Below are 54,887 nucleotides of genomic sequence, written 5' to 3'. Positions count from 1 at the left end.
AATCCTGCGCCTGGGCGAATGCAATCCCGAATGGTGCCGCGTCTCAGGCGGAGGCCAGCGCGGCTGGGTCCCCAAGGGCGCGATCTGGGGCGTGGATCCGGCCGAGACCCGCGACTGACACCTTCTTCTTCATCGAAATATCCCGGGGGAGTCGCGGAACGCGACGGGGGCAGCGCCCCCAGCCACGCCCGGCACACGCGATGCCGTCAGATCAACCCGCGCCCCTTCAGCAAGGGCTCGACCCCCGGCATCCTTCCCCGGAACGCCAGCCACAACTCATCCGCCGGGGCCGATCCGCCGCGCGACAAGATCGTCTCCTCCAGCCGCCTCGCGGTGGCGGGGTCGAAGATGTCGCCCGCCTCCTCGAAGGCTGCGAAGGCATCGGCATCCATCACCTCGGACCACATGTAGCTGTAATAGCCCGCCGCATAGCTGTCGCCCGCGAAGACATGGGCGAAATGGGGCGTCGCGTGCCGCATGGGGATCGCGGCGGGCGCGCCAAGGGCGGACAGAACCTCTGCCTGCCGGGCCATCGCATCGGCGGGCGGGGCGCCGCGATGAAAGGCCAGATCGACCAGCGCGCTTTCCAGATACTCGACCGTGGCGAAGCCGGCATCGGCCCGGCCCGCCGCCAGCAGCTTGTCGCGCAGATCGGCAGGCAGAGGCTCGCCCGTCGCATGATGGCGGGCATGGGCGTCCAGCACCTGCGGCTGTTCCAGCCAATGCTCGTAAAGCTGGCTGGGCAGTTCCACGAAGTCCTGCGCGACCGAGGTGCCGGAAATCGAGGGCCAGGCCACATCAGACAGGATGTGATGCGTTGCATGTCCGAATTCGTGGAACAAGGTCCGCGCATCGTCCCAGGACAGGAAGGCCGGCGCGCCGGGCGCCTCGGGCGGGGTGAAGTTGCAGACATTCACCACGATGGCGCGCTGGCCCGCGCCCATCTTGTGCTGCATCTGCAAGGCCGAACACCAAGCCCCCGACCGCTTCGCAGGTCTCGCAAAGAAATCGCCCACGAAAATCGCCATCAGCTTGTCGCCGCGCATCACGCGCCAGGCCCGCACCTCGGGCGCCCAGAGCTCGGCCTCGACCGGCTGAAAGCTCAGTCCGAACAGGCGGTGGGCCACGTCGAACACCGAGCCCAGCATCGCGTCCAGCGTCAGATAGGGCTTGACCGCGCCCGAGTCGAAATCGTGATCGCTGGCGCGCAGGCGCTCGGCGTAGAGGCGCCAATCCCAGGGTGCCAGCGCCTCGTTCACGCCATCGGCGCGCAGCATCGCGGTCAGGCGTTCGGCATCGGCGCGGGCGCGGGCCTCGGCCGGGGTCCAGACGGCGTGCAGCAGGTCCTCGACCCGCTCGGCGCTGCCCGCCATCTCGGTCTCCAGCTTCCACGAGGCGAAATCGGGATGCCCCAGCAACTGCGCGCGTTCATGGCGCAGGGCCAGGATCTCGGCCACCAGGGGCAGGTTGTCGCTGGCCTCGCCCCCGGCCCCCTGCCCCGAGCCGCGCAGGGTCCAGGCCCTGAACGCGGTCTCGCGCAGGGTCCGGTCGCTGGCATGTTCAAGGAAGGGCACGATCAGCGAGCGGTTCAGCGTGACCACCTGCCCCGCCATTCCCCGTTCGGCCGCCGCCGCCCGCATCGAGGCCAGCAGCCAGTCGGGCAGGCCCTCAAGCCGGTCATCGGGAATGGGCAGGACGTAGTCGCGCTCATCCGTCAGCACGTTCTGGGTGAATTGCGTGGTCAGAACAGCAAGCCGGGCGCGTATCTCGGCCATGCGCGCCCGCGCCGCATCCGAAAGGCCCGCGCCGGCCCGGTCCAGATCGCGCAGCATCAGCCGCACCAGCCGGGCATCCTCGGGCGGCAGGTCATCGGCGTCCTCGGCCACGGCCTTGACGCGCGCATGAAGGCGGGGGTCCATGCTGACGCGGCTGCCGTAATCGGCCAGTCTGGGCGCGAAGTCGCGTTGCAGCGCCTGCCGGGCGGGGTTCGAATCGACGGCGGCCAGCGTGTAGAAGATCGCCAGCATCCGGTTCAGCCCCTCGTCGGCGGTTTCCATCGCGGCGACGGTATTGGCGAAATCGGCGGGGGCGGGGTTGGCGGCGATGGCCTCGACCCTTTCCAGCGCGGCGGCCAGTTCGCGGTCGAAGGCGGGGGCGAAATCCTCGTCCGCGATCAGGTCGAAGCGCGGCAGGCCCTCGGGGCCGGACCAGCGGGTCAGTTCGGGATTGGTGGTCGGGTTCATCGGGCGGCCTCCTGTCGGTCGGGCCGAGCTTAGGACGCCCCGTCCGCCTGCGCCAGAGCCGCGCCCGACCCGCAGACCTCGCAGCCGGGATCGCGGGCGCAGTCGATCACCCGCGTCTGCGACCAGAGGGCATCATGCAGGACCAGCCGCCCGGCCAGACCCTGCCCCGCGCCGGTCAGGTGCTTGATCGCCTCCAGCGCCATCATGCTGCCGATCACGCCGGGCAGCGCGCCGATTACGCCCGCCTCGGCGCAGGGCATCTGCGCGGCGGGGGCGTCGGGGAACAGGCAGGCCATGCAGGGCGCGCCGCGCGCGGGGTCGAACAGCGTCACCTGCCCCTCCCACCGGGCGATGGCGCCGGACAGAAGCGGCACGCCCGCCGCGACGCAGGCCGCGTTCACGCCCGCGCGCGAGGCATGGCTGTCGGTGCCGTCGATCACCAGATCATGCCCCGCCACGAAATGGGCATCGTCTGCGCCGATCCGGCGGATCAGGGGCGTCACATCGACATGCGGGTTCAGCGCCATCATCGCCTGCGCGGCCGCATAGGCCTTGGGCTCGCCGCGCAGATCGTCGCGATAGATCACCTGACGCTGCAGGTTCGAGCGGCTGACCACGTCGTCATCGACCAGCGTGATCCGCCCCACCCCCGCCGCCGCCAGATAAAGACAAACCGGCGCGCCAAGCCCCCCCGCGCCCACGACCAGCACCCGCGCCTGACGCAGGCGCATCTGGCCCGGACCGCCGATCTCGGGCAGGACAAGGTGGCGGGAATAGCGGTCCAGTTCGGCCTCGGACAAGGTATCGTCGCGGGGTGCGGGTTCAGGCGCGGGCGCGCTGCGGGCGCGCAGGCGACCAAGCAGGCGGCGATAGGCCAGGATGACCGCGACGAACCCGCCCAGAACCAGCCAGCCCGCCGCATTGCCCCCCATCAGTTCCGCCGCGCGGCTGCCGGGCGCCAACAGATGCAGCAGGACCAGCAGCACCCAAAGCGCGGCCAGCGGCCCCCACATCACCCGGCGCGGCAGCCGCGTGATGCGCGCGAAGAACAGCCACAACGCGGCGATCCACAGCGACAGCATCGCCCTAGCCCCGCCCGGTCGAGCCGAAGCCGCCCTGCCCGCGCGCCGTGTCGGACAGCGACCCGGCTTCGGCAAAGCGGGCCTGCGGCGCGGGCGCCACGATCATCTGCGCGATGCGGTCGCCATGGGCCACGGTAAAGGGCGCGTCGCCCAGATTGATCAGGATGACGCCAAGCGGGCCGCGATAATCGCTGTCGATCGTGCCGGGGGCGTTCGGCAGCGCGATGCCGTGCTTCAGCGCAAGGCCCGAACGGGCGCGGATCTGGACCTCCCAGCCCGCGGGGATTTCCAGTGCAAGGCCGGTCGGGACCAGCGCGCGCGCCCCCGGTTGCAGGACCAGCCCCGTCTCGCGCAGCGCCTCGGGCAGGTTTGCGCAGAGATCGGCGCCCGCCGCGCCCGGCGTGGCATAGGCGGGCAAGGGCAGCGCGGAGTCGTGCCCCTCAAGGCGCTGGACCCGGATCGTCGGGGCGGTGAAAGGCGCGTCGCTCATCGGGTCTTCCCCCTGTCAGGCGGTCATTCTGTCATGCAAAGGCCGCGCGGCAATGCCTGCGCGGCCCCAAGGTCGTTATGTCGCAGCCGTTCAGCGCGGGGCGATCATCATCACCATCTGCCGGCCTTCCAGTTTGGGCATGGATTCGACCTTGCCCGCCTCGCCGACATCGTCGCGCACGCGGTTCAGCAATTCGAGGCCCAGATCCTGGTGCGCCATCTCGCGACCCCGGAAGCGCAGCGTGACCTTGACCTTGTCACCGCCCTCGAGGAACTTGAGGACGCTGCGCATCTTGACGTCGTAGTCATGCGTGTCGGTGCCGGGGCGGAACTTGATTTCCTTGACCTCGATCACCTTCTGCTTCTTGCGCGCTTCGGCCTCGCGCTTCTGCTGTTCGTATTTGTATTTGCCGAGGTCCATGACCTTGCAGACCGGCGGGACTGCGTTCGGCGAGATTTCCACGAGGTCCAGCCCGGCCTCTTGCGCCATCTGAAGTCCCACCGAAGGGGGGACGACGCCGACATTCTCTCCGTCGGCTCCGATGAGGCGGATTTCGGCCACCCTGATGCGTTCGTTGGTGCGGGGGCCGGTATCACGGGTGGGCGGTGCATTATGCGGACGGCGGGCTATGGCGTTGCTCCTTGTGCTGCCAATCGAAAGTGCAACGAAGTTAAGGCCCGAACGGGTCCAATTCAACCGAATTTGATGCGAGCGGGCGCCCAAAACGCAGGCATGACGCCCGAAACCGGCCCCCGGCCCCGCCGCGTGACGCTTTCGCGCGTGCGGCGCCTGTGCCATAGATGGCCCGGGACGCGCCCGATGGGCCGGATGCGCGCCGAAACGGGGATTTGCGATGAAGAAGGTATTGCCGATTCTGGCGCTGGTGGTGATCGCGGGCGGCGGGCTGTGGTTCTGGATGCAGGACCGGCAAGAGACCCCGGAAACGCCCCCCGTGACGGCGGCGACCGACGCCCCCGCCACGCCTGCGGGCGAGGCCGCGCAGATCGCCGACGACACCGCCCGTCAGGCCGCCGAAGCCGCAGCCGAGGCCGCCCGCAACGACGAGGCCGCCGATGCCGCCGCCGACGCCGCAGCCGATGCGGCAGCCATCGCCGCCGATGCTGCCGCCGAAGCCCTGCGCGCCGCCGAAGAGGCCGGCGCGTCGCTGGCCAGCGACGCCGCCCGCAGCGCCGAGGCCGCAGCCGAGGCCGCAGCCGAGGCCGCGATCGACGCCGCCGACCGCGCCGCCCTCGCCGCCGCGCAATCCCCCGCCGGCGAGGCCGCGGCCGAGGTCGTCGAGGCCACGCGCAACGCGGCCGACGCGACGATGGACACGGCCGACGCTGCCGCCACCGCAGCCCGGATCGAGGCGCTGCTGACCCCCGATGGCTTCGACCGCGCCGAGGTCGCGCGCCTGATCGACCAGGCCGCCATCAGCGACACCCAGAAGGCTACGCTGCGCCGCTTGATCGAGACCGCCGGCAACAACCCCCAATTGCTGGCCGCCGCGCTGGAGCAGGTCAAGGCGGTGATGCGCTGATGAGCCTGCCCGTTCACGAGTTCGGCCCTTTTCTGGCCAGCAAACCCGCCCAGATCGCCAAAGGTCCGCTGGCGATCATCCTGATCGAGGATGACAAGGCCGTCGCCGCGACACTGGCGCATCATCTGGCGCGCGGCTTCCGGCACATCCTTGCGCTGTCCGACGCGCCCCTGACCCTGACCGAGGCCGAACTTACACCCCTGGCCGGGAAGGTGACGAACCTCATCCTGAACACCCGGCGCCCCGACGCGCATGTCGATGCGGTGAACGCTGTCATCGCCGCCGTCCCCGAGGCGACCTGGCTCTATTACTGCTACAACGCCGAATTCCTGTTCTATCCCTTCTGCGAGGCGCGCAGCGTGGGCGAGATGCTGGCATTCCACACCGAGGAACGGCGCAGCGCGATGCTGACCTATGTTGTCGATCTCTATGCGGGCGATCTGGGCCGCCACCCGGATGCGGTGGATCTGGAACAGCCGCTGTTCGACCGGACGGGCTATTACGCGCTTGGCCGCAAGGGCGCCGACGGGCATCCGCTGGAACGGCAGCTGGATTTCCACGGCGGCCTGCGCTGGCGCTACGAGGAATTGCTGCCCCCCGACCGGCGCCGCATCGACCGCATCGCGCTGTTCAAGGCCGCGCCGGGGCTGCGGCTTCTGCCCGATCACCGGTTCTCGGTCGAGGAATACAACACCTATTCCTGCCCCTGGCATCACAACATCACCGCCGCCATCGCCTCGTTCCGGGTGGCCAAGGCGCTGGTCGGCAATCCCGGTTCGCGCGATCATGTCCACGACATGACATGGCGCAACTCTCATCCGTTCCGCTGGCACAGCGAACAGCTGATGGAACTGGGCCTGATGGAGCCGGGCCAGTGGTTCTAGCGGCCTTGCTCGCTTGCGTGGCCTGATCGGACGGCTGCGCGGGCCGGGACACCCTTGCGCCCCGCGCATGGCCGGTGATAGACCCGATGCCAACTTGAACTGAGGCCCGCCTGCGGGCCGATCACGCAAAGGCATGACCCGGATGGCACTGAACAAGACCAGCTTCGACCGCGACGACCTGCTTGCCTGCGCGCGCGGAGAGCTGTTCGGCCCCGGCAACGCGCAGCTTCCCGAGCCGCCCATGCTGATGATGGACCGCATCACCGAGATTTCCGAGGATGGCGGCGCGCATGGCAAGGGCCACGTCGTGGCCGAATTCGACATCACCCCCGACCTGTGGTTCTTCGCCTGCCATTTCCCCGGCAACCCGATCATGCCGGGCTGCCTGGGCCTTGACGGGCTGTGGCAGCTGACCGGCTTCAACCTGGGCTGGCGCGGCTGGCAGGGGCGCGGCTATGCGCTTGGCGTGGGCGAGGTCAAGCTGACCGGCATGGTCCGTCCCGATCGCAAGCTGCTGCGCTACACCGTCGATTTCACCAAGGCCATCCAGACGCGCCGCCTGACCATGGGCGTGGCCGATGGCTTGGTCGAGGCCGACGGCGAGGTGATCTATCAGGTCAAGGACATGAAAGTGGCCCTCTCGGCCAGCTGATCCCCATTTGCACAAGGAGGCCCCCATGCGACGCGTCGTCATCACCGGGCTTGGTATCGTCTCGCCCATCGGCAACAATGCCGCCGAGGTCACGGAAAGCCTGCGCGCGGGCCGTTCGGGCATCGTGGCCGCACCCGAATATGCCGAACACGGCTTTCGCAGCCAGGTCCACGGCAAGCCGCAGATCGTGCTGGAAGACCATATCGACAAGCGCAACCTGCGCTTCATGGGTCCGGGCGCGGCCTATAACTTCATCGCCATGGAACAGGCGATCAAGGATAGCGGGCTGGACGACAGCGACGTGTCGAACCCGCGCACCGGCCTGATCATGGGCTCGGGCGGGCCGTCCACAAGCAATTTCTTCGAGGCGCACCAGATCGTCATCGAAAAGGGCGCGCCCAAGCGGATGGGTCCGTTCATGGTGACGCGCTGCATGTCGTCCACCAACTCGGCCTGTCTGGCGACGCCGTTCAAGATCAAGGGCGTGAACTACTCGATCACCTCGGCCTGCGCGACCAGCGCCCATTGCATCGGCAACGGGGTCGAACTGATCCAGATGGGCAAGCAGGACATCGTCTTTGCAGGCGGCGGCGAGGAACTGGACTGGACCCTGTCCTGCCTCTTCGACGCGATGGGCGCGATGTCGTCGAAATACAACGACACGCCCGAAACCGCCTCGCGTCCCTATGACGCGACGCGCGACGGCTTTGTCATCGCGGGCGGCGGCGGCGTGCTGGTGCTTGAGGAATTGTCGCACGCCCTGGCGCGCGGCGCCAAGATCTATGCCGAGGTGACGGGCTACGGCGCGACTTCGGATGGCTACGACATGGTGGCGCCCTCGGGCGAAGGCGGCGAGCGTGCGATGCGCGTGGCGCTGGCCACCCTGCCCGAAGGCCGCAAGGTCAGCTATATCAACGCGCACGGCACCTCGACCCCGGTCGGCGATATCGGCGAGGTCAAGGCGATCCGGCGCATCTGGGGCGAGGGTTCCACCCCGCCGATCAGCTCGACCAAGTCGCTGACTGGCCATTCGCTTGGCGCGACAGGCGTTCACGAGGCGGTCTACAGCCTGTTGATGTTGCAAAATGACTTCATCGCGGCTTCGGCGAATGTCGCCACTCTGGACCCCGAGATTCAACCGGGCGAAATTGCGACCACGCGCGTGGACAACGCAGGGTTGGATTCGGTCCTGTCGAACAGCTTCGGCTTCGGCGGCACCAATGCGACGCTGCTGATGTCGCGCTATATCGAGTGACATAAGGGCCGAGGACATTCATGGGCGATCTTCTGAAGGGCAAGCGCGGGCTTGTGATGGGGGTCGCCAATGAGCGGTCCATCGCATGGGGCATCGCGAAGGCGGTTGCCGCCGAGGGGGCCGAACTGGCCTTTTCCTATCAGGGCGAAGGGTTCGGCAAGCGGGTCGAGCCGCTGGCCGCCTCGGTCGGGTCGGATTTTCTGGTCGATGTCGATGTGACCGACGACGCCTCGCTGGATGCGGCCTTCGCCGCCATCACCGAGCGGTGGGGCCGGCTGGACTTTCTGGTCCATGCCATCGCCTTTTCCAACAAGGACGAACTGACCGGCCGGTTCATGAACACCAGCCGGGCGAACTTCAAGCACAGCCTCGAGATCAGCTGCTATTCGCTGATCGAGGTCGCAAGGCGCGCCCATCCGCTGATGGGTGCGGGCGGCTCGATCATCACGCTGACCTATGGCGGCTCGAACCGGGTGACGCCCTTCTACAACGTGATGGGCGTGGCCAAGGCGGCGCTGGAATCCAGCGTGCGCTATCTGGCCAATGATCTGGGCCCCGACGGCATCCGCGTGAACGCGATCAGCCCCGGCCCGATGAAGACGCTGGCCGGCGCGGCGATCGGCGGGGCGCGCAAGACCTATCGCCATACAGAGGCCAACGCCCCCCTGCGCGCCAATGCGACGCTGGACGCGATCGGCGGCACCGCCTGCTGGCTGCTGTCGGATTGGGGCGCCTGCACCACGGGCGAGGTCGTGACGGTCGATGGCGGTTATCACGTGCTGGGCATGCCGCAGAGCGAGAACCTGTAAGGCAGGACCGGGGGCCAGCCCCCGGACCACCGGGATATTTTCGTGAAGAAGAAGGGCGGGGCGATGGCGAGTTTCACGGCAAGCGACGGGGCTGGGATCTGGTATTCGGATCAGGGCGAAGGTCTGCCGGTTCTGGCGCTTGCCGGGCTGACGCGGACAGGTTCGGATTTCGACTATCTCGCCCCGCATCTGGAAGGCGTGCGGCTGATCCGCATGGATTACCGCGGTCGAGGCAGGTCGGACTGGACCGGGGCCGCAACCTATACCGTGCCCCGTGAGGCGCGCGATGCGGTCGAACTGCTGGATCATCTGGGCATCGGGCGCGCGGCGCTTCTGGGAACGTCACGGGGCGGGCTGAACGGCCTGTTTCTGGCAGCGACCGCGCATGAAAGGCTGTCGGGGATCTGCCTGAACGATGTCGGTCCCGAAATCGAGCGGGCGGGGCTTGAGAAGATTTTTGATTATGTCGGGCGCAACCCCGTCGCGCGCAGCCATGCCGAACTGGCCGGGCGGATGCCTGCGGTGATGGACGGCTTTTCCGATGTCCCCGAGGGGCGCTGGCTTGACGATGTGCGCCGCCATTATCACGAAACGCCCGAGGGTCTGCGCATCAATTACGACCCTGCCCTGCGTGAGGCCTTTCTAGCCGCATTCGAGGGTGAGGCGCCGGATCTGTGGCCGCTCTGGCAGGCGACGGGGGATCTGCCTGTGGCGCTGATCCGGGGGGCGAATTCCGATCTGCTGTCGCGGGCGACCAGCGAGCGGATGTTGGCGATGCGCCCCGATCTGATCATGACCGAGGTGCCGGGCCGCGCCCATATCCCCTGGCTCGACGAGCCGCAATCGCTCGAGGTGATCCGCCGCTGGCTGGAGGCCTGTGCGGGGCGCGCCTGACCGATCGTGATTCAGCCCACAAACGCTGCGGCAGAGCGGCTAGTTGGCGCTCGGTGCGGCATTTGTTTGCACGATATGCACCTTGCGGGTCTTGTGACACAGCGCGTCTTTGCATAGGCTTTCGGGGGGCAGTTCCGCCCCCAGGGCAAGGATCGGCCGGATGATGCAGAATGCGCTGATGCCCCCCGAGCCGCTGCGCGCGCAGATCGCCCGATCAAACGTGGCGCTGTCGCTTGCCGCGGCCGAGGCGGATATGCCGCTGATCATGGTCAACCGCGGCTTTCAGCGGCTGACCGGGTTCGAACATGCCGCCGTGATCGGCCGGAATTGCCGTTTTTTGCAGGACGATAAGACGCCCGTTCACCAGATCGCAGCGATGTCGGTCTTTCTGCGCGACGACACACGCGATGACGGGCGCTTTCCCGTGCTGAACCGGCGCATCGACGGGACCGGCTTCGTCAACCTGGTCTTTCTGTCCAAGCTGCGCGACCATGAGGGGCGGATCCGCTTCGTGATCGCATCGCAATTCGACATCACCACGGCCCGGCAGGCTGCGGCTCTGGCCGGCAATGACGAGGCGCTGATCGGCGCGTTGGACATGATGCGTCAGACGGTGGGCCAGTTCGGGCTGGCCATGACGGATTCGGCCGGGCTGATCGCCCGCTCGATCACCACGCTGGCCAGATTTGCGGTGCGCGATGAATGACGCCTCGGGACCAGAGATGAAAGGCCAGAAGGCCATGCCGACCTTTGCCGTCGTGGGCATCGGCGCATCCGCAGGCGGGCTTGAGGCCCTGCACGACCTTCTGCGCGCGGCGCGGCGACAGGATCAGGCGGCCTATGTCGTGATCCAGCATCTGGACCCGACCCATGACAGCGTGCTGGCCGAATTGCTGGACCGGCGCACGGAACTGACGGTCGAGCAGGCCCGTGACGGCACCAAGATCCTGCCGGGCCATGTCTATACGATCCCCCCCGGCGCGCGCATGTTGATCGAGGGCGGGCGCCTGAAGCTGACCGATTTCGACCAGCCGCGGGGCTTGCGCCGCCCGATCGACGATTTCTTCGAAAGCCTCGCCCATGATTGCGGCACGGCGGCGGCCTGCGTGATCCTGTCGGGGACGGGGGCGGACGGGACGCTTGGCCTCAGGGCGATCAAGGAACATGGCGGGATCTGCGTCGTGCAGGAGCCGCGCACCGCGCGCTATGACGGAATGCCTCTTTCGGCCGAGGCCACGGGTCTGGTCGATTTCGTGCTGGCGCCCGAACAGATCGTGCCCGCGATCCTGCAGTTCTTTGAAAGCAGCCATGAGGGCATGGCCGAAGAGGCGATGATCGGCGATGCCCGCCGCATCTGCGACCTGCTGCGCGACCGCACGGGGCATGATTTCCGGGGCTACAAGATCTCGACCCTGCTGCGTCGCATAAGGCGGCGGATGCAGGTTCACGGGCTGGGCGACAGCCGCGCCTATCTGCGCCATCTCGATGCCAGCCCCGACGAATGCGAGGCGCTGCTGAACGAGTTCCTGATCAACGTCACGCGCTTCTTCCGCGACCCCGAAGCCTTCGAGGCCCTGCGCGCCAAGGCGATCCGCCCGCTGGTTCAGGCGCATCAGGGCGACGATCTGCGCGTCTGGGTGCCGGGCTGTTCCAGCGGCGAGGAAGCCTATTCCATCGCCATGCTGATTGATGCCGAGATGCGCGCGGCCGGACACAGGCCACGCTTTACGGTCTTTGCCTCGGATATCGACCGCCGCATGATCGAGGTCGCGCGCGGCGGCACCTATCCGATCAGTGCGCTGGTCGATATCCCCGAGGACCTGCGCCACGATTATACAAGCCACCGCGACGGGCTGATGCGGATCGTGCCGCAATTGCGAGACCGGGTGCGGTTCTCGCTGCATTCGCTGGTGCGCGACCCTCCCTTCAACCGGGTGGACCTGATCTCGTGCCGCAACCTGTTGATCTATCTGGACGAGGATCTGCAATCGCGCATCCTGCCGCTGTTCCATTATGCGCTGCGTCCGGGCGGCTATCTGCTGCTGGGTCCGTCCGAAGGCGTGCGCCGCGAGGCGATCCATTTCACCGAACTCGATCGTCAGGCCCGGCTTTACCGCCGGGACGAGGCGCCCGCGCGGCTGCCGCTGGACCTGCCCTTTTCCGCTGGCCGCAGCCAGCGCCAATCCGAGGCGCAGGGTGCCGCACGCGGCGCGCCTGCCTTGTCGGAAACCGCGCAAAGCGCGCAGCGTCGCGTCCTTGACCGCCATGCGCCCGCCGCCCTGCAGGTCTCGCGCTCGGGAGAGGTCTTGTGGTCCTCGGGGCGGCTGGCACGGTTCGTGACGGTCGATCCGGCGGCGCGGGGGCCGGTTCTGGCGGCCGCGGTCGTCAGCAAGGGGCTGCGCGAGGCCGTGACTCGCGCCATCGAGGAAGTGACCGCGACGGAACGCCCGCTGGTCATGCGCGATCTGGTGGCGCGTTCGGAACTGGGCCGCCAGCCCGTCACGCTGACGGCCGAGCCCCTGCCCGACCGCTCGGTCCTGCTGGTCTTCCGCGAGACCGGCGCGCTGGCGGCAGGCGAAGAGGGCCAGCCCGATTACGACGAGCTGACGCTTGGCGAAAGCCAGAGCGAGCGGCTGGAGGAGGAGCTGCGCCTGACCCAGATGGAGCTGCGCAGCGCCGTCGAAGAGCTTGAGACCGCGAACGAGGAGCTCAAATCCTCGAACGAGGAAATGATGTCGATGAACGAGGAGCTTCAATCGACGAACGAGGAACTCAGCACCGTCAATGACGAGCTGAAATCCAAGATCGACGACCTGACCCTTGCCAATTCGGACCTTCAGAACTTCTTCTCGGCGACCAAGATCCCGCTTCTGGTGGTCGATCGCGACATCCGGGTGCGCAATTTCACCGCCGCCGCGCTGCAGATCTTTCCGCTGCGCCGCTCGGATCACGGGCGCCCGCTGGCGGATGTGTCGAACGTCTTTGGCGGCGATCTGCTGGAACGGATGGCGCGTGAGGTCGTGGCTCAGGGCGAGGCGCAGGGCTGCGAGATCGCCGAAGCCCGCCGCGACCGCGCCTGGCGGGTGGATGTGAAACCCTATCGCGGCCCTGACGGGCATCTGCAGGGCGCGATGCTGGTTTTCGAGGATGTGACCGCCCTGCGCGACCTGCGCCACGCGGTCGAGCGTCAGAACGAACGTCTGAACGCGGTTCGCAGCCTGGCACGGATCGCGGTCTGGCAGTTCGATGCCGACAGCCGCAGCGTGACGATCGACGATTCCTCGGACCTGCTGGGCATCGGGCGCACCGCGAACCTGCCGCTGACGGCCTTTGCCGCGCTGATCGATGTCGCCGACCGCGACGCGTTTCTGGCGGATATCGAGAATTGCGTGACAGGCCAGCCCCTGCGCCGCGTGCTGACGCCCTCCACCGACCCGAGAACCCGGATCGAGGCCGCCGGCCAGCGCCTGTCGGACGGGGACGATTGCGTTCTGGGCGTCATGCTGGACGTGACCGCCGTCGAGACCTCGGCCCGGCTGCGCGAGGCGGTGATTTCCGAGATGGATCATCGGGTGAAGAACCTCTTTACCCAGATCGCCGCGATGCTGCGGATGGCCGCGCGCGAAACCGACGAGGCCGAAACCGTGGTTCAGGAAGTCTCTGCCCGGATCAACGCGCTGGCCCAGTCGCACAGCCTGACGACGCGGCGCGGCGCCTCGGTCGAACTGGATCTGGCGGAACTGGTCGGCACGACGCTGGCGCCCTATGCCGGCGCGCGGGCCTCGCAAGAGGGGCCGCCGGTCAAGGTGCGCGCGGGTCAGGTCGTGCCCCTTTCGCTGATCCTGCACGAACTGGCGACGAATGCGTTCAAGTACGGCGTTCTGGGCCCGGTCCCCGGTCATCTTTCCGTCACCTGGACCTGCAGCGAGCGGACGGAGCTGATCTGGTCCGAGACCTACGGCGCCGAGCGCGAGGCCCAGACCCCTGACGAAGGGTTCGGCTCGGTCCTGCTGGAGGGTGCCGCCGCCCAGCTTGGCGCAGCGCTGGAGGTGGACCAGCAGGCCTGTCACAGGGTCACACGGTTCTCGTTCTAGATCAGGACCGGGCGCCGGGCAGCGCCGTGGCGGCGTCGCTGTCATCCTTCAGCGCGACGCCGGTCGCGTCGATGCGCCGCGCCTCGGTGATCAGCCACAGCAGACGGTCTGCGGCGGCCTCGTGGTCCAGACCGCCGTTCATGTGGATGTTCGAGACGCAATTGCGCGCGCTGTCACGCAGGCCGATCCGGGGCGCGCGCGTCAGATAGGCCCCCAGGCTGTCGGCGACCGACAGGCCCGGCCTTTCGCCGATCAGCATCAGCACCATCTCGGCCCCCATCGCCTGCCCGATCGCATCGCCAAGCGCCACCCGCGCGCCCCGCGCCAGCACGACGGGCCGCCCGTCCAGCTCCGGCAGGCGGCGCACCAGCGCGTGGACCAGCGGCGCGGCTTGCGCCATCACGGCAGGCGCCGACAGCCCGTCGCCGACCACGATGAGCAAGGGCGGCGCGTCATGGGGCAGATCACCCTGGGCCAGCTTTCGCCCCAGATCGGGGCGGCGCAGATAGGTCGCGCGGTCGGACGCGGCGCTGGCCGCGTGCAGGACCGGCAGCGGGTTCAGCGCGCGGGCCAGCGCCGTCCAATCCACCGCGCCGTGGATCGCATCGCGCGCGGCGGCATGATCCTGCTGGAAGGTGAGCAAGTCCGCCATCGAGACAGGCGCCATTCCCGCCCGCAGCCGCACCCGCGCAGGGGTCATCGCGGCCAGCCGCGCCCATGGATCTGGCGCGCTCATGCCGGCAGGCCCAGCTTGCGCGCCAGGGCGCCGGGATCGGGCAGCGCGTCCTGCCCCGCCAGACCGAAGGCTTGCAGCCACGCCGCGAATTCGGGGGCGGGGGTCAGGCCCGTCACCTCTCGCAGATAGGCGATGTCCTCGAAGGCGAGGCTCTGATAGCCCAGCATCACGTCATCCGCCCCCGGCACGGCGATCACGAAATTCACCCCTGCCTGCGCCAGAAGCGTCGCCAGGTTGTCCATGTCATCCTGATCGGCCTCGACATGGTTGGTGTAGCAGACATCCACCCCCATTGGCAGGCCCAGCAGCTTGCCGCAGAAATGATCCTCCAGCCCCGCACGGATGATCTGCTTGCCGTCGAACAGGTATTCCGGCCCGATGAAGCCCACGACCGTGTTGACCAGCAGCGGTTGATAGGCGCGGGCGACGCCATAGGCGCGCGCCTCGAGCGTCTGCTGATCGACGCCGTGATGCGCATCAGCCGACAGGGCCGAGCCCTGCCCCGTCTCGAAATACATCACGTTGCGCCCGATTGTGCCGCGGTTCAGCGACAGCCCGGCCTCTTGCGCCTCGGCCAGCATGGCCAGCGTGATGCCAAAGCCGTCATTCGCGGCCTCGGTCCCGGCGACGGACTGGAAGATCAGGTCCACCGGCGCGCCGCGTTCGATCAGGGTCAGGGCGTTCGTGACATGGGTCAGGACGCAGGTCTGGGTCGGGATGTCCAGCGCCGCCCGCATCTCGTCCAGGGCCGTCAGCATGGCGTGGCAATTGCCCAGATTGTCCGAGGCCGGGTTTATCCCGATGACCGCATCCCCCGCGCCCTGCAGCAGCCCGTCGAGGACCGCGACCGCGATGCCGCGCGGATCGTCCGCGGGGTGGTTCGGCTGCAACCGCGAGGCCAGCACACCCGTGCCCCCGATGCTGTTGCGAAAGGCGGTTTCCACGCGGATCTTGCGGGACACGCGGATCAGGTCCTGATTGCGCATCAGCTTGCTGACCGCCGCCACCATCTCGGGCGTCAGACCGGGCGCCAAGGCGCGCAAGGCCGCGCGATCGGCGGCGGGCGACAGGAGCCAGTCGCGGAATTCACCCACGCTCATCGAGGCAATCGGCGCAAAGGCCGCGCGGTCGTGGTTGTCGATGATCAGGCGCGTGACCTCGTCGGTCTCATAGGGGACAAGCGCCTCGTTCAGAAAGGCCGTCAGAGGCAGGTCCATCAGCACGCGGCGCGCGGCGACACGCTGCAGGGCGCTGTCGGCCGCGATCCCGGCCAGCTGGTCGCCGGACCGTTCGGGCGAGGCCGCCGCCATCACCGCCGCCAGATCGTCGAACCGGAACGTCTCGCCCCGCGCGCTGGCGCGATATGATGTCATCGAAAAGCCCCCGCGTTCCGCCGCGCCCATGATGGGACGCCGCCGCGCGAAAGGTCAAGAGACCGGACCGATCAGGTCCATTTCAGGGGGGTAAGATGGTGCGGCCGAGAAGACTCGAACTTCCACTCCGGTTAAGGAACAGCGACCTCAACGCTGCGCGTCTACCAATTCCGCCACGGCCGCATCCGGGCAGTGCGGGCCTGATAGCCCGTCCCGCGCCCCTTGAAAAGGGGAAAAACGCATCCCGGCGCGCATGGCCGGGATGCGCGTCAGTCCTGCGCCCGAAGCACCTGCGCAGGCCGCGCCGACAGGGGCCGCCAAGCGAAGGCAAGGCCCGCCAGCAGTGTCGCCAGAACGCCGCCCGCGACGATGCCGATGGCCGAGGCCGCGTCAAAGCGGAAATCGGTCTCCATCACGAAGCGCATCACCGCCCAGCCCGCAAGCCCGCCCCAGAGCAGCGCCACAAGCCCTGCCGCCGCCCCCAGCAGCGCCGAGCGCAGCGCGAAAGAGGCCAGCACCCGCCCGCGCACAGCGCCGAGCGTCTTGAGCACCGCCGCCTCGAAGACGCGGGCGCGTTCGCCCGCCGCCGCCGCACCGATCAGCACGACAAAGCCCGTCAGCAGCGTGGCCGCCGCCGCCCAGGATGTCGCGGCGGCGATGCCCGACAGCGCCTCGGCCGCGCGGTCGATGGCCTCGCGCACCGGGACGGCGGTGATGTTCGGAAAGCGGCTGCCCAGATCGCGCAGGATCGCGGCCTCGGCCTCGGGCGGGGCATAGACGGTGGCGATATGGGTATGCGGGGCGCCCTGCAGCGCGCCGGGGTTCATCGCCATGACGAAGCCGATGCCCGCCGTGCTGAAATCCACCTCGCGGAAGCTGGCGATGGTCGCGGTGATGTCGCGGCCAAGGATGTTGACCGTGACCGTGTCGCCAAGGTTCAGGCCGATCTCGCGCCCGATCTCGTCGGACATGCTGACAAGGGGCGGACCTGCGTAATCCTCGGGCCACCACTCGCCCCGGGTCAGCACCGTGCCGGGCGGGGGCGCGGCCGCGTAGGTCACGCCCCGGTCGCCGCGCAGCACCCAATGGCCCGGCGCGACCTCTGATGCCGGGCGGTCCTGCAGGCGCGTGATGATGCCTCGCAGCATCGGCGCGGTCTCGACATTCGAGACGAGGGGGTCATCCTCCAGCCGGGCCATGAAATCGGGCAATTGGTCGGTCTGGATATCGACGAAGAAATAGGCCGGCGCGCGGGCGGGCAATTCGTTCTGGATCGCGGATCGCAGGTTCGATTCGACCTGCCCCACCGCCGCCAGAACCGTCAGCCCCAGCCCAAGCGACAGGATGACCGACATCGCCTCTTCGCGCGGGCCCCCGATGGCGGCCAGTGCCAGACGCAAGGCCGGGCGCCCCCGCACCAGCCGCGTGCGCGCCAGCGCCCGCGCAAGGCGCCGGACCAGCAGGGCAGCGACAACCAGCACAAGAAACGCCCCAAGGATGCCCACCGCAGCCCCAAGCGCCAGTTCCGGCACGCCCGAGAACCAGGCCGCAGCCCCGATCAGCACCGCCAGGGCCACCATCATCGCCAGAAGATAGCGCGCGCGCGGCCAGCCCGCCGCCGCGCCGCCCACGCCGCGGAACAAAGCTGCCGCGCGGACCTGTTCGCTGCGCGCCAGCGGCCATAGGGTGAAGACAAAGGCCGTCAGCAGCCCGTAAAGCGCCGCCTCGGCCAATGGCGCGGGATAGAGGCCAAAGACCGCAGGCACCGGCAGCCGATCCGCCAGCAGCGGCGACAGCGCCAGCGGCACGCCTGCGCCAAGCGCCAGACCTGCCGCAATGCCGATCAGCGCCATGACCCCGATCTGGATGAAATAGACCCAGAAGATCGTCCGGCCCGGCGCGCCAAGCGTCTTGAGGATCGCGATCACCTCGGTCTTGCGCGCCAGATAGGTCCGCACCGCCGCCGAGACGCCGACGCCGCCCACGGCCAGCCCCGTCAGGCCGACCAGAACCAGAAAGGCCGCGATCCGGTCCACGAACATCTCGATCCCCGGCGCGCCGCGCCGCGCATCGCGCCAGCGCGCGCCGCTGTCGGGGAAGGCCTCGCGCAGGGATGCGCGCAGGGCGTCGGGATCGGCATCCGGCGCCAGCATCATCCGGTAGCGGCTGTCGAACAGCGTGCCCGCGCCCAGAAGCTGGCTGTCGGCCAGCGATTGCGTCAGGACCAGCGTGCGCGGCCCGAAGCCAAAGCCTGCCGCGCCCGCATCGGGTTCCGAGACCAGCGCGGCGGTCAGCTCGAATTCCTGCACGCCAAGGCGGAAACGGTCACCGACCTCAAGCCCCAGCCGGTCGCGCAACAAAGGCTCGACCACCGCACCGGGCAGGCCCGAGGGCTGAGCCCCAAGCGCCTGCGCGATGGGGATGTCGGGCTCCAGCACGGCCTGCCCGACCAGCGGCCACAGGTCGTCCACGCCCTTGACCTGGGTCAGGGCGCGTTCGGCATCGGCCCCCTCGCCCACCACGACCATGGATCGAAAATCGACTATCTCGGAAACGGTTACGCTGTTTTCCTCGAACCATTCACGCTCGGCCGGGTCGGCGAAACGGTAGGTCAGGCTGACCTGCGCGTCGCCACCCAGCAGCGCCGCGCCCTCGCGCTCCAGCCCGGCCTCGATGGCGGCGCGGACGGTGCCGACGCCCGCAATGGCCGCGACCCCAAGGGCAAGGCAGACCAGCAGGATCCAGAAACCACGCAACCCGCCACGCAATTCCCGGCGCGCGATCCGGGCGGCGATAGGCAGGCTCATTCGGCGGCCTGCGGGATGGCGGCGGCCTCGATCCGGCCATCGGCCAGCCGCACCACGCGGTCGCAGCGGGCCGCCAGATCCGGCGCATGCGTCACCAGAACCAGCGTCGCGCCGTGATCGGCGCGCAGACCGAACAGCAGGTCCATGATCGCCTGCCCGTTGGCGCCGTCCAGATTGCCGGTCGGCTCGTCCGCCAGCAGGATCGCCGGGCGCGGCGCGGCGGCGCGGGCCAGCGCCACCCGCTGCTGTTCGCCCCCCGACATCTGGCCGGGATAATGGTCCATCCGGGCGCCCAGACCCACGCGGCTGAGTTCTTCGGCCGCGCGATCAAAGGCGTCAGCCACACCCGCCAGTTCCAGCGGGGTCGCGACATTTTCAAGCGCCGTCATCGTCGGAATGAGGTGGAAGGACTGGAACACCACCCCCATATTGCCCAGACGAAAGCGGGCCAGCGCGTCCTCGTTCAGGGCGGTCAGATCCTGACCAAGCGCCTGCACCCGCCCCCCGGTGGCGCGTTCCAGCCCGCCCATGACCATGAGGAGCGACGACTTGCCCGAACCCGAAGGCCCGACCAGCCCCACCGTCTCGCCGCGCGCCACGTCCAGGGTGATGCCCCGCAGGATCTCGACCGGACCGGCATTGCCTTGCAGCGTCAATCGGGCGTCTTCAAGGCGGATCACGGGCTCGGTCATCTCGTTCATCCCTGCTTTGCTTCGGCTTTTCGCACCTGCGGGAGGATATGGGGCGCGGCGGGTCCTGCGCAACCGCGCGGCGGTCACAATCCTGCCGGTGATGCTGGCGGCGGCGCCCGTGGCGGCGGAACCGCTGGTTCTGACGGCACTGGGCGACAGTCTGACGCAGGGCTACGGCCTGCCGCAGGACGAGGGCTTCGTTCCCGTCCTGCAGGATTGGCTGACCGAACGCGGCCATGACGTGACGGTGATCAATGCGGGCGTCTCGGGCGACACGACGGCGGGGGGCGCGGCCCGGATCGACTGGACCCTGGCCGAGGCGCCCGATGCGATGATCGTCGCGCTTGGCGGCAACGACCTGCTGCGCGGGATCGACCCGGCCGCAAGCCGCGCCAATCTGGACGCGATCCTGACTGCGACCAGCGCGGCGGGCGTGCCGGTCCTGCTGGCGGGCCTGCCCGCGCCCGGCAATTACGGCCCCGATTTCCGCCGCGATTTCGAGGCGATGTATGTCGATCTGGCGCAGGACCATGACGCGATCCTGGTGCCCGATTTCCTTGGCCCCCTTGGCGAAAAGGCGACGCAGGGCCTGTCCATCGCCGATCTGATGCAGGACGACCGCATCCATCCCAATGCCGAGGGCGTGCGCCAGATCGTCGCGGCCATCGGACCCGAGGTCGAACGCCTGCTGGACCGCGCCCGCGACACCGACGCGCCGTGAGGCGCCGTTGGCAGCCCCTGCCCGGTTGCGGGCGGGCGCGGTCCAAGCTATCCCCGGCCTGCACAGACAGGAGCGCCGCCCCATGATCGTCATTGCCGCCGCCATCTTCGGAGCCCTGCTCGGCTGGCGCCGCGCCACGCAATTGCGCGGCAATCGTCGCGACAAGGCGCAATATGCCTTTGCCTATGGGCTGGGCCTTGCGATGATCGGGGTCTTCGCCACGATCATCATTCACCGGATGGCCTGATGTTCCTGCCCTTCCTCGACAGCCTGCGCCGGAACGGGGTTCCGGTCTCGCTGCGGGAATGGCTGGATCTGATCGCGGGCCTTCAGGCAGGGGTCGCGGGCTGGACGGTCGAGGGCTTCTACCACTTCGCCCGTGTGGCGCTGGTCAAGGATGAACGCCATCTGGACCGCTTCGACCGGGCCTTTTCCGAAAGCTTCTCGGGGTTGGCCGAGATCCCGCTGGAATCGCTGGTCAGCGAACGCGCCCTGCCCCGCGAATGGCTTGAAAAGCTGCCCGAAAAGCTGCTGTCTGACGAGGAAAAGGCAGCTGTCCAAGGCAGCGGCAGCTTCGAGGCGCTGATGGAGGCTTTGCGCGCGCGTCTGGCCGAACAGCAGGGCCGCCATCAGGGCGGCAGCAAATGGGTCGGCACGGCAGGCACCTCGCCCTTTGGCGCCTATGGGTACAACCCCGAAGGCGTGCGGATCGGGCAGGATGCCAGCCGCCACCGGCGCGCGGTCAAGGTCTGGGACAAGCGCGAATTCCGCGATTTCGACGATTCGGTGGCTCTGGGGACGCGCAACATCAAGGTCGCGCTGAAGCGGCTGCGCCAATGGGCGCGCCATGGCGCCGCCGAAGAACTGGACCTGCCCGCCACCATCCGCGCCAGCGCCGATCACGGCTATATCGACGTGCAGACCCGCCCGGAACGGCGCAACGCGGTCAAGGTGCTTCTGTTTCTGGATGTGGGCGGCAGCATGGACGACCATATCCGCGTCGTGGATGAATTGTTCAGCGCCGCGCGGGCCGAATTCAAGCACATGCAGCATTTCTATTTCCACAACTGCCTCTACGAGGGGCTGTGGACCGACAATCGCCGCCGCTGGACGGAACAGACGCCCACGCTGGAGGTGCTGAACCGCTTTGGCCGCGACTACAAATGCGTGGTGGTGGGCGACGCCTCGATGTCGCCCTACGAGATCGCCGTGCCGGGCGGCGCCAACGAGCACTGGAACCCCGAATCGGGCGAAACATGGCTGCGCCGCCTGACCGGGGCCTTTCCCGACCATGTCTGGCTGAACCCCGTCCCCGAGGCGCATTGGCACCGCACCCAGTCTATCGCCATGATCGGCCACATTTTCGAGAATCGGATGATGCCGCTGACACTGGACGGGCTGACCCGCGCCATGCGGGTGCTGGGCTAGACGTCGCAGCCTCTGGCGGGGCCGCGCATTCACGCCCATATTCACGCGATGCGCTATCTGCCCCTGCTTCTGCTGATCCTCTATCTGGCCGCGATGTGGTTCTTTTCCGCATGGCGCCTGAAACAGGAACTGAACCAGAAATCGACGCCTTTGCGCCATCCGCGCCTGACGCCCATGCTGGAACGTCTGGGCCGGGCGATGGACCTGCCGCCGATCCAGGCCCATATCTACGAGGTCGAGCCGGTGAACGGACTGGCTGCTCCGGATGGGCGGATCTTTCTGACGCGGGGCTTCATCCGCAAGCTGGATGCCTGCGAGGTCACGGCCGAGGAAATGGCCAGCGTCATCGCGCATGAGCTGGGCCATGTCAGCCTTGGCCATGCGCGGCGGCGGATGATCGACTTCGCCGGGCAGAACGCGATCCGGCTGGCGCTGGCCGGGGTTCTGGGGCGGTTTCTGCCGGGCTTTGGCGCCTGGATCGCCAACATGGTCGCCACCGCCGTCGCCGCCCGCCTGTCGCGTCAGGACGAGTTCGAGGCCGACCGCTTCGCCAGCGCGCTGATGATCAAGGCCGGGCTGGGGACCGCGCCGCAGAAATCGCTGTTTGCCAAGCTCGAGCGGCTGACCGGCGCGCAGGGGCCGGGCGCGCCCGCATGGTTCCTGTCGCACCCGCCCGCCCCGCAGCGCATCGCCGCCATCGAGGCGCTTGAGGCGCGCTGGCAGGCGCGCTGATTTTGCGTCGAATTTGTCCCAAGGGCTTGCCGCGCGGGGCGCAGGCTCTATTCTGCGGGGCGACAGAAAGGCCCTTCGGATGACCCGCCCCTTCCGCCGCCGCGTGCTGTATCTGCCGGGCTTTGACCCGATCCCGCCGCGCCGCTACCGCGAACTCTATCGGCGCGAGGGCGCGGAACAGGCGCGGATCTCGGGCCATGTGCTGAAGATGCTGCCGCCCGGCCCCGAACAGCAGCGTTTCTCATGGGCCGTGGCATCGCACATGGCCGAGGCCGAAGCCGAGACCCGGATCGAGGTTCTGGTCTGGTCCGACATCGTGCAGGCCTCGATGCGGGCGGGCATTCCCGGCACCTATGCCCAGCTTGTCCGCACCGCATGGACCTATATCGCCACCGGCACGCTGTCGCGGCTGATGCGGCTCAGGCGCGGGCCGGTCATCGCGGCGCTCTATCCGATCGCGGTCCTGTCGGTGCAGTTCCTGCTGGCCGTGCTGGCGGGGCTTCTGGCGGGCTGGGCGATGGCGGCGCTTGCCGGGGTCTGGGCCGGGCTTCTGGCCGGGCTGGCCGCCTTCTGCGGCATCCTGATCCTGGGCCGGCGGCTGGATCACAGGCTTTTCGCCTATTACCTGATGCATGATTACGCCTTTACGGCCGATCATCGCGGCGCCTATCCGCAGGCGCTCGAGGATCGGCTGGCCGAATTCCGCACCCGCCTGACCGAGGTTCTGGCCGAGGATCTGGACGAGGTTCTGGTCGTCGGCCATTCCTCGGGCGCCTATCTGGCCGTGTCGCTTCTGGCCGATCTCTTGCGCGCGGGGCGTCCGGCGGGGCCGGACCTGTCGCTGCTGACGCTTGGCCATGTCGTGCCAATGGCGGCCTTCCTGCCCGATGCGGGACGGCTGCGCGAGGATCTGGCCTGGCTGTCGCGGCGCGATGACATCTTCTGGCTGGACGTGACCGCGCCGGGCGATGCCTGCTGTTTCGCGCTTTGCGATCCCGTCGCGGTCTGCGGCGCAGGGGGCGACGGGCAGCTTTGGCCGCTGGTCATCTCGGCCGCCTATACGCAGACCCTGTCGCCGGAAAAGCAGCACGAGATCCGCAACCGCTGGTTCCGGCTGCATTTCCAGTATCTCTGCGCCTTCGACCGGCCCGGCGATTACGACTACTTCGCCATCACCGCCGGCCCGCAGACACTGGCACAGCGTTTCGCGGGCCGCAAACCCTCGCCCGCGCGCATCACCCGACCCGTCGGCGCAAGGCCATGACCGCGCCCCGCCCCCGCGGCGCCGAGGGGCGCGGCACGCTGCTGGGTCTGATGCGCGGTTTTCGCAGCGACCTTCTGGCCGCCCTGCCCGAACGTCTTTACCGCGCCTGGATGGCCGAGTTTCGCAACCCACTGATCCACAGCTTTTTCTGCAACGATCCCAACCTGTTGAAGATAATTCTTCAGGAACGACCCAAAGATTTCCCGAAATCGAACCGGATGCGCGAAGGGCTGACGCCGCTGCTGGGCAACGGGGTCTTCATCTCGAATGGCGAGGACTGGGCGCATCAGCGCCGCATCATCGACCCGGCCTTTGAAGGCGGGCGCGTCCGGCACAGCTATGCCGCGATCCTCGACGCGGCCCGCGCCGCCGCCGCCCGCCTGCCGCAAGGCGCCGTCGATATCGAACCCCAGGCGGCCCATGCGGCGGCGGATGTGATCTTTCGCAGCCTGTTCTCGATCCCGGTCGAACATGGCATCGCGTCCGAGGTGTTTTCGGCCTTCCGCGACCATCAGGAGGCGCAGCCGCTGGTCAATCTGGCCGCGCTGCTGCCCCTGCCGCGCTGGCTGCCTCGCCCCCATTCGCGCCGCACGCGCCAGACGGCGGGCCGAATCCGTGGCCTGATCGCGCGGCTGGTCGCGGATCGCATGGCGGCGATCCGGGCGGGGACCGCGCCCGACGATCTGGCGACCAAGATCATGACGACGCCCGATCCGCAGACCGGCGCCTGTTTCACCGAGGCCGAGATGATCGACCAGGTCGCGGTGCTGTTTCTGGCCGGGCACGAGACCAGCGCCTCGGTCCTGGCATGGGCCTTGTGGCTTCTGGCCGAGCATCCCGAATGGCAGGATCGCGTCGCCGCCGAGGCCGCCCTGCTGGACCATGATTTCGCCTGCGTCTCGCGGCTGACGGCCAGCCGGGCGGTGTTCCGCGAGGCGTTGCGGCTTTATCCCGCCGTCGCCATGTTTGCGCGCGAGGCGACGCGGCCCGAACGCTTCCGCGACCGTGACGTGCCGAAAGGGGCGCAGCTGACGATTTCGCCCTGGCATCTGCATCGCCACCAGCGCCTGTGGGACCGCCCCGACGATTTCGACCCAGCCCGTTGGGAAACGCCCGAAGCCAAGGCCAGCGCGCGGCAGGCCTATCTGCCCTTTTCCGCAGGCCCCCGCGCCTGCCCCGGCGCGGGACTTGCCATGGTCGAGGGGCCGGTCATGCTGGCTGCCATCGCAGGCGCGCACCGGATGGAGGTCACGGAAAAGCGCCCCCGCCCCGTGGCGCGGCTGACGATCCGGGCGGCGGACGGGATCTGGCTGAGCCTGACCCCCCGATCCTGACCGCCCTCAAGGCCTAACGGAACAGGATCAGAGACCCGGGGGACCAGGCCAGCCGGGTGCGCGTGCCCACCTCTTGCACGTCGCGGCCAAAGACGTTGCGCATCGAGATGCGGACGACCTTGCCCGCCCCGTCCAGCCGGAGGTCGTAATAGGTCATGTCGCCGTAATAGACGACCTCGTCGATGGTCGCCTCGGATTCGCGGGGCTGGTTATGGGTCTGACCGGCGGGCACCAGCGTCATCGTCTCGGGGCGGAAGCCGATGCTGGGGCCATCATCATCGGGGCTGGCGCGGCTGATCTGGGCGGCGGGGATCTGGATCTGCCCCAGACCCGCCACATCGACCAGCGCGCCCTGCCCGTCCTCGGACAGGATCGTCACCGGCAGGAAGTTCATCACCCCGATGAAATCCGCGACACGGCGCGTGGCGGGGCGCGCATACAGCGCCTCGGGGCTGTCCATCTGCGCGATCTCGCCCTCGAACATCACGGCGATGCGGTCGGACATGACCAGCGCCTCTTCCTGGTCATGCGTGACCAGAACGAAGGTGATGCCGACCTGGCGTTGCAGCTTGATCAGCTCGACCTGCATCTGTTCGCGCATCTTGCGGTCCAGCGCGGAAAGCGGCTCGTCCAGCAGCAGAACCTTGGGCTTGAGGATCAGCGCACGCGCCAGCGCGACACGCTGCCGCTGGCCCCCCGACAGCGCATGCGCCGCCCGCGCCCCGTAGCCACGCAGGCCGACCATGGCCAGCGCCTCTTCCACGGCTGCGGCCTTCTCGGCCTTGGACCGAGGATCGCGGCGCAGGCCGAAGGCTACGTTCTCGGCCACGCTCAGATGCGGAAAGATCGCATAGGACTGGAACACCATATTGGTGGGCCGCTTGTTGGCCGGAACTTCGTCCATCCGCTTCTCGTCGATCAGGATGGCGCCGTCGCTGATGCCTTCAAACCCCGCGATGGTCCGCAGAAGCGTGGTCTTGCCACAGCCCGACGGCCCCAGAAGCGAAAAGAACTCGCCCGCGCGGATGGTCAGGTCGATCCCGCGCAGGGCGTGGTAATCGCCGTAATACTTGTGGACGCCGTGGCATTGGATCATCGGCTTTTCGGTCACAGCAACCCTCCGGTGGGCTTGCCGCCGATGCGGGCATTGCCCCGGCGGCGGAAATATTCGCCAAGCGCCAGAAGCGCGATCGACAGGATCACCAGCACCGTCCCAAGGGCCATGATGACGGGGATCGCGCGCGGAAAGCGCAGCTGGCTGAAGATATAGGTTGGCAGCGTCGGCTCGTTCCCCGCCAGGAAGAAGGCGATGATGAACTCGTCCAGGCTGATCGTGAAGCTGATCAGAAGTGCGCTGATGATGCCCGGCATGACCAAGGGCAACGTGACCAGCCGGAATGCGCCCCATTTCGTCTCGCCCAGATCATAGGCGGCTTCCTCCAGGCTGCGGTCCAGGCTGGAGAAGGCGGTGGACAGGACAGCGATCGCATAGGGCATGCAGATCAGCGTGTGCCCCACGATCACCGTCAGGATCGACAGCTGCACCCCCATGCCCAGCAGCACGACCAGCAGCGACATCGCGACGATGATCTCGGGCAGGACCATCGGCAGCATGATGAAGCCCATCAACCCGCCCTTCAGCGGAAAGACATAGCGCGTCGAGGCGCGGGCGGCGAAAACCCCAAGACAGGTCGCCAGAATCGATGCCGAGACCGCGATGGTCAGCGAATTCGACAGCGCCCGCCGCAGCGTCGCATTGCCCCACATCTGCGCGAACCATTCGGTTGTGAAGCCCTGCAACGGAAAGGCGATCACCGTTCCCGTATTGAAGGCGAAGATCGGCAGAAGCAGGATCGGCGCATAGAGAAACAGCAGATAGAGGATCACATAGGCCTGAAGGCCGCGCCCGGAATTGGCCTTCATCAGCGCCCCCTCAGGAATCGGCGGTTCAGCGCCAGGAACAGGATACTGACCAGGGCCACGATCAGCATGGTCGTCACGGCCAGCGCCGAGCCAAGCGGCCGGTTGTCCAGCGCCAGCATTTGCACCTGGATCAGGTTTGCGATCATCGGGATCTTGCCGCCGCCGATCACCTCGGGGGTGACGTAATCACCGATGGTCGGGATGAAGACGATCAGCACCGCCGCGATCACGCCCGGCATCGCAAGCGGCAGCGTGACGCGCCAGAAGGTCATCAGGCGGCTCTCGCCCAGATCGCGTCCGGCCTCCAGCAGCGAGCGGTCGATCTTTTCCAGCGCGATGAAGATCGGCAGGATCGCAAAGGGCGCATAGGCATGGGCCAGCGTGATCACGATGGAATTGACGTTGTAGAGGATGAAGGTCAGCGGCGCGTCGATGATGCCCAGACCCGTCAGCGTCGTGTTGACCACGCCGTTGAAGCCCAGGATCACCTTCCACAGGAAGACCCGGATCAGGTAGCTGGTCCAGAAGGGGATCGTGATCAGGAACAGCCACATCGCCTTGCGTTCGGGGCGGACGTGAAAGCTGACGTAATAGGCGACCGGAAAGGCCAGGACGACCGTCACCAGCGTCACCATCGCCGCCACGCCAAGCGAGCGCAGCATCACGACCCGAACGATGGGATCGGTAAAGACCTGGGCGTAATTCGCCAGCGTAAGCTCGCGGATGATCTCGAGATAGCCGTCGGTCAGGAAGCTGGTCGCCAGGATGGTCAGCAGCGGCGCCGCAAGGATCAGCAGCGCGAACAGAAGCGGCGGCGAAATCAGGGCAAGCCCTGCCCGCCCCTCGGCATCAAGTCTGCGTCCGGCCATCATCCCCCCGCCATCATGGCCGCGCGCGCGACCTGCCCGTCAATTCCTCACATAGCACGCGCGGCAGGAAAAGAGCCTTTTTGCACCCTCTCACCGCCACCAACGCCCCGTGACCGCCAGACGGGCCAGCGAGGCACGGCGCTGAAAGGCGGAAATCGCGGGAACTTCGGTGAAAGCGTCGATGCGACCTGCCGCGATCTCGGACAGAAGGCGCGGCACGCGGGGGCCGGGATAAAGCGCCGCTGCCGCCCGTTTGGGCAGCTTGCGATGCATCCGCGCAGCCATGCGAAGCCCGTCGCGGGCAGCCTCGGCCAAGAGCGTCAGATCGCCGGGCCGCGGATCTGCCAGCCCAAGCCCCATCGGCTGCAATTGCGGCAGCGCGCGCAGCCAGGCGGCCAGCCCCGCCCCCCGCGCCTGCGCCGCGACGATCTCGCGCGTGCTCTCGGGCGCGCCCAGCCGCGAGGCCGCCGCCCAGACCAGCCCGCCCGCCGTCGCATCGACATAGGCGATCACCTCGGCGGGGCTTCCAAAAGGCTCGCGCGCGCAATCGCGCCTGCGTGCCTCGGCCAGAGGCTCCAGCGCGCCCGCGTCAGAGCCCCAGACCTCCCAGAGGGGGGTCAGCACGTCATGCAGCGGCGGCGCGGTGCCGCGCCCCATCTCGGCCAAGCGGTCCACCCACCATTGCAGCCGCATCTCGGCCAACATCGGCTCGGCCGACTGGAACGGCGCCCGCGCGATCTCGAGGTTCAGCGCGTAAAGCGTGATCAGGGCAGGCCGGTCCGCCGGCTCGGCCACCAGGCTGGCGCCGAACCGCAGGGGGTCATGCTCGCGCAGCGTCTCGGTGCAGGCTTCGAGGGTCATGCGAGGCCCTGCGCGCGGGCCAGAGCTTCCAGCGCGTCAGCGTCAAACCCGGCGGCCAGCGCCCATTCCGAACCGGCGCCCGTATCCTTGACCTCGACCCCGGCAGCGACAAAGCCTTCGCGGATAGCGTCCGCGCGGGCAAAATCACGGGCCTTGCGCGCCTCGGCACGAGCCTCGAGCAGCGCGCCGATCCGCGCCGCCACCGCGTCGCCTGCCTCGGCCCAATCGCCCATCTCAGGCAGCAGCAGCCCCAGCATCCGCGCCGAGGCGGCAAGCCCCGCCGCATCCCCCCGCGCCGCCAGATCGTGCAACACAGCAAAGGCGCCCGCCGTGTTCAGGTCGTCGGCAAGCGCCTCGACCAGCGCGGGCGCCGGGCTTGTTGCGGGTTCGATGCCCGCAACAAGCCCTCGCCACCGCCGAAGCACAGCTTCGGCCTCGGCGGCCTTGGCCTCGGTCCAGTCCATCGGCTTGCGGTAATGCGTGGACAGCATCACGAAGCGGATCACCTCGCCGGGAACGCCGCGATCTAGAAGGTCGCGGACGGTGAAGAAGTTGCCAAGCGACTTGGACATCTTCTTGCCCTCGACCTGCAACATCTCGTTATGCAGCCAGTAGCGGGCGAAACCCTCGGCGGGATGGGCGCAGCAGCTTTGCGCGATCTCGTTCTCGTGATGGGGAAATTGCAGGTCGATGCCGCCGCCGTGGATGTCGAAGGACGGCCCCAGCAGCGCCGCCGACATGGCCGAGCATTCGATATGCCAGCCCGGACGCCCCCGACCCCATGGGCTGTCCCAGCCCGGCAATTCGTCATCCGAGGGCTTCCACAGCACGAAATCCATCGGGTCGCGCTTGAAGGGCGCGACCTCGACCCGCGCGCCCGCGATCATGTCATCGACAGACCGGCCCGACAGCTTGCCGTAATCGGGAAAGGACCGCACGTCAAAGAGGACATGCCCCTCGGCCTCGTAGGCATGGCCGCGTGCGATCAGGTCCAGGTTCATCTGGATCATCTGCGCGATATAGGCTGTGGCGCGTGGCTCGGCCAGGGGCGTCACCTCGCCCCGGATATGGGGGCGCATCGCGCCAAGCGCATCCATGTCGGCGTGATACCAGGCGATGGTCTCGTCCGAACGCTCGGCCACCAGCGCCTCCAGCGACAGGGCCGAGCCTGCGGCCTTGCGGCGCTGCGCCTCGGCGTTGATCTTGTCATCCACGTCGGTGAAGTTGCGCACATAGGTCACGGCCTTGCGGCCATAGACGTGATGCAGCAGCCGCACCAGCACGTCAAAGACCAGCACGGGCCGCGCATTGCCCAGATGGGCGCGGTCATAGACGGTCGGCCCGCAGAGATAGAGGCGCAGATTGCTCGGGTCGATCGGCTGGAAATCCTCTTTCCGGCGCGTGCGGGTATTGGTCAGGCGGATCTGCACCATCTGGGGCCTCTTGCGTCAGGTCGGGCAGGCTTAGCGCATCGTCCCGCCGCTTTCCACCCAGGCAATCTGGCGCGGCAGGCTATCGGCGCGCAGGTCATAGCCATCAAGAATCGTGTCCCGCGCGGCCTCGCGTAGGCGTCCTGCCTCAGCGTCCCCCGCCAGCGCGCGGATCAGCGCCGCCGCCAGTCCTTCGCGGTCGAAGAAGCCGACCAGCCGCCCGTTCTCGCCGTCGCGGATCAGTTCGCGGACGGGCTCGGTATCCGAAGCCACGACATAGGCGCCCGCCGCCATCGCCTCGGTCAGCGACCAGGACAGCACGAAGGGATAGGTCAGATAGCAATGCACCCGCGCCAGCTGCAACAGCGACAGGTAATCGGCGTAAGGCACGCGGCCCAGGAAATGCAGGCGCGACAGGTCCAGCCGCCCCTCAAGCTCGGCCAGCATCTTGGCCTTCCAGCTGGGCGCGTCCGCCGGGGCGCCGCCATAACTCACCCCCTCGGCGCCCACGATCACCACCTGCGCGCCGGGCCGGGCCGCCATCACCTTGGGCAAGGCCCGCATGAAGGTGTGAAAGCCGCGATAGGGTTCAAGCGAGCGCGAAACGTAGGACAGCACCTCGTCGCCCGCCCGCAGCACCTCCCCCGAGGGCAGGGTCAGGCTGGCCTGGGGATCGGGCCTGACGCGGTCGGTGTCGATCCCGTCATGGATCACGGTGATCTTGCCGCGCAATTCGGGGGGGAAACTGTCCGCCTGATAGCGGGTCGGCGCGATGGCGGCATCGGCCTGCACCATCGCCTGCACCAAATGGGCCGAGCGCGCGACGGTCAGGAACCGCGTCTCGTCGCGGTCGGGGCTGATCTCGGGGTCGAAGCCCACGTCATGGCCGCGCGTGCGATACATCAGCTCGGCGTAAAGCAGCAGCCGCGCCTCGGGCCAGATCTCGCGCAGGAACAGCGTCTCGCCCCAGCCGGGATGGCCGATGACGATGTCGGGCGAAAAGCCGTGCCGGTCACGCAGCGCCCGCGCCCCCCGCGCCGCCAACAGACCGCGTTCGGCATAGTCGGAATAGGTCCGGCCAAGCGCGCTCGCGCCCGCGACAAGCTCGGGCGCCTTGTAGCGCAGGGTCTGCACGGGGCTGGGGCGCTGGTTCTTCTCATCGGTCAGAGCAAGAACCTCGTGGCCGCGCGCGGCCAGCGCCGGGGCCAGATGCGGGAACTGGCCCGGAAAGTTCTGGTGAATGAAAAGGATCCTCATTCCGCCGCGACGGGAAAGGCTGCGGCCAAAAGCGCGCGGGTGTAATCCTCGCGCGGCGCATCGTAGATCTGCGCCGTGTCGCCCTGTTCAATCACGTCCCCCGCGCGCATGACCATGATCTTGTGCGACATGGCGCGCACGACGCGCAGGTCGTGACTGATGAACAGGAAGGCCAGCCCGTATTTGCGCTGAAGCCCGCGCAGAAGCTGCACGATCTGGACCTGCACCGTCATGTCCAGCGCGCTGGTCGGCTCGTCCAGCACCACGACCTTGGGGCGCAGGATCATCGCACGGGCAATGGCGATGCGCTGGCGCTGGCCGCCGCTGAATTCATGCGGATAGCGGTGCATCAGATCGGGGTTCAACCCGACCTCGGCCATGATCTCGGAGACCATCTGACGGCGGTCGCGGCCCGGCTCGACCCCGTGGACGCCCAGACCTTCGGCGATGATCTGCTCGACCGTCATGCGGGGGCTGAGGCTACCATAGGGGTCCTGGAACACGATCTGCATGTCGCGGCGCAGGCGGCGCAATTGCTTGCCGCCCCACCGCGAGATGTCCTGCCCCATATAGAGGATCGGCCCCTGGCTTTCGATCAGCCGCATCACGGCCAGCGCCAGCGTCGTCTTGCCGCTGCCCGACTCGCCCACGATGCCAAGGGTTTCGCCCGCGCGCAGGGTCAGGCTGGCGGCGTTCACGGCCTTCACATGCCCGACCGTGCGGCGCAGCAGCCCGCGCTGGATCGGAAACCAGACCCGCACGTCGCGCGTCTCGACCAGAACCGGCGCGTCGGCGGGAATCGGCTCGGCCAGACCCTGCGGCGCGGCGGCCAGCAGCTTCTGCGTATAGGGGTGCTGAGGGTCGGCAAAGATCGCCTCGACCGGGCCCTGTTCGACGATCTCGCCGTCCTTCATCACGCAGACCCGGTCCGCGATCCGGCGCACGATGCCCAGATCATGGCTGATGAACAGCATCGACAGCCCCTCAGCGGCCTTGAGTTCCGCCAGAAGATCCAGGATCTGCGCCTGAATGGTCACGTCCAGCGCGGTCGTCGGCTCGTCCGCGATCAGCAATTCGGGACCGTTCGCCAGCGCCATTGCGATCATCACACGCTGGCGCTGCCCGCCCGACAATTGGTGCGGATAATCGGCCAGCCGGCTTTCCGGGTCGCGGATGCCCACGCGGGTCAGAAGCTCGACGATCCGCGCCCGTGCAGCAGCACCCGAAAGGCCCTGATGCAGCGCCAGACTTTCGGCCAGCTGCTTTTCCAGCGTGTGCAGCGGGTTGAGCGAGGTCATCGGCTCTTGAAAGATGAAGCTGATGTCGTTGCCCCGGATCTGGCGCAGCAGCTTTTCCGGCGCCCCGACCAGTTCCTGTCCCCCATATTTCACCGACCCTTCGACCAGGGCCGAGGCGCCCAGAAGCTGCACCGTGGACAAGGCCGTCACCGACTTGCCCGAGCCGGATTCGCCCACGATGGCGACGGTCTCGCCCCGCGCGATCTGGAAGCTGACACCGCGCACGGCCTGATGGACGCGGCCCTCGGACCGGAAGCCGATGCGAAGATCGCTGACCGACAGTACCGGGCCGGGCTGCGGGGCGCTGGTGGGCTGATCGCTCATCGGAAGGTCTTTCGCGGGTCGAAGGCGTCGCGGATGCCCTCGAAGATGAACACCAGAAGCGACAGCATGATCGCGAAGGTGAAGAACGAGGTGAAGGCCAGCCAGGGCGCCTGAAGGTTCTGCTTGGCCTGAAGCGCCATTTCCCCAAGCGAGGCCGATCCGGCGGGCAGCCCGTAGCCAAGGTAATCCAGCGCCGCCAGCCCGCTGATCGTGCCGGTCACGACAAAGGGCAGCATGGTCAGCGTGGCCACCATCGCATTGGGCAGGATGTGGCGGAACATGATCTTGCGGTCGCTGACCCCAAGCGCGCGGGCAGCGCGGACATATTCGAAATTGCGCGCCCGCAGGAACTCGGCCCGGACGACGCCGACCAGCGCGGGCCAGCCGAACAGGATGGTGACAAAGACCAAAAGCCAGAAACTGCGCCCGAGGATCGCGAACAGGATGATGATGACGTATAGCCCCGGCGTCGAGGCCCAGATTTCCAGCACGCGCTGAAAGACCAGATCGGTCCGGCCCCCGAAATAGCCCTGGATCGCGCCCGCCGCGATGCCGATGGTGGATGCGATCACCGTCACGATCAGCGTGAACAGGATCGAGGTGCGGAAGCCGTAGATCACCCGCGCCGTCACGTCGCGCGCGGTGTCGTCGGTGCCCAGCCAGTGGTTGGCGTCGGGCGCGCTTGGCGCGGTGCCGACATTGTTGATCGTGCGGTAGTGATAGGGGATCGGCGGCCAGATCATCCAGCCCTGTTCGGCCACCGGCACATCGGTCAGGCCCGCGCGGACATCGGCCATGAAGCCTTCGGGGTCGTCCCAGCAATCCTCGCGCCCGCCCGAGACGATGAGGCATTGCACCTCGGCCTCGCGATAGACGGCCTCGGTGCCGAAATCGCCGCCAAAGGCGGTCTCGGGGTAGAAGTTGTAGGCCGGCCAGTAAAGCTCGCCCTGAAAGCGCACCACGATGGGTTTGTCATTGGCCACGATCTCGGCCAGCATCGCCACGACGAACAGGACCGCAAAGATCACCAGCGACCAGAAGGCGCGGCCATTGTTGCGGAAATTGCGCCAGCGGCGGCGGTTCAGTTCGGACATGGCCATCAGCCCGCCCTCTTTTCAAAGTCGATGCGCGGATCGACGAAGACATACATCAGGTCCGACAGGATGCCGACGACAAGGCTCATCAGACCAAAAACATAGAGCGTGCCGAAGATGACCGGATAGTCGCGCTGCACGGCGGCCTCGAAGCCAAGCCTGCCAAGGCCGTCCAGCGAAAAGATGGTCTCGATCAGGATCGACGACCCGAAGAACACGCCCAGAAACATCGCCGGAAAGCCCGCGATCACGATCAGCATCGCGTTGCGGAAGACGTGGCCGTATAGGACGCGGCCCTCGGTCAGGCCCTTGGCGCGGGCGGTGATGACATATTGCTTGTTGATCTCGTCCAGAAAGCTGTTCTTGGTCAGCAGCGTCAGCGTGGCAAAGCTGCTGATCGTCGCGGCGGTCACAGGCAGGGCCGCGTGCCAGGCGTAGTCCTTGATCTTGCCCCACAGCGTGAGGTCCGCGAAATTCTCGCTGGTCAGCCCGCGCAGGGGAAAGATCTGCCAATAGCTGCCGCCGGCGAACAAGACCATCAGCAGCACAGCGAACAGGAAGGCCGGGATCGCATAGGCCATGATGATCACGCCCGAGGTCCAGGTATCGAACCGCGAGCCGTCGCGCACCGCCTTGCGGATGCCGAGCGGGATCGAGATGAGATAGGCGATCAGCGTGGACCAGAGGCCAAGCGTGATCGAGACGGGCATCTTCTCGATCACCAGATCCACGACGCTGATCGACCGGAACCAGGACGTGCCGAAATCAAAGCGCAGGTAGTTCCACAGCATCTGGAAGAAGCGTTCGACCGGCGGCTTGTCGAACCCGAATTCGCGTTCCAGCTGGGCGATGAATTCGGGCGGCAGGCCCCGCGCGCCCTCGTAACCCGAGGGCGCCTGCTGGCCCGCCTCGGCGCCCCCGCCCGAGATGTTGCGGAAGACGTCGCCCTCGCCCTGGATCTGGGCGGCGATCTGTTCGATCGGGCCGCCCGGAACGAACTGGGTCAGCGTGAAGTTCACCAGCATGATCCCGAACAAGGTCGGGATGATCAGCAGCAAACGCCGCAGGATATAGGCGCCCATCTTTCCCTGCCCCTTTTCAGGTCGCGACCCCTTGGCGGGTCGTCTGGTTGATCCGCCTTGTCGGTCTTCCGTGCCCGGAAATCAAGCGCATTGCCCTAGCGCCGGATTGCCCCCGCCGCGCGCAACGCCTCGGCCTTGGTCTCGTCGAACCACCAGAAATCCATCTCGCCCAAGGCATAGGGCGGCAGGGTTTCGGGCCGGCCATACAGGTCGTAATAGGCGACCAGATGGTTCGGGTTGAACCATTGCGGCACCCAGAAATGCAGGCTGCGAAGCGCGCGGTCCAGCGCATGGACGGCGGGCAGAAGCTCGTCGCGGGTCGCGGCAGCCTCGACATGGGCGATCAGGCGGTCGATGGCGGGATTGGCCACGCCCGCCACGTTGAACGCATCACCAACCGCGGCCGAGCCGAAATATTGCTGCAACCCCGAGCCGGGAATTTCGGACTGCCCCAGATGGGCGCCGATCATGTCGAAATCGAAGCTGCGCTTGCGGTTCTCGTATTCGGCATTGTCCACGCGGCTGTTACGGGCGTCGATGCCAAGCGTCCGCAGGTTCTCGACGAAGGGGTTGATCACGCGGTCGAAGGTCTGGCTGTCGTTCAGGATCTCAAGCCGCAGGACCTGACCGGCCTCGTTGCGGCGCATCCCGTCGGGGCCGGTGGTCCAGCCTGCCTCGTCCAGAAGGGCGGCGGCGCGGCGCAGGTTGCCGCGATCAAGCTGACGCTCGCCGCTGACAGGGGCGGTCACGGCATCCTCGGTCAGGATGCCCTCGGGCAGATCGCCCGCCAGAGGCTCCAGCAGCGCCAGCTCGGCCTGCGAAGGCGCGCCCATCGCCTTGAGATCGCTGTTGTCCCAGAAGCTTTCGACCCGATCATAGAGGCCGAAGAACAGCGCCTCGTTCGACCATTCGAAGTTGAACATCAGCCCGATCGCCTGACGCACACGCGCATCCTGCCAGATCGGGCGGCGCAGGTTCAGCACCCATGACTGCCCCGAGGCGACGGTGCCGTCGGGCAGCGTCTCTTGCAGGACCCAGCCATTGTTGATCGCGGGGAAATCGTAGCCAGTCGCCCAGCTGCGACTGCTGACCTCGCGGCGGAAATGATAGACGCCGGCCTTGAAGGCCTCGAACGCGGCGTCGTAATCCGAGAAATATTCATAGCGGATCAGGTCAAAATTGTGCCGCCCGCGATTGATCGGCAGATCGGCGCCCCAGTAATCAGGGTTGCGGCGATAAACGACAAAGCGGTTTGTGTCGGCGCGGTCAAAGACATAGGGACCAGAGCCGACAAGGGGCACCTGCGACGTCTCTTCCAGGTTGCGGTCATTCGCCTCGAAATCGGCGCGGCTGAAGATCGGCAGGCCGCCGACCGACTGGATCAGGTCGCGGCGCGGATAATCTGGGGTGAAATCGAAGCGGATGCGGTGATCGTCCAGAACCTCGGCCCCCGCGACCTGCTGGGCCAGCACCATGCGGAAACTGGACAGGCCCTGGTCGCGCAGGGTCTCGTAGCTGAACAGCACGTCATGCGCGGTCAGGGGCGTGCCGTCGCTGAAGCGCGCTTCGGGGCGCAGGTTGAAGATGACCCAATCGCGGCTTTCCGGGTATTCGAGGCTTTCACACAGCAGGCAATAGGCCGCGCCGATTTCGTCAGCGGTGCCGGTCAGGATCGATTCCAGCATGACCGAGGACAGAGCCGCAGCCCGCCCGCGAAAGGTAAAGGGATTGTAATTGTCGAAACCCGTCGAATTCGGGATCGCCTGCGACATCTCGCCGCCCTTGGGCGCATCCGGGTTCACATAAGGCAGATGCGAGAAATCGGGCGGCAGCCGCAATTCGTCAAAGATGGCGATTCCATGCGCGCGCGTCACCCCCTCGTCCTGCTGGGCAAGGGCGCTGCCGGGGGCGGTCAGGCCAAGCATCGCGGACAGGAAGGCGGCGGTCAGGGCGTTCTGGCGCATGAAACTCTCCTTAAGGCTGGGGAAGGCTAGGGCAGCAGGCCCCCGCCGATCAAGCCGCGTTTTCGTGAGCGCCCGGCCCTGCCCTGCCCGACAACCCCTGCCCGCAAGCCATTGCGCATAATGAAAAACGCGCGCCCCGAGGGACGCGCGTCACAATGTCAGCGGGAAGCGCGCTATCAGGGATTGCTTGCCAGGAAGGCAATCAGGCTGGCGCGGGCCTGGTCGTCGCGGATGCCCGCAAAGCTCATCGAGGTGCCGGGCATGTAGCCGCGCGGATTCGCGATGAAGTCGAACAGGTTCTCGGGTTCCCAGACGCCGGGCATGCCCTGCGCGGCCGAGGAATAGTTGAAGCCCGCGACCGAAGCCTTGTCGCGGCCCACGACGCCGTTCAGATGCGGGCCGACGCCATCGCTGCCGTTCAGCTGGTGGCAGGACCGGCATTTGGCCCATTCACGCTCGCCCTGGGCCAGATCGGCCGAGGCCATCAGCGCCTCGAAATCGACCTCGACGACTTCGGCCTCGGCGGCGCCGTCGCTTTCCGGAACGGGGATCGTGTAGGCTTGGGCGACCTCTTCGTCGCCGTAATGGTCGTGACCGACGCGATACAGCTCGCTGGCACCCCAACCGGCCAGCATCAGGAAAAGCAGGGCGCCGATAAAGCCGCCGGCTGCCTTGGTCAGGGTCATGGTGTCAAACATCGCGTGCGGTCCCCGCCTTGGTAAGCTCGTCAAGTCGTGGCGTATCTATCCGCTTTCGCTTTCAAGGATCAAGGTATAGTTACCGCCGGACAGTCAAAATTCGACCATTCGGGGCCGCGTCATGTTGACCAATCGCATCGCTTTCCAGGGGGAACCGGGCGCCTACAGCCATCAGGCGTGCAACGCCGCCCGCCCGGGGATGGAGGTTCTGCCCTGCCGCACCTTCGAGGACGTGATCGAGGCCGTGCGCGGCGGCGAGGCTGACCTGGCCATGCTGCCGGTCGAGAACTCGACCTATGGCCGGGTGGCCGATATCCACCACCTGCTGCCGGAATCCGGGCTGCACATCATCGACGAGGCCTTCGTGCGCGTCCATATCAGCCTGCTGGCGCCTCACGGCACGCGGCTGGACCAGGTGCGCGAGGCGATGAGCCATCCGGTCCTTCTGGGCCAGTGCCGGGGCTTCCTGCGCCAGCACGGGATCCGCACGATCACCGGCGCCGACACGGCAGGATCGGCCGCCGAGGTCGCCCGGCGCGGCGATCCGTCGCTGGCCGCGCTGGCCGCGCCGCTGGCGGCCGAGATCTACGGGCTGGAACGGCTGGCCGACCAGATCGAGGACCGCCAGAACAACACGACGCGCTTCCTGATCATGGCGCCCGCCCCCGATCACAGCCGCCGGGCCGAGCAGATGCTGACCAGCTTCGTCTTTCGCGTCAGGAACATCCCCGCCGCGCTCTACAAGGCGATGGGCGGGTTCGCGACGAACGGCGTGAACATGACCAAGCTGGAAAGCTACATGGTGGACGGCGTCTTCACCGCGACGCAGTTCTATGCCGATATCGAGGGCCATCCCGACGACGCCAATGTCCGGCGCGCGTTGGAGGAATTGGGCTATTTCACCTCTATGCTGACGGTGCTGGGCACCTATCCCGCCGATCCGCTGCGCGAAAGCCAGCGGCTGCCGGCGGAATAGGCCCCGCAGGGCCAGGCGGGTTCAGACGGCGGCGCCGGTCACGCTGCGGACATATTCCTCGATCCGGCGCGCATAGCGGCGGTCAAGCTGCGCCTTGCCCAGCTTGGCGGTCTGCATCATCAGCCGCGCGCGCATGTTGCGGGGCTTCAGCTCGGTCTCGAAGATCAGCCGCGACTTGGTCCGGCTGAGCGCCACGAAAGTCGCCTTGACGGTGATGTCCAGCGCATCGGAATTGCCGGCCATCGCGATCTGTTCGGGGCGGTCGAAGCGGTTGACCACCAAGAGCAGCCTGCGCGCCTTGCCGCGCCAGTCGAAACCGATCTTCCAGCCCATGGTGATGCCGGGATCCTGCGCCGGATCGATGCGCTTCACGCTTGCGCCCCGCCCGATCAGCGTCCGCTCGAGCGCGTCGAAATCGCCCACCATGTCGAACAGTTGTTCGGCAGCCAGATCGGTATCGATTCGCGTCGAGAACTTCATAAACAGCCTGCATATCGTGACGGCGACGCCAGAGACGTTCCGGCCTCTGATCGTGGATAGTCCATTTTGCGTCAAAGGTTCAACAGGCTCGGCAGGATTTGCGCTTATTTGCCCCGGCTTTGCGCAATCGACCTGCGTTGCGCCAAAGCCACTGATGCGGCGGAACCGTCGGGCGGGAGACACAATCTACGGTTGTTTTTCGGACGCTGCTGGCCTTAATGAGGGCATGACCGAAAGCAGCGACATCGCAAGCCCCACGCAAGAGGCCACCCCTCCCGGGGACCGAACGCGGCCCGGGTCGTCGTCCGAGGTGCCGCGCCTGTCGCTGCGTGTGCTTGCGACATCGGACGTGCATATGCACCTGCTGCCCCATGATTACCTGACGGGCCAACCCAGCCCGCGCCTCGGCTTGGCCCGGACCGCCAGCCTGATTACCGCGCGCCGTGCCGAGGCGCCTGCCTGCCTGCTGCTGGACAATGGCGATTTCCTGCAGGGCTCGCCCATGGGCGACATGGCGGCCCGCCCCCCGCGCGGCGGACGTGCGGCGCCCCATCCCGCCATCGCCGCGATGAACGCGCTTGGCTATGACGCGGCAGCACTTGGCAATCACGATTTCAACTACGGGCTGGCGGGCCTGCGACAGGCCCTGTCCCGAGCCCGCTTTCCGGTTCTGGCGGCCAATCTGCGGATGCATCAGGGCCCGGCGCGCTGGACGCTGATCAGCCGCCGGATCGCGGACCAGCACGGCGCGCCGCACGCCATCACGATCGGGGTGATCGGCTTCCTGCCGCCCCAGACGGTGGATTGGGACCAGGACCTGACCGGCGCCATATCCTGCGAGGACATCGTCGAGACCGCCCGCGCCACCCTGCCGGCCATGCGCGCCGAAGGGGCGCAGATCGTCATCGCGCTGGCCCATAGCGGCATTGGCGCGGTGGAGCCCTCGCCCCGGATGGAACATGCCGCGACCGCGTTGGCGGCCCTGCCCGGCATCGACGCGGTGATCGCCGGGCATACGCACGAGGTCTTTCCCGGCCCCCATATCCGCCCCGGCCCGGGCATCGACCCGGTGGCCGGCACGCTGGCTGGCAAGCCCGCCGTCATGCCCGGTTTCGGCGGCTCGCATCTTGGCGTGATCGACCTCGACCTGACGCTGGTTCCGGACGCGGGCGCTGCCCCCCGGCTGGAGGTGACCGGCTTCACGGTCCGCTGCGAGGCCGTGGACCCCGCCCTGCCCGCCGCGCCCGAGGTCACGCGCCCGCTGATGCGCGCCCATCAGGCCACGCGCCGCCATCTGGGCAGCCGCATCGGGCGCTCGACGGTGACGCTGTCCAGCCATCTGACGCTTTTGGGCCAGGATGCGGGGCTACGGCTGATCTGTCAGGCGCAGCGCTGGCATGTGCGGCACGCGCTGGAGGGAACGCGCTGGCAGGACCTGCCGATCCTGTCGGCCGCCGCCCCCTTTCGCGCCGGAGGCCGCGCCGGTCCGGATCATTTCACCCATATCCCGCCCGGCGCGCTGAACCTGCGCCATGTCTCGGCGCTCTATGCCTTTCCGAACCGGATCGCGGCGATCCTGATGACGGGTTCCGATGTGGCGGAGTGGCTGGAGCGTTCGGTCAGCCTGTTCGCGCGCGTGCCGCCGGGGGCCACGAATATCGCGCTTCTGGACCCGGATTTCCCGGCCTATCAATTCGACATGATCGACGGGCTGCGCTGGCAGATCGACCTGTCGCGCCCGGCGCGCTACCGCGTGGATGGCAGCCTGGCCGACCCCCGATCGCGCCGCGTCACCGACCTGACCTTCCGAGGCCGCCCGATCGAGGCCGACGCGCCCTTCGTGTTGGCCACGAACACCTACCGGCTGGCCAGTTGCGGCCTGTTCAGCCCGCTGGTCCGTGACCGGCCGGTCCTGATGAAAAACGACCTTCTGTCCCGCGACGTGCTGCGCGCCTATATCCACAGGCGCCGGCAGGTCGCCCCATCCGATACGCCCGCCTGGCGCTTCGTGGCGCAGCCGGGCAGCAGCGCCCTGCTGCCGACCTCACCCCTGGCGCGGCCCGAGGACGTGCTGTCCCACGATGCCGAATGCGCGGGCGTGACGCCCGACGGCTTCCGCCTGATCCGCATCCTGCTGTAAGAGGCCGGCAAGACCAGCGGCAAACGCAAGACCACGGGTTGCAACCCACGCGGTTTCGTCCTAAGTGATGTGTCGAGAGGTTGGCGCGGGCAGGCGCCTCGCCAACCCGGTCAGGTCCGGAAGGAAGCAGCCGTAACGAGCCCCGCTTGGGTCGTTGTCCAGCCTCTCACCCTCGCCCCCCAAGCGCACGTTTTCAAAGTCATTCGCCCGATCCTCGGCTGCTACCCGCGCATTTGGGCGGCCATAAAACGCAGGTCCGAGAAAAGTTGACCGCCGGGTTAGCGCGCCGGAGAATCTCCGAGAGCTTGTCGCCACCGATCTGTAGCCGAAACCGCGTGAACGTGATGCGCAGGCGCATCGGATGATCAACGAGTTCCTCGGACAGATCGAACAAGCCCACGCCAAGCTCGCCCAGATGGAAAGCTCCGCAAAGGTTCTGCATGCGCACGTCGCCAAGCGCCATTGCGCCGAGATGATCGAGGCGGATTCGACCAAACGCGACAACACGCCCTTGCAGAGCGAGATCACTGAAAAGCATCGGGGCCGCGAGCCGCTGCTCGGCGCGGACTTACTTCAGCAGACTGAAACGCAAGCCGACGGTAACGCCTGCATCGGTGCCATCAAAGGCTGCGATGGTCGAGCGGCGGCGCTCGACGAAGGTGCCGAGGTCGAACTTGCCGACCGGCATCTCGGCAGAGAGACGGGTGGTCCGGTCGTCGCGCGGAGTGCCGAAGATCACAGCCCCTCCGGTTCGGGCCTGCGAGATGCCAAGTGTCACGGTCCGCCCCGCCACGGGGCCGGTCCAACTGATCGCGGCAAGGTGGCGCAGCGTGTTCTGGCCCGGCACATCCTCGCCCACAACCAGATCCACGCCGACAAGTCCTACCTTGGTCAGCGACAAGGCCGAGATCTGAAACACATCCTTGTCATGGCTGTCCTGCCGGGTTCGGGACAGCGTGGCCTGTGCCTGATGAACGCCGATCGGGGACTGAAACAGCCGTTTGAGGCCGACCTGCCCGGTCAGGCTGGTCTCGGCATCGACGCTGTCATTCTCGTGCAGAGCCCTCAGGCAACCCTCGGCCCATGTCCAGTCCGCTATGGGCCGGTCGGCGCAGGCCCGCGAGGTGATGGACAGACGGTGGAAGCCATGGGTCGGCTCGGCCTCCACCGTGGTGGCATGGGCCAGCCGCAGCCGCGCCGCGCGACCCCAGGACAGGCTTTGCCAGCCGGAATGACGCAGGCCGACAAGAATGCCGGCCTTGGCGCGCGAATCCTCGTGGACGCGGAAGGGCAGCCCGCCGATCGTGATACGGTCCGAGGGGATGCCGCCATTGACGTTGCTGCCGCGCCGAAGCACCGGCACCAGCGCGCGCCCCTGGGACAACGGTTGCAGGCGCGGGCCAGCCGGGTCATGCCGGAAGCCCTGCAACGCCAGAAGCGCCTCGCCCAAGGGCGAAATGCGGGCCTCGGTCCGCGTCAGCGCGAACAATGCAAGGTCGGCCTGGCCCTGATCCAGCGCCAGCCGGGCATCCTGCGCCCCCGCGCCGGTGGCGCAGAGGCCCAGCATCACGGCCAGGATGGCAGGGCCGGTGCGACGCAGCAGGCGGTGCATCAATCGCGGTCGCGCAGGCCGCGGAAAACGAGACCGACATTGCCGCCGGCGCTGATGCCGCTGCCCGTTCCGGCAATCGCGTCCGCGTCGCTGCCGAGGAACTCGCCGCTGAAGGTCGCATCAATCCGGCCCGGCGCATCGCTTCCGCCGGTCAGCGCGCCCGACGTGGCGCCCGAAAAGCCCGAGCCAGTGATGCGGCCATCGCTGATCCGCAGCTCGCCTTCCAGCTTGCGTCCGTCGCGCGTGTTGAAGTCATCCATCTCGCCGCTGATCGTTCCGGTGCCGAAATCGGCGTCGAGGTCCAGCTCGCCGATCATCTCGGCCCGCTCGAGCGAGGCGGGCGCACCGCCGAAGGCCAGCCCGACGACACCGTCATATTCAGCACGTCCGCGAACGGGCATCGCGGCGGCCGAGGTGCCGTTCAGGCGTTCGGTGTCGTCGATGATCCGCTCCGCGCGGGCGGCGTCCTCGGCATATTCCGCGACCGGATTGTCGCTGCCGCCGCTGCCGCTGCACGCCGCCAGGGCCATCATTCCGCCCAGCATCATGTATTTGACCATGGTCATTCTCCTGAGATTGCATGTCGTCGGAGCCGCTATTTCATACTCTGGCTGACAGCATCCTGACGGGCGCTGTCAGGGAATTGTCAGCGTCGCTGCGCTAGGAAGGGACCCATGCTGCGTCTTTTCGCCTTCATCCTCGGCACGATGCCCGCGATCGCGGCGCCTCTTCCTCCGCTTCAGACCGAGGACGGGCTGGACGCGGCCTTTGCGCGCGCAGCCGTCCGCGACGGTCGCATCTTGCCGCTGGAGCAGATCCTCGACATCCTGCGCGACACGGCCGAAGGCGAGATCATCGAGATCCAGCTGGAGCTGGAAGAGGGGCTTCTCGTTTACGAATTCGATCTGATCGGGCCGGACGGCCATGTCTTCGAGGTCGAGATCGACGCCGCCACCGGACGGGTGCTTGAAATCGAATATGGTGCAGGCGACGAAGACTAGCAGAAGACGGAGATTGACGACGCCATGCGCTGCCTGATCGTCGAGGATGACGACAAGATCGCCGCCGACCTGACCGATGCGCTGGCCCGCAGCGGCTTTCATGTCGAGCGCTGCGCCGATGGCGAAGCCGCCTGGTTCGCCGGCGGGACCGAGCATTACGACATCATCGTGCTGGATCTGGGCCTGCCGCGCATGGACGGGCTGAGCATCCTGCGCCGCTGGCGTGCCGAGGGGATGGGCGCGCCGGTCCTGATCCTGACCGCGCGCGGCAGCTGGATGGAACGGGTCGAGGGGATCGACGCGGGCGCCGACGACTACCTGCCAAAGCCCTTTCACATGGAGGAACTGGTCGCCCGCGCCCGCAGCCTGGTGCGGCGCAGCACCGGCCATGCCAGCCCACGCCTGACCATCGGTGCGCTGGAACTGGACACAACCCGCCAGACCGTTGCCGTCGCCGGCCAGCCTGTTCATCTGACACCGCTGGAATACCGCCTCGTCAGTTATCTCGCCCATGCAGGCGCGCGGGTCGTGACGCCCTCGGAACTGCTGGAGCATCTTTACGGCGACCAGGATTCGCGCGAGGCGAATGCGGTCGAGGCAGTGATCGCGCGCCTGCGTCGCAAGCTGGGTGCGGGCGTCATCGCGACGCGGCGCGGCTTCGGCTATCATCTGGAGCAGGGCTGAATGGCGGGCTCCATCCGATGGCGGCTCCAGGTCCTGTCGGCGATCGGGATCGCAGCGCTGCTGGCGGCCTTTGCCGGCGGACTGACGATCCTGTTCGACCGGCAGGTGACGCGCCTGACGGTGGCAGAGCTGGAGCATCGCGCTGCGGCCCTGGTCGCGGGGCTCGACCGTCACAATCCGGGCCTGGCGCCCGCGCCGGGGATCGGCGGCAATCCACGCTATCTGCAGCCCTATTCCGGGCTTTACTGGCAGATAGAGGTCGGACGGCAGATCCATCGCTCGGCCTCTCTCTGGGATGCGGATCTCGCGCTGCCTCAAGACGCGCCCCGGCCGGGCGCGACGGCGCAATTCGAACTGGACGGGCCGGACGATCAGCGCCTTCTGGTGCTGGATCGCAGTCTCACCATCGGGTCACCGCCAGAGCCGCTGCGGGTGACGGTGGCCGAAAGCCGCGCCGCCCTGGACGAGGCCCAGGCGCAGTTCGCGCGCGACATGCTGCCCTTTCTGCTGATCCTCGGCGGCTTGATGCTGGCGGGCGTCGCCGCACAGGTCTGGGTGGGCCTGCGCCCCTTTGCACGAGTCCGCCAGCAGATCACGGCAGTGCAAAGCGGCGCCCGCCCGAGGCTGGGTTCCGGACAGCCTTCCGAGGTGCGCCCGCTGGCCGAGGCCATCGACGCGCTGCTGGACGACCGCGACGCCCGGATCGCACGGGCGCGCACGCGGGCGGTTGATCTGGCCCATACGCTGAAGACCCCCCTTCAGGCGCTGATGGGCGAGGCCGGTCGTCTGCGCGCGGCGGGGCACACGGGCGCGGCCGAGGCCATCGAAGATATTGCCGGCTCGGTCCGGGACCGGGTCGACGCGGAACTGGCCCGCGCCCGGATCGGCAGCGGCGGGCGGGCCGAGCTGGCTCAGGCTGCGGCCAAGGTCGCCCGCGTGCTGGCCCGCACCGCGAGGGCGCAGGCGATTTCCCTGACAATGGACATCCCGCCGGGCCTCGACGTGGCCATCGACGAGACCGACCTGATCGAGGCCCTCGGCAGTGTCGTCGAGAACGCGCAGCGCCACGCCCGCAGCCAGGTGCTGCTCTGCGCTGCACGAGCCGGGGCCGGGATCGTGCTGCGGGTGCGCGATGACGGACCGGGCGTGCCCGAGGCAGTGCTCGCCCATCTGACCGCGCGTGGTGTCAGCACCGATCCGGGGGCCGGCCGTCACGGCATCGGCCTGGCCCTTGCCGAAACCGTGGTCGGCGCGCATGGCGGCAAGCTGCATCTTGAGAACCTGACCGACGGCGCAACCGTCATCGGTTTCGAGGTAACGATGAACCTGCCGGCCATCGCCAACCCGTAATGCGGCCCCACGCCCACGCGCGGACCCGCGCACCGCTCGCCAGGCTGGCCGATCAGCGCTGGCCGCACGACATCCCGGTCAAGACGCCTCGGCTCAAGCGGAAGCCCCGATGCCGAAGCGCCGAGGGGCCCCCGTGCTGTCCGGCGGCGCGACGCGCAGCCGCGCCAGATCAGCCAAGCGTCAGCAGCGCGACCAATGCGAGGACGAAGGCAAGACACCCGATCACCACCAGATGCAGTTGTCCGAGGATCGTCGCCTTTGCCAGCCCGCCCGCCTGATAGAGCAGGTCAGGCCAGGTGTAGCTGACGAAATCGCCCTGCGTCAGCAGCGCCTGCAGGCGCCCCTGCTCGTCCACGACCGGCAGACGGCGGAAGCGTTCGTTCGACATGATCCGCAGCCAGTCCAGCACGTTGTCGGTTTCCTTGGCCATGCGGATCTCGCGGGTCATGATCTCGGACAACAGCACCTTTTCGGGGTTCAGGTTCCGGGCCACCAGCTTGAACATGATATCGCGCTCGGTGACGATTCCCTCGACGCGACCTTCGGTGTCGGTGATCACGATGCAGCCGTAATTACGGGCCTTCATCGCCGCCACGGCCTCGGACACGGTGCTGTCGGCGCGGCCGGTCAGGGGGCCGAACTTGGTGGCATATTCCGGGCGATCAACGATCCGGGCGCCCTTGCGCGCCTTGACGGCCTCCATGTCGGCGCTCCTTCTGTCTGGCTTGCGCGACCAGCGTTGCGCCGCGCGCCCTTCCGATCAAGCGCTAATCGTCCCGCGAGGCGCGGCGGATTGACCCGGCCGGTCGTTCCGCGCCTGCGACCCGATGAACCCTTTCGCCCGGCACAGCAGCGGCTAGGGTCGGGCGCGTGAAATCCGGAGCCCCGCATGACCGACAACACCCGTGACCGTCAGGAGATCTGGGCGACCGAACTCGACAGCCTTGCCGACCGCGCCTGGACTGCGCTGTCGCGTGGCGTCGCTGACCGCCGCGCCCCGGCACGCCATCCCACGTTGGCCACGATCTCGCCCGATGGCTGGCCCGAGACGCGCATGGTCGTGCTGCGCGCCGCGGACCGGGCAGCGGGCAGAGTCGAGATCCACAGCGATCTGCTGGCCGCCAAGGTCGCCGCGCTCCGAGCCAATCCCCGTGCCGCGCTGCATGTCTGGGACGCCTCGGCACGGTTGCAGATCCGCCTTTCAGCCGAGGTCCGCATCCTCGACGGCGATGCGGTCGCGGCGATCTGGCAGGCTCTGCCGGACGTCACGCGCCACAGCTACGGCACGACCCCGCCGCCCGGTCAGCCCATCGCAGAGGCGCTGGATTACCGCAAGCCGGCCGATCCGGCCCGGCTTGCGGTGCTGGATTGCCGATTGATCGCGATGGACCTGCTGCACCTGGGCAGCCAGCACCGGCGCGCACGATACGAGGCCGCCTCGGGCTGGGCGGGCCAGTGGCTGGCACCCTGATCCCCTGCCCCGACCTCTAGCCCCTGCGCTGCCTGCGCCGATGCATGGCGTGGATCGCAGGGGCCAACGCATGGTCATAGACCAATGTCGCCGCCTGCATGATCCCCGGCAGGCCGACGACCCGCGCCAGCCAGCGATAGCGCGGCATCCGCCGCCACAGCGCCAGAAATGCGGGTATGCCCGACAGAAGCCGACCATCCTGCAGCACGTGCAGGCGGCGGGCCGCCTCGTCAGGATCGAGGCCCCATTCCGCGCAGGCCGAACCGTTCAGATCGTCGAAGCGGATCGGCAGGCCCCTGCGACCGGCATAGCCCGCGTAATGCTCGATCTCGCGGCGGCAGATCGGGCATTCAGCGTTGTAGAGGACGGCAAGGTCGTTCTTCTGTTCCATCGCCGCAAATTGGGCCTGCGCGCGCGAAATTCCATCCGGCGGCATGTCGCAGCTTACGGGTTCTTTACCTCTGGGCGCTATGGTCGCCCGGGAAGAGAGGTGCACATGAACAGGCTGGTAGACCGCACGATCGAGGAATTCCTGCGCATGACTTATGGCGACGACCTCGTGCGGGTCCTTGCGGACGAACTGGCCCTGCAGGAGGGACTGCCCCGCGACGACCTGCAGGGCTGCGGCAGGCAGGCCCTTGCGCTCGTCGCGGCGCAGATGGCGAAATCGCAGGCCGAGATGTTCGAGGATGTCGGCGCGTGGCTCACGCGGCTTGAACCGATCCGCAGGCTTCTGCGCTTTTCGGGGCGCGATTTCCGCGACTTCCTTCTGGGGCTGGAGGAATTGCCGGGCCGCGCACATCTGGTCCTGCCCCTGCTGGCGGTCCCGGAGCTGACCATCACGCGACTGACAGGCGCCATCGTGATCACCGTGCGGGCCGAGGATCCCGACTGGCAGCCGGTCCTGATCGGTCTGGTGCGCGGCATGGCCGACGATTACGGCGCGCTGTGCCTGATCGACGCCGACGGCCCCGACATCCGCGTCGAGATCTGGGAGGAACGCTTTGCCGAAGGACGCAATTTCCGCCTCAGTTCCGAGCTTTCGGTGCAGGGAGGGCGCGCATGACCGCCCCCCGTCCCGCCGAGGGTGCAGCCTCTGACGCGCCGCTGGCCTTGTCGGCGGCGGCGCTGTCACGCATCCTGCCGATGCATTTGCGCCTCGATCCTGTGGGGCGCGTGATTTCGGCGGGCGAGACCCTTCTCAAGGTCGTGCCCGGCCTGGCCGACGGCCTGCAGGGGCGGCTGGTGCCTTTGCGCGCCCATGGCGGGCGCGACGTGGTCGAGGCCGTCCATCTGGCCGCATCCGAAGGGCGGCGCCTGTTCCTCGGCCTCTGCCATCATCCCGACATCGTGCTGCGCGGCCATGCCGTGTGCGCCGCGGACGCCACGATCCTGCTGAATCTGGGCTTCGGCCTGTCCCTGCGGCGCGCGATTGCGGCCTGCGACCTGACCGACGCCGATTTTCCGCCGACCGATCTGGTGATGGAGTTCCTGTTCCTGCACGAGGCCAATCGCGGCGTCCTGTCGGAATTGTCGCGCTTCAGCGCCCATCTGGAAACTGCCCGCCGCATGGCCCTGTCCGAGGCACATAGCGATGCGCTGACCGGCCTTCTGAACCGGCGGGGGCTGACACTGGCCCTGGCCGCGCTCCTGCGTCCGGGCCAGGCCGAGGGGCCGCGACCCTTCGCGCTGGTGCAGCTGGATCTGGACCACTTCAAGCCGGTGAACGACCGGCTGGGCCATCAGGCGGGCGATGCCCTGCTGGTCGAGATCGCAACCGCCCTGCGCCAGACGATCCGGCAGGCCGACACGGCGGCGCGGCTGGGCGGGGACGAATTCGTCGTGATCCTGCGTGACATGACCTGCCGCGAGCAGCTTGGCCGCATGGCCGCCCGCATCATCGAGGCGGTCGAGGCACGCAGTCCCGAAGGGATCGCACCGCTGAAGCTCGGCGCAAGCCTCGGCATCGTGATCTGTCAGGGCGGGGGCGAGCTCGAGGCCGAGGCGATCCTGGCAGCCGCCGATCGCGCCCTTTATCGGTCTAAGGATGCCGGGCGCGGCCGTGCGACGATCGAGGATCTGCACGCGGGCGACGGCGCCGGCCCGCAGACAGGCCCGCCCTGACGGCCCTCGCGCCGCCATCTGGACAAGTTTGCGCGCCTGCTGTCTGATCGCGCCATGAACATCCTGCTGGTCGAGGACAATCCGGATCTGGGCGAGGCGATCGAGGCCCGGCTGCGCGGGCTTGGCCATCAGGTGACGTGGAACATGACCGGCGACGACGTCCCCGAGACCGTGGCCTCGGACCAGATCGACGCGGTTGTCCTGGACCTGACCCTGCCCTCGGGCGACGGGATGGCGATCCTTCGCGGGCTGCGCCGGGCGCGGCTCAATCTGCCGGTCCTCGTCATCACCGCCCGGGCCGAGATCGACGACAAGGTCAGCCTGCTGGATCTGGGCGCCGACGATTACCTCGTCAAGCCCTTCGATCTGCGCGAGTTCGAGGCGCGTCTGCGGGCGGTGATGCGCCGCCCTTCGGGTCAGGGATCTGCGGTGGTGGAGCTGGGGCGGCTGCGGCTGGATCAGGCGGGCCAGCTCTTGTGGCTGGACGGCACGCTGGTCGAGATGGGCGCGCGCGAATTCCGGCTGCTGGACAGCCTGATCTCGGCGCCGGGCCGCGTCACCACCCGCGACCGTCTGATGGCGCGTCTGGGGGATCTGGAGGATGGCGGATCGGAGAACGCACTGGAACAGATCGTCTCGCGCGTGCGTCGCAAGATCGCCGGATCGGGCGTGCAGATCGTGACTGTGCGCGGCGTAGGCTACATGGCCCAAGATGAAGAACCGCGCGGATGACGGCACCGCGCGCCCTGTCGCTGCGCCGCCGTTTTCTGGCGCTGGCGTTGGCGATGCTGGTCAGCGCGGCGATGCTGCTGGTGATCTTCATCGGCGATTATGCGCGGCGCGCCTCGGACCGGGCCTTCGACCGGCTGCTTTCGGCTTCGGCCCTGTCGATCGCCGGCGCGGTCCAGATCGAGGATGGCGCGGTCGCGGTCGAGCTGCCAACCGCCGCCTTTGCGATGATCCCCGAGCAGGAGCGCGTGTTCTACGCCGTGATCGGCGCGCAGGGCCAGCATGTGACCGGCTATCCCGACCTTGCCCCCGATGCACCGCTGGCGCGTTCGGTCGCGCCGGTCTTCGCCGATGCGGTCCACCGTGACGAGCCGGTGCGCCTGGTCAGCGTCGGGCGTCTGGTCTCGACCGCCGAGGGCACGGGCTGGGTGACCGTGCGCATGGCCGAGACGCGCGGCGCGCGCGCCGAACTGGCGGCCGAGATCCTGCGCAACGCCGTCGTTCCCGTCGCGGTGCTGACGGCGCTGGCGCTGGTGCTCGTCTGGCTGGTGATCGGCCGCGCCTTCGCGCCTCTGGACAAGATCGATGCCGCCCTTCGCGGCCGCAGGCCCGATGACCTTTCGCCGCTGAACGTGCCTGTCCCGGTCGAAATCCAGCGCCTGGTGGATGGGCTGAACGGCTTCATGGGGCGGCTGGGCCAGTCGATGGACCGGATGGGCGGGCTGGTGGCCGAGGCCGCCCATCAGGTCCGCAACCCCCTGGCCGCTTTGCGCGCGCAATCCGAGATGGCCCTGACCGAACCGGACGAGGCAAAGCTGCGCGCCCGCACCGCGCGGATCCACGGCCTGGCGGTGGAATCCAGTCATCTGGTCTCGCAATTGCTGATGGATGCAACGATCTCGCACCGGATGGAGACGACCGAGGCGCAGCCCGTCGCCGTCGCCGCCCTGGTGGACGAGGTCGCAGGCAGGCTGGACCCGGACCTTGCGCCGCGCATCGGCCGTCGCATCACCGGGGCCGAGGCCGCGGTGGTGCGGGGCGATCCGGTCGCGCTGCGCGAGGCGCTGCGCAATCTCATCGACAACGCGCTGAGCTACAGCCCCGGCCCCGTCGAGATCGAGGCCGCGCCCGGCGCGCCGGGCCGGGTCGAGCTGCGCGTGCTGGATCGCGGGCCGGGCATTGCCGATGCCGACAAGGCGCGGCTGGTCGGACGCTTTCAGCGCGGTGCCGCGGGCGCCGGGCATGTCGGCTCGGGGCTGGGCCTCGACATCGCGCGCCGGGTGGCCGAGGCGCAGGGCGGCCATCTGATCCTGCGCGACCGGACGGGTGGCGGTCTGGCGGCGGTCCTCGACCTGCCTCTGGCCCCGGCGGGCGGCAAGGCGGCCCGGCGCGGGCCGCGCAGCTCGGCGATCTGGGCGGCAGCGCTTGCGCTGGCCACGGCGATGGCGCCGGGCGCGCGGGCCGAGCCGCTGCACTTTCCCGCCCCCGGCCGCGGACCCGCCGACCCGCCCGCCCGCGATCTGGCCATCGCGGGAACGACCGACACGCGGCTTTTCGTCGATTTCATCGCCGGCTTTCAGGAGCAGTTCCCCGATATCGACGTGACCTATGCCGAGATCGACAGCAACGCGCTCTATCGCGGATATCTGGACGACACCCTTCCCTTTCGCCCTGACGTGCTGATCAGTTCTGCCTCTGACCTGCAGTTCAAGTTGGCCAATGACGGGCACGCGCTGGCCCATGCCTCGCCCTGGCTTGCGGGGATGCCCGACTGGGCGCATTGGCGGGGCGAGATCTTCGGCTTCACCTTTGAACCGGCGGTGATCATCTACAATCCGCACCTGATCCCGCCCGGCACGCAGCCGCGCGGCCACACCGAACTGGCCGCCCTGCTGGAGCAGCAGCCCGAGCGGTTCCAGGGCCGCGTGGCGACTTATGACATCGCCCGCAGCGGTGTCGGGCATCTGCTGGCGACGCAGGACCAGCAGATCTCGTCGCAATTCTGGCGGCTGGCGGCGGCCTTTGGCCGGGTGGGCGCGCGGCTGAGCGATTCGAGCCCCGAAATCCTCGATGCGGTGGCCTCGGGTGAGCTGGATCTGGCCTATAACGTCTTGGGGTCATACGCCTTCGCGCGTCAGGCCGAGGGCGCGCCGATCGGGGTGATCGTCCCTGACGATTACGTCCTGGTGCTGACCCGGACGCTGCTGATCCCGCGCGATGCGCCCGACCCGGACCTGGCACGCGCCTTCATCGACTTTACCCTGTCCCCGCAGGGGCAGGCGATCGCGGCGGGGCGGTCGGCCCTTGGCGCGGTCCGGCCGGGCGTCGCCGGGATCTGGACCCCCGAACGGATCGGCGCGATGGGTCAGGGCTCGGTCCAGCCCATCGCGCTGCGCCCGGTCCTGCTGGCGGGGCTGGACCCGCAGCGCCGCATCCGCTTTCTGACCACGTGGCAAGAGATCGTGGCCCCCTTCTCGCCCTGACGCCCCCTTTCGGGCGATGTCAGGACGATGACAGGAAAGCCCGCTATGTTCGGTTCATCCGGGCATGGGAGGTGTCCGGCGCCGCAGCTTTCATCGCCCCGCGCGCCTGGCGTGACGGGTGTGCCAGCTGCCAGCCTCCCCTCCTGCCCGTGCGAACGGCCCAAGGGCCAGATGACATCCTGGGAGGGAACATGAAGAAATTCGGTATCGCAGCCTTCGTTTCGGCCTCGCTTCTGGCGCCTGCCGCCATGGCGGAATTGTCGGAACTGCGGATCATGGCGCCGGCCGGTCCGGGCGGCGGCTGGGACCAGACCGCGCGGACGATCCAGTCCACCCTGCAATCCGAGGGGCTGGTCAGCAACATCCAGGTCGAGAACGTCGCAGGCGCCGGCGGCACCATCGGGCTGCAGCAATTCGTCAACCGCTCGTCCGGCGATCCGGCGGCGACCATCGTGGGCGGCTATGTGATGGTCGGCGCGGTCATCGCCAATGATTCGCCGGTGAGCCTGGCCGATGTGACGCCTCTGGCGCGGCTGACGGGCGAATATGTGGTGGTCGTGGCCGCCGCCGACAGCCCCATCGAGAATGCCGAGGACCTGGCCGAGGCCCTGCGCAGCAATGCAGGCGCGGTGACCTGGGCGGGCGGTTCGGCAGGCGGCGTCGATCACATCGCGGCGGGCCAGTTCGCCAAGGCGGCGGGCGTCGAGCCGCAGACCATCAACTACATTCCCTATTCGGGCGGCGGCGAGGCTCTGGCGGCGATCCTCGGCGGTCAGGTGACGGTCGGCGTCTCGGGCTTTTCCGAGTTCTCGGGCCAGATCGAGGCGGGCGCGCTGAAGGTCATCGGCATCACCGCCCCCGAGCGTCAGGATTATCTTGATGCCCCGACCTTCGTCGAACAGGGCTTCGACGTCGAGGTGCAGAACTGGCGCATGATCGCGGGCGCCCCCGGCATCACCGACGAACAGAAGGCCACGCTGGTCAGCACCATCGAGACGATGGCGGCATCCGACACCTGGGCGCAGGAACTGCAGACCAAGGGCTGGGTGGACACGTTCCTGGCCGGTGACGACTTCGCCGCCTATCTGGACGAGCAGGTCACCGCCACCGCCGCCATCCTGACCGATCTGGGGATCACCGAGTGATGTCGGGCGACACGACAAGGGCAGCCGGGGAAACCCGGCTGCCCGACGAACCCGAGATCCGGCTCTATGGCGAGGACGAGGCCGGGCAAGGCACGGGCCAGCGCGATCTGGCCGCGCTCGGCATCGCGGCGGGGATCTTCGGGCTGGCGCTGCTGCTCTATCGCGACGCCTCGTCCTATCCGGTGCGGCGGTCCTATGCACAATTCGGCCCCGAGATTGTGCCCTACATCGTCGCGTCGGGCCTGACCGTTCTGGCGATCCTGACCGCGATCAGCGCATGGCGCGGCGGTTTCGAGGCACGCGAGCGGTTGAACGTGGGCGGCGTGGCCTGGCTTGCGGGCGCCATCATCGCGCAGATCGCGCTGATCTATTCGGGCAGCGGCTTCATCATCGCCTCGACGGTGCTGTTCGCCTGCGCCGCGCGCGCCTTCGGCCAGACGACCTATCTGCTGAACCTGGCCATCGGCAGCGTCATGTCGTTCCTGCTGTTCCTGCTGTTCCGATACGGGCTTGGCCTTGCGCTGCCCAACGGCCCGCTGGAACGCGTCATCGACCAGATCCTGAGGTAGGGCATCATGGATACCTTCGTTCTTCTGCTGGACGGTCTGGGGACCGCGATCCAGCCCATGAACCTGATGTTCGCGCTGCTGGGGGTGATGCTGGGAACCGCCGTCGGCGTGATGCCGGGGATCGGCCCTGCGCTGACGGTCGCGCTGCTGCTGCCGGTCAGCCTGTCCTTCGGTGCCACCGGCTCGATGATCATGTTTGCGGGCATCTATTACGGGGGCATGTATGGCGGCGCGATCTCGTCGATCCTGCTGAACACGCCCGGCGAGACCGCATCCATCATGACCGCGGTCGA

Annotated in this window: 53 protein-coding genes, 1 tRNA gene and 1 other RNA gene (2 of these 55 cut by a window edge); 29 read left to right on the top strand and 26 right to left on the bottom strand. The window is 67.9% G+C overall.

Translation table 11 applies throughout. The annotated features are described in order from the left end of the window. Nucleotides 1-118: the final stretch of an SH3 domain-containing protein gene (locus ACTZWU_RS04760; protein ID WP_444736426.1), read on the top strand. It extends 371 nt beyond the left edge of the window; 118 of the gene's 489 nt are visible here — the last part of the coding sequence; its start codon lies beyond the left edge, outside the window; it ends in the stop codon at nt 116-118. An 88-nt stretch (nt 119-206) separates the two neighbouring features. Here the strand turns inward: ACTZWU_RS04760 and ACTZWU_RS04755 are convergent, their stop codons facing one another. The 4 genes from ACTZWU_RS04755 to infC all read right to left on the bottom strand — a co-directional run bounded on the left by ACTZWU_RS04755 (nt 207) and on the right by infC (nt 4,613). Next, nucleotides 207-2,243, bottom strand: coding sequence for a M3 family metallopeptidase (locus tag ACTZWU_RS04755; protein WP_444736204.1), 2,037 nt, complete (start codon nt 2,241-2,243; stop codon nt 207-209). A gap of 29 nt (nt 2,244-2,272) precedes the next feature. Next, complete coding sequence (locus tag ACTZWU_RS04750; protein WP_444736203.1) at nt 2,273-3,325, bottom strand: HesA/MoeB/ThiF family protein; 1,053 nt, start codon at nt 3,323-3,325, stop codon at nt 2,273-2,275. A gap of 4 nt (nt 3,326-3,329) precedes the next feature. Beyond that, nucleotides 3,330-3,815: a dUTP diphosphatase gene (gene dut / locus ACTZWU_RS04745; protein WP_444736202.1), complete on the bottom strand. Its 486-nt coding sequence runs from the start codon at nt 3,813-3,815 to the stop codon at nt 3,330-3,332. A gap of 90 nt (nt 3,816-3,905) precedes the next feature. Beyond that, nucleotides 3,906-4,613: a translation initiation factor IF-3 gene (gene infC / locus ACTZWU_RS04740; protein ID WP_444736201.1), complete on the bottom strand. Its 708-nt coding sequence runs from the start codon at nt 4,611-4,613 to the stop codon at nt 3,906-3,908. 55 nt (nt 4,614-4,668) lie between these two features. Here infC and ACTZWU_RS04735 point away from each other — a divergent pair, with 55 nt between their 5' ends. The 8 genes from ACTZWU_RS04735 (at nt 4,669) to ACTZWU_RS04700 (ending at nt 13,943) form a co-directional block, all read left to right on the top strand. Further along, nucleotides 4,669-5,355: a hypothetical protein gene (locus ACTZWU_RS04735; RefSeq protein ID WP_444736200.1), complete on the top strand. Its 687-nt coding sequence runs from the start codon at nt 4,669-4,671 to the stop codon at nt 5,353-5,355. Further along, complete coding sequence (locus ACTZWU_RS04730) at nt 5,355-6,239, top strand: glycosyltransferase family 2 protein (RefSeq protein ID WP_444736199.1); 885 nt, start codon at nt 5,355-5,357, stop codon at nt 6,237-6,239. Before ACTZWU_RS04735 ends, ACTZWU_RS04730 begins: the two co-directional genes overlap by 1 nt. A gap of 142 nt (nt 6,240-6,381) precedes the next feature. Then, nucleotides 6,382-6,891: a bifunctional 3-hydroxydecanoyl-ACP dehydratase/trans-2-decenoyl-ACP isomerase gene (gene fabA, locus ACTZWU_RS04725; RefSeq protein WP_444736198.1), complete on the top strand. Its 510-nt coding sequence runs from the start codon at nt 6,382-6,384 to the stop codon at nt 6,889-6,891. Nucleotides 6,892-6,916: 25 nt separating this feature from the next. Then, a complete protein-coding gene (fabB, locus tag ACTZWU_RS04720; RefSeq protein ID WP_444736197.1) occupies nt 6,917-8,146 on the top strand; it encodes a beta-ketoacyl-ACP synthase I in 1,230 nt (409 codons plus the stop codon). A gap of 20 nt (nt 8,147-8,166) precedes the next feature. Further along, nucleotides 8,167-8,955, top strand: coding sequence for an enoyl-ACP reductase FabI (locus ACTZWU_RS04715; RefSeq protein ID WP_444736196.1), 789 nt, complete (start codon nt 8,167-8,169; stop codon nt 8,953-8,955). Between the two features lie 63 nt (nt 8,956-9,018). Continuing rightward, nucleotides 9,019-9,849, top strand: a complete 831-nt coding sequence (locus ACTZWU_RS04710; protein ID WP_444736195.1) for an alpha/beta fold hydrolase — start codon at nt 9,019-9,021, stop codon at nt 9,847-9,849. A gap of 160 nt (nt 9,850-10,009) precedes the next feature. Further along, nucleotides 10,010-10,555 (top strand): PAS domain-containing protein, encoded by a 546-nt coding sequence (locus tag ACTZWU_RS04705; protein ID WP_444736194.1) that lies wholly within the window; start codon nt 10,010-10,012, stop codon nt 10,553-10,555. A 16-nt stretch (nt 10,556-10,571) separates the two neighbouring features. Then, a complete protein-coding gene (locus ACTZWU_RS04700; protein ID WP_444736193.1) occupies nt 10,572-13,943 on the top strand; it encodes a chemotaxis protein CheB in 3,372 nt (1,123 codons plus the stop codon). A gap of 1 nt (nt 13,944) precedes the next feature. Here ACTZWU_RS04700 and eutC read toward each other — a convergent pair whose 3' ends face one another. The 5 genes from eutC to ACTZWU_RS04675 all read right to left on the bottom strand — a co-directional run bounded on the left by eutC (nt 13,945) and on the right by ACTZWU_RS04675 (nt 19,551). After that, nucleotides 13,945-14,679, bottom strand: coding sequence for an ethanolamine ammonia-lyase subunit EutC (eutC, locus tag ACTZWU_RS04695; RefSeq protein WP_444736192.1), 735 nt, complete (start codon nt 14,677-14,679; stop codon nt 13,945-13,947). After that, nucleotides 14,676-16,052 carry an ethanolamine ammonia-lyase subunit EutB gene (locus tag ACTZWU_RS04690; RefSeq protein ID WP_444736191.1) on the bottom strand — a complete coding sequence of 459 codons (1,377 nt, stop codon included), beginning with the start codon at nt 16,050-16,052 and terminating at the stop codon, nt 14,676-14,678. The genes eutC and ACTZWU_RS04690 overlap by 4 nt, the downstream gene beginning before the upstream one ends. A gap of 96 nt (nt 16,053-16,148) precedes the next feature. Next, nucleotides 16,149-16,235 (bottom strand) — tRNA-Leu (locus ACTZWU_RS04685). A gap of 86 nt (nt 16,236-16,321) precedes the next feature. Beyond that, nucleotides 16,322-18,859: an ABC transporter permease gene (locus ACTZWU_RS04680; RefSeq protein ID WP_444736190.1), complete on the bottom strand. Its 2,538-nt coding sequence runs from the start codon at nt 18,857-18,859 to the stop codon at nt 16,322-16,324. Further along, a complete protein-coding gene (locus ACTZWU_RS04675) occupies nt 18,856-19,551 on the bottom strand; it encodes an ABC transporter ATP-binding protein (protein WP_444736425.1) in 696 nt (231 codons plus the stop codon). Before ACTZWU_RS04675 ends, ACTZWU_RS04680 begins: the two co-directional genes overlap by 4 nt. A gap of 100 nt (nt 19,552-19,651) precedes the next feature. Between ACTZWU_RS04675 and ACTZWU_RS04670 the strand changes: the two genes are divergently transcribed. From ACTZWU_RS04670 to ACTZWU_RS04645, 6 genes are all read left to right on the top strand, one after another. Beyond that, nucleotides 19,652-20,272: an arylesterase gene (locus ACTZWU_RS04670; RefSeq protein ID WP_444736189.1), complete on the top strand. Its 621-nt coding sequence runs from the start codon at nt 19,652-19,654 to the stop codon at nt 20,270-20,272. 82 nt (nt 20,273-20,354) lie between these two features. Further along, complete coding sequence (locus tag ACTZWU_RS04665) at nt 20,355-20,519, top strand: hypothetical protein (protein ID WP_444736188.1); 165 nt, start codon at nt 20,355-20,357, stop codon at nt 20,517-20,519. After that, nucleotides 20,519-21,700: a vWA domain-containing protein gene (locus ACTZWU_RS04660; protein ID WP_444736187.1), complete on the top strand. Its 1,182-nt coding sequence runs from the start codon at nt 20,519-20,521 to the stop codon at nt 21,698-21,700. Before ACTZWU_RS04665 ends, ACTZWU_RS04660 begins: the two co-directional genes overlap by 1 nt. Before the next feature lie 48 nt (nt 21,701-21,748). Next, the gene (locus ACTZWU_RS04655) at nt 21,749-22,432 is read left to right on the top strand and encodes a M48 family metallopeptidase (RefSeq protein ID WP_444736186.1); all 684 of its coding nucleotides are present in this window, start codon (nt 21,749-21,751) and stop codon (nt 22,430-22,432) included. Nucleotides 22,433-22,511: 79 nt separating this feature from the next. Beyond that, nucleotides 22,512-23,696: a hypothetical protein gene (locus ACTZWU_RS04650; RefSeq protein ID WP_444736185.1), complete on the top strand. Its 1,185-nt coding sequence runs from the start codon at nt 22,512-22,514 to the stop codon at nt 23,694-23,696. Further along, the gene (locus tag ACTZWU_RS04645; RefSeq protein WP_444736184.1) at nt 23,693-25,030 is read left to right on the top strand and encodes a cytochrome P450; all 1,338 of its coding nucleotides are present in this window, start codon (nt 23,693-23,695) and stop codon (nt 25,028-25,030) included. Before ACTZWU_RS04650 ends, ACTZWU_RS04645 begins: the two co-directional genes overlap by 4 nt. Nucleotides 25,031-25,043: 13 nt before the next feature. Here the strand turns inward: ACTZWU_RS04645 and ACTZWU_RS04640 are convergent, their stop codons facing one another. The 11 genes from ACTZWU_RS04640 to ACTZWU_RS04590 form a co-directional block, all read right to left on the bottom strand. Beyond that, nucleotides 25,044-26,126, bottom strand: a complete 1,083-nt coding sequence (locus tag ACTZWU_RS04640) for an ABC transporter ATP-binding protein (protein ID WP_444736424.1) — start codon at nt 26,124-26,126, stop codon at nt 25,044-25,046. 11 nt (nt 26,127-26,137) lie between these two features. Further along, complete coding sequence (locus ACTZWU_RS04635; protein ID WP_444736183.1) at nt 26,138-26,953, bottom strand: ABC transporter permease; 816 nt, start codon at nt 26,951-26,953, stop codon at nt 26,138-26,140. Beyond that, nucleotides 26,953-27,822, bottom strand: a complete 870-nt coding sequence (locus tag ACTZWU_RS04630; RefSeq protein ID WP_444736182.1) for an ABC transporter permease — start codon at nt 27,820-27,822, stop codon at nt 26,953-26,955. Before ACTZWU_RS04630 ends, ACTZWU_RS04635 begins: the two co-directional genes overlap by 1 nt. A 90-nt stretch (nt 27,823-27,912) precedes the next feature. Next, nucleotides 27,913-28,683, bottom strand: coding sequence for a squalene/phytoene synthase family protein (locus ACTZWU_RS04625; RefSeq protein WP_444736181.1), 771 nt, complete (start codon nt 28,681-28,683; stop codon nt 27,913-27,915). Continuing rightward, nucleotides 28,680-30,116: a cysteine--tRNA ligase gene (gene cysS / locus ACTZWU_RS04620; protein WP_444736180.1), complete on the bottom strand. Its 1,437-nt coding sequence runs from the start codon at nt 30,114-30,116 to the stop codon at nt 28,680-28,682. Before cysS ends, ACTZWU_RS04625 begins: the two co-directional genes overlap by 4 nt. Before the next feature lie 30 nt (nt 30,117-30,146). Further along, complete coding sequence (locus ACTZWU_RS04615; protein ID WP_444736179.1) at nt 30,147-31,370, bottom strand: glycosyltransferase; 1,224 nt, start codon at nt 31,368-31,370, stop codon at nt 30,147-30,149. Continuing rightward, the gene (locus ACTZWU_RS04610) at nt 31,367-32,992 is read right to left on the bottom strand and encodes an ABC transporter ATP-binding protein (protein WP_444736178.1); all 1,626 of its coding nucleotides are present in this window, start codon (nt 32,990-32,992) and stop codon (nt 31,367-31,369) included. Before ACTZWU_RS04610 ends, ACTZWU_RS04615 begins: the two co-directional genes overlap by 4 nt. Further along, nucleotides 32,989-34,092, bottom strand: a complete 1,104-nt coding sequence (locus ACTZWU_RS04605) for an ABC transporter permease (RefSeq protein WP_444736177.1) — start codon at nt 34,090-34,092, stop codon at nt 32,989-32,991. Before ACTZWU_RS04605 ends, ACTZWU_RS04610 begins: the two co-directional genes overlap by 4 nt. Then, nucleotides 34,092-35,168 (bottom strand): microcin C ABC transporter permease YejB, encoded by a 1,077-nt coding sequence (locus ACTZWU_RS04600; RefSeq protein WP_444736176.1) that lies wholly within the window; start codon nt 35,166-35,168, stop codon nt 34,092-34,094. Before ACTZWU_RS04600 ends, ACTZWU_RS04605 begins: the two co-directional genes overlap by 1 nt. A gap of 95 nt (nt 35,169-35,263) precedes the next feature. After that, complete coding sequence (locus ACTZWU_RS04595) at nt 35,264-37,132, bottom strand: extracellular solute-binding protein (RefSeq protein WP_444736175.1); 1,869 nt, start codon at nt 37,130-37,132, stop codon at nt 35,264-35,266. A gap of 176 nt (nt 37,133-37,308) precedes the next feature. Next, on the bottom strand, nt 37,309-37,830 hold the full coding sequence (locus ACTZWU_RS04590) for a c-type cytochrome (protein WP_444736174.1): 522 nt from the start codon (nt 37,828-37,830) through the stop codon (nt 37,309-37,311). Between the two features lie 124 nt (nt 37,831-37,954). Here ACTZWU_RS04590 and ACTZWU_RS04585 point away from each other — a divergent pair, with 124 nt between their 5' ends. Continuing rightward, on the top strand, nt 37,955-38,806 hold the full coding sequence (locus ACTZWU_RS04585; RefSeq protein ID WP_444736423.1) for a prephenate dehydratase: 852 nt from the start codon (nt 37,955-37,957) through the stop codon (nt 38,804-38,806). Between the two features lie 21 nt (nt 38,807-38,827). On the opposite strand, the gene ACTZWU_RS04580 is transcribed toward ACTZWU_RS04585, so the two are convergent. After that, entirely contained in the window at nt 38,828-39,286 is a 459-nt protein-coding gene (locus ACTZWU_RS04580; protein WP_444736173.1) for a hypothetical protein, read from the bottom strand. A gap of 226 nt (nt 39,287-39,512) precedes the next feature. On the opposite strand from ACTZWU_RS04580, the gene ACTZWU_RS04575 reads away from it, so the two are divergent. Beyond that, a complete protein-coding gene (locus ACTZWU_RS04575; RefSeq protein WP_444736172.1) occupies nt 39,513-41,426 on the top strand; it encodes a bifunctional 2',3'-cyclic-nucleotide 2'-phosphodiesterase/3'-nucleotidase in 1,914 nt (637 codons plus the stop codon). A gap of 74 nt (nt 41,427-41,500) precedes the next feature. Further along, nucleotides 41,501-41,597, top strand: an RNA gene (gene ffs, locus ACTZWU_RS04570) — signal recognition particle sRNA small type. 28 nt (nt 41,598-41,625) lie between these two features. Here ffs and ACTZWU_RS04565 read toward each other — a convergent pair. The 3 genes from ACTZWU_RS04565 to ACTZWU_RS04555 are packed head-to-tail and all read right to left on the bottom strand — an operon-like array spanning nt 41,626 to nt 43,598. Beyond that, complete coding sequence (locus ACTZWU_RS04565) at nt 41,626-41,964, bottom strand: hypothetical protein (protein WP_444736171.1); 339 nt, start codon at nt 41,962-41,964, stop codon at nt 41,626-41,628. A gap of 30 nt (nt 41,965-41,994) precedes the next feature. Then, entirely contained in the window at nt 41,995-43,038 is a 1,044-nt protein-coding gene (locus ACTZWU_RS04560; RefSeq protein WP_444736170.1) for a hypothetical protein, read from the bottom strand. Further along, nucleotides 43,038-43,598: a transferrin-binding protein-like solute binding protein gene (locus ACTZWU_RS04555; RefSeq protein ID WP_444736169.1), complete on the bottom strand. Its 561-nt coding sequence runs from the start codon at nt 43,596-43,598 to the stop codon at nt 43,038-43,040. Before ACTZWU_RS04555 ends, ACTZWU_RS04560 begins: the two co-directional genes overlap by 1 nt. Nucleotides 43,599-43,712: 114 nt before the next feature. Between ACTZWU_RS04555 and ACTZWU_RS04550 the strand changes: the two genes are divergently transcribed. From ACTZWU_RS04550 to ACTZWU_RS04540, 3 genes are read left to right on the top strand one after another with little or no spacing between them, the layout of a single operon-like run. Beyond that, the gene (locus ACTZWU_RS04550) at nt 43,713-44,039 is read left to right on the top strand and encodes a PepSY domain-containing protein (protein ID WP_444736168.1); all 327 of its coding nucleotides are present in this window, start codon (nt 43,713-43,715) and stop codon (nt 44,037-44,039) included. 24 nt (nt 44,040-44,063) lie between these two features. After that, on the top strand, nt 44,064-44,723 hold the full coding sequence (locus tag ACTZWU_RS04545; protein ID WP_444736167.1) for a response regulator transcription factor: 660 nt from the start codon (nt 44,064-44,066) through the stop codon (nt 44,721-44,723). After that, nucleotides 44,724-46,073, top strand: a complete 1,350-nt coding sequence (locus ACTZWU_RS04540; protein WP_444736166.1) for a sensor histidine kinase — start codon at nt 44,724-44,726, stop codon at nt 46,071-46,073. A gap of 169 nt (nt 46,074-46,242) precedes the next feature. On the opposite strand, the gene ACTZWU_RS04535 is transcribed toward ACTZWU_RS04540, so the two are convergent. Then, complete coding sequence (locus tag ACTZWU_RS04535; RefSeq protein ID WP_444736165.1) at nt 46,243-46,776, bottom strand: CBS domain-containing protein; 534 nt, start codon at nt 46,774-46,776, stop codon at nt 46,243-46,245. A gap of 186 nt (nt 46,777-46,962) precedes the next feature. Here ACTZWU_RS04535 and ACTZWU_RS04530 point away from each other — a divergent pair, with 186 nt between their 5' ends. Beyond that, a complete protein-coding gene (locus ACTZWU_RS04530) occupies nt 46,963-47,544 on the top strand; it encodes a pyridoxamine 5'-phosphate oxidase family protein (RefSeq protein WP_444736164.1) in 582 nt (193 codons plus the stop codon). 16 nt (nt 47,545-47,560) lie between these two features. Here the strand turns inward: ACTZWU_RS04530 and ACTZWU_RS04525 are convergent, their stop codons facing one another. Then, nucleotides 47,561-47,935 carry a thiol-disulfide oxidoreductase DCC family protein gene (locus tag ACTZWU_RS04525; RefSeq protein ID WP_444736163.1) on the bottom strand — a complete coding sequence of 125 codons (375 nt, stop codon included), beginning with the start codon at nt 47,933-47,935 and terminating at the stop codon, nt 47,561-47,563. Nucleotides 47,936-48,040: 105 nt separating this feature from the next. Between ACTZWU_RS04525 and ACTZWU_RS04520 the strand changes: the two genes are divergently transcribed. From ACTZWU_RS04520 to ACTZWU_RS04490, 7 genes are all read left to right on the top strand, one after another. After that, the gene (locus tag ACTZWU_RS04520) at nt 48,041-48,610 is read left to right on the top strand and encodes a heme NO-binding domain-containing protein (RefSeq protein WP_444736162.1); all 570 of its coding nucleotides are present in this window, start codon (nt 48,041-48,043) and stop codon (nt 48,608-48,610) included. Further along, nucleotides 48,607-49,668: a diguanylate cyclase domain-containing protein gene (locus ACTZWU_RS04515; protein ID WP_444736161.1), complete on the top strand. Its 1,062-nt coding sequence runs from the start codon at nt 48,607-48,609 to the stop codon at nt 49,666-49,668. The genes ACTZWU_RS04520 and ACTZWU_RS04515 overlap by 4 nt, the downstream gene beginning before the upstream one ends. A gap of 54 nt (nt 49,669-49,722) precedes the next feature. Further along, complete coding sequence (locus tag ACTZWU_RS04510; RefSeq protein ID WP_444736160.1) at nt 49,723-50,400, top strand: response regulator transcription factor; 678 nt, start codon at nt 49,723-49,725, stop codon at nt 50,398-50,400. Beyond that, complete coding sequence (locus tag ACTZWU_RS04505; protein WP_444736159.1) at nt 50,397-52,880, top strand: sensor histidine kinase; 2,484 nt, start codon at nt 50,397-50,399, stop codon at nt 52,878-52,880. Before ACTZWU_RS04510 ends, ACTZWU_RS04505 begins: the two co-directional genes overlap by 4 nt. A 191-nt stretch (nt 52,881-53,071) precedes the next feature. Next, nucleotides 53,072-54,025, top strand: coding sequence for a Bug family tripartite tricarboxylate transporter substrate binding protein (locus ACTZWU_RS04500; protein WP_444736158.1), 954 nt, complete (start codon nt 53,072-53,074; stop codon nt 54,023-54,025). Next, nucleotides 54,025-54,594, top strand: a complete 570-nt coding sequence (locus ACTZWU_RS04495) for a tripartite tricarboxylate transporter TctB family protein (RefSeq protein WP_444736157.1) — start codon at nt 54,025-54,027, stop codon at nt 54,592-54,594. The genes ACTZWU_RS04500 and ACTZWU_RS04495 overlap by 1 nt, the downstream gene beginning before the upstream one ends. Nucleotides 54,595-54,600: 6 nt before the next feature. Further along, nucleotides 54,601-54,887, top strand: the start of a protein-coding gene (locus tag ACTZWU_RS04490) for a tripartite tricarboxylate transporter permease (RefSeq protein ID WP_444736156.1). Its footprint extends 1,225 nt past the window's final position; only the first 287 of its 1,512 coding nucleotides appear in the window; the start codon lies at nt 54,601-54,603; its stop codon lies off the right edge, out of view.

Source organism: Paracoccus sp. NSM, assembly GCF_052379855.1.
Taxonomy (GTDB): Bacteria; Pseudomonadota; Alphaproteobacteria; order Rhodobacterales; family Rhodobacteraceae; genus Paracoccus.
The sequence above is the reverse complement of the archived record's forward strand: the minus strand, read 5'-3'. Positions and strand labels throughout refer to the sequence as shown.

Excerpts from the sequence above, each read along its gene's own strand:
- ACTZWU_RS04730 (WP_444736199.1), top strand. The coding sequence starts at position 5,355 with ATGAGCCTGCCCGTTCACGAGTTCGGCCCTTTTCTGGCCAGCAAACCC.
- ACTZWU_RS04650 (WP_444736185.1), top strand. The coding sequence starts at position 22,512 with ATGACCCGCCCCTTCCGCCGCCGCGTGCTGTATCTGCCGGGCTTTGAC.
- ACTZWU_RS04545 (WP_444736167.1), top strand. The coding sequence starts at position 44,064 with ATGCGCTGCCTGATCGTCGAGGATGACGACAAGATCGCCGCCGACCTG.
- ACTZWU_RS04690 (WP_444736191.1), bottom strand. The coding sequence starts at position 16,052 with ATGACATCATATCGCGCCAGCGCGCGGGGCGAGACGTTCCGGTTCGAC.
- ACTZWU_RS04635 (WP_444736183.1), bottom strand. The coding sequence starts at position 26,953 with ATGAAGGCCAATTCCGGGCGCGGCCTTCAGGCCTATGTGATCCTCTAT.
- ACTZWU_RS04625 (WP_444736181.1), bottom strand. The coding sequence starts at position 28,683 with ATGACCCTCGAAGCCTGCACCGAGACGCTGCGCGAGCATGACCCCCTG.
- ACTZWU_RS04600 (WP_444736176.1), bottom strand. The coding sequence starts at position 35,168 with ATGGGCGCCTATATCCTGCGGCGTTTGCTGCTGATCATCCCGACCTTG.
- ACTZWU_RS04555 (WP_444736169.1), bottom strand. The coding sequence starts at position 43,598 with ATGGTCAAATACATGATGCTGGGCGGAATGATGGCCCTGGCGGCGTGC.
- ACTZWU_RS04655 (WP_444736186.1), top strand. The coding sequence starts at position 21,749 with ATGCGCTATCTGCCCCTGCTTCTGCTGATCCTCTATCTGGCCGCGATG.
- ACTZWU_RS04535 (WP_444736165.1), bottom strand. The coding sequence starts at position 46,776 with ATGGAGGCCGTCAAGGCGCGCAAGGGCGCCCGGATCGTTGATCGCCCG.
- ACTZWU_RS04750 (WP_444736203.1), bottom strand. The coding sequence starts at position 3,325 with ATGCTGTCGCTGTGGATCGCCGCGTTGTGGCTGTTCTTCGCGCGCATC.
- ACTZWU_RS04710 (WP_444736195.1), top strand. The coding sequence starts at position 9,019 with ATGGCGAGTTTCACGGCAAGCGACGGGGCTGGGATCTGGTATTCGGAT.
- ACTZWU_RS04645 (WP_444736184.1), top strand. The coding sequence starts at position 23,693 with ATGACCGCGCCCCGCCCCCGCGGCGCCGAGGGGCGCGGCACGCTGCTG.
- ACTZWU_RS04735 (WP_444736200.1), top strand. The coding sequence starts at position 4,669 with ATGAAGAAGGTATTGCCGATTCTGGCGCTGGTGGTGATCGCGGGCGGC.
- ACTZWU_RS04680 (WP_444736190.1), bottom strand. The coding sequence starts at position 18,859 with ATGAGCCTGCCTATCGCCGCCCGGATCGCGCGCCGGGAATTGCGTGGC.
- ACTZWU_RS04510 (WP_444736160.1), top strand. The coding sequence starts at position 49,723 with ATGAACATCCTGCTGGTCGAGGACAATCCGGATCTGGGCGAGGCGATC.
- cysS (WP_444736180.1), bottom strand. The coding sequence starts at position 30,116 with ATGGTGCAGATCCGCCTGACCAATACCCGCACGCGCCGGAAAGAGGAT.
- ACTZWU_RS04560 (WP_444736170.1), bottom strand. The coding sequence starts at position 43,038 with ATGCACCGCCTGCTGCGTCGCACCGGCCCTGCCATCCTGGCCGTGATG.
- ACTZWU_RS04590 (WP_444736174.1), bottom strand. The coding sequence starts at position 37,830 with ATGTTTGACACCATGACCCTGACCAAGGCAGCCGGCGGCTTTATCGGC.
- ACTZWU_RS04530 (WP_444736164.1), top strand. The coding sequence starts at position 46,963 with ATGACCGACAACACCCGTGACCGTCAGGAGATCTGGGCGACCGAACTC.
- ACTZWU_RS04705 (WP_444736194.1), top strand. The coding sequence starts at position 10,010 with ATGATGCAGAATGCGCTGATGCCCCCCGAGCCGCTGCGCGCGCAGATC.
- ACTZWU_RS04640 (WP_444736424.1), bottom strand. The coding sequence starts at position 26,126 with ATGATCCAATGCCACGGCGTCCACAAGTATTACGGCGATTACCACGCC.
- ACTZWU_RS04675 (WP_444736425.1), bottom strand. The coding sequence starts at position 19,551 with ATGACCGAGCCCGTGATCCGCCTTGAAGACGCCCGATTGACGCTGCAA.
- ACTZWU_RS04665 (WP_444736188.1), top strand. The coding sequence starts at position 20,355 with ATGATCGTCATTGCCGCCGCCATCTTCGGAGCCCTGCTCGGCTGGCGC.
- ACTZWU_RS04670 (WP_444736189.1), top strand. The coding sequence starts at position 19,652 with ATGCTGGCGGCGGCGCCCGTGGCGGCGGAACCGCTGGTTCTGACGGCA.
- ACTZWU_RS04755 (WP_444736204.1), bottom strand. The coding sequence starts at position 2,243 with ATGAACCCGACCACCAATCCCGAACTGACCCGCTGGTCCGGCCCCGAG.
- ACTZWU_RS04575 (WP_444736172.1), top strand. The coding sequence starts at position 39,513 with ATGACCGAAAGCAGCGACATCGCAAGCCCCACGCAAGAGGCCACCCCT.
- ACTZWU_RS04615 (WP_444736179.1), bottom strand. The coding sequence starts at position 31,370 with ATGAGGATCCTTTTCATTCACCAGAACTTTCCGGGCCAGTTCCCGCAT.
- ACTZWU_RS04525 (WP_444736163.1), bottom strand. The coding sequence starts at position 47,935 with ATGGAACAGAAGAACGACCTTGCCGTCCTCTACAACGCTGAATGCCCG.
- ACTZWU_RS04565 (WP_444736171.1), bottom strand. The coding sequence starts at position 41,964 with ATGCTTTTCAGTGATCTCGCTCTGCAAGGGCGTGTTGTCGCGTTTGGT.
- eutC (WP_444736192.1), bottom strand. The coding sequence starts at position 14,679 with ATGAGCGCGCCAGATCCATGGGCGCGGCTGGCCGCGATGACCCCTGCG.
- dut (WP_444736202.1), bottom strand. The coding sequence starts at position 3,815 with ATGAGCGACGCGCCTTTCACCGCCCCGACGATCCGGGTCCAGCGCCTT.
- infC (WP_444736201.1), bottom strand. The coding sequence starts at position 4,613 with ATGGCACAGGCGCCGCACGCGCGAAAGCGTCACGCGGCGGGGCCGGGG.
- ACTZWU_RS04660 (WP_444736187.1), top strand. The coding sequence starts at position 20,519 with ATGTTCCTGCCCTTCCTCGACAGCCTGCGCCGGAACGGGGTTCCGGTC.
- ACTZWU_RS04610 (WP_444736178.1), bottom strand. The coding sequence starts at position 32,992 with ATGAGCGATCAGCCCACCAGCGCCCCGCAGCCCGGCCCGGTACTGTCG.
- ACTZWU_RS04700 (WP_444736193.1), top strand. The coding sequence starts at position 10,572 with ATGAAAGGCCAGAAGGCCATGCCGACCTTTGCCGTCGTGGGCATCGGC.
- fabA (WP_444736198.1), top strand. The coding sequence starts at position 6,382 with ATGGCACTGAACAAGACCAGCTTCGACCGCGACGACCTGCTTGCCTGC.
- ACTZWU_RS04540 (WP_444736166.1), top strand. The coding sequence starts at position 44,724 with ATGGCGGGCTCCATCCGATGGCGGCTCCAGGTCCTGTCGGCGATCGGG.
- ACTZWU_RS04630 (WP_444736182.1), bottom strand. The coding sequence starts at position 27,822 with ATGGCCGGACGCAGACTTGATGCCGAGGGGCGGGCAGGGCTTGCCCTG.
- ACTZWU_RS04605 (WP_444736177.1), bottom strand. The coding sequence starts at position 34,092 with ATGGCCATGTCCGAACTGAACCGCCGCCGCTGGCGCAATTTCCGCAAC.
- ACTZWU_RS04500 (WP_444736158.1), top strand. The coding sequence starts at position 53,072 with ATGAAGAAATTCGGTATCGCAGCCTTCGTTTCGGCCTCGCTTCTGGCG.
- fabB (WP_444736197.1), top strand. The coding sequence starts at position 6,917 with ATGCGACGCGTCGTCATCACCGGGCTTGGTATCGTCTCGCCCATCGGC.
- ACTZWU_RS04580 (WP_444736173.1), bottom strand. The coding sequence starts at position 39,286 with ATGAAGTTCTCGACGCGAATCGATACCGATCTGGCTGCCGAACAACTG.
- ACTZWU_RS04520 (WP_444736162.1), top strand. The coding sequence starts at position 48,041 with ATGAACAGGCTGGTAGACCGCACGATCGAGGAATTCCTGCGCATGACT.
- ACTZWU_RS04550 (WP_444736168.1), top strand. The coding sequence starts at position 43,713 with ATGCTGCGTCTTTTCGCCTTCATCCTCGGCACGATGCCCGCGATCGCG.
- ACTZWU_RS04505 (WP_444736159.1), top strand. The coding sequence starts at position 50,397 with ATGACGGCACCGCGCGCCCTGTCGCTGCGCCGCCGTTTTCTGGCGCTG.
- ACTZWU_RS04715 (WP_444736196.1), top strand. The coding sequence starts at position 8,167 with ATGGGCGATCTTCTGAAGGGCAAGCGCGGGCTTGTGATGGGGGTCGCC.
- ACTZWU_RS04515 (WP_444736161.1), top strand. The coding sequence starts at position 48,607 with ATGACCGCCCCCCGTCCCGCCGAGGGTGCAGCCTCTGACGCGCCGCTG.
- ACTZWU_RS04595 (WP_444736175.1), bottom strand. The coding sequence starts at position 37,132 with ATGCGCCAGAACGCCCTGACCGCCGCCTTCCTGTCCGCGATGCTTGGC.
- ACTZWU_RS04495 (WP_444736157.1), top strand. The coding sequence starts at position 54,025 with ATGTCGGGCGACACGACAAGGGCAGCCGGGGAAACCCGGCTGCCCGAC.